Annotated in this window: 66 protein-coding genes, 1 tRNA gene, 2 pseudogenes and 1 riboswitch (1 of these 70 cut by a window edge); of the genes and pseudogenes, 12 read left to right on the top strand and 57 right to left on the bottom strand. The window is 43.2% G+C overall.

The features are described 5' to 3' along the window. From spo0A to WA325_RS04015, 27 genes are all read right to left on the bottom strand, one after another. Positions 1-472, bottom strand: the 5' portion of a protein-coding gene (gene spo0A, locus WA325_RS03885) for a sporulation transcription factor Spo0A (protein ID WP_010334880.1). Its footprint begins 332 nt before the window's first position; only the first 472 of its 804 coding nucleotides appear in the window; it begins with the start codon at positions 470-472; its stop codon lies beyond the left edge, outside the window. A gap of 274 nt (positions 473-746) precedes the next feature. Next, positions 747-2,024, bottom strand: a complete 1,278-nt coding sequence (spoIVB, locus tag WA325_RS03890; protein WP_024122004.1) for a SpoIVB peptidase — start codon at positions 2,022-2,024, stop codon at positions 747-749. Positions 2,025-2,198: 174 nt separating this feature from the next. Then, a complete protein-coding gene (recN, locus tag WA325_RS03895) occupies positions 2,199-3,929 on the bottom strand; it encodes a DNA repair protein RecN (RefSeq protein ID WP_105955598.1) in 1,731 nt (576 codons plus the stop codon). Between the two features lie 35 nt (positions 3,930-3,964). Next, positions 3,965-4,414, bottom strand: a complete 450-nt coding sequence (gene argR, locus WA325_RS03900; RefSeq protein WP_010334883.1) for an arginine repressor ArgR — start codon at positions 4,412-4,414, stop codon at positions 3,965-3,967. A 96-nt stretch (positions 4,415-4,510) separates the two neighbouring features. Continuing rightward, complete coding sequence (locus tag WA325_RS03905; RefSeq protein WP_105955597.1) at positions 4,511-5,356, bottom strand: TlyA family RNA methyltransferase; 846 nt, start codon at positions 5,354-5,356, stop codon at positions 4,511-4,513. After that, positions 5,353-7,254: a 1-deoxy-D-xylulose-5-phosphate synthase gene (gene dxs, locus WA325_RS03910; RefSeq protein ID WP_322008593.1), complete on the bottom strand. Its 1,902-nt coding sequence runs from the start codon at positions 7,252-7,254 to the stop codon at positions 5,353-5,355. Before dxs ends, WA325_RS03905 begins: the two co-directional genes overlap by 4 nt. Positions 7,255-7,431: 177 nt before the next feature. Further along, the gene (locus WA325_RS03915; protein ID WP_105955595.1) at positions 7,432-8,322 is read right to left on the bottom strand and encodes a polyprenyl synthetase family protein; all 891 of its coding nucleotides are present in this window, start codon (positions 8,320-8,322) and stop codon (positions 7,432-7,434) included. Then, positions 8,312-8,566: an exodeoxyribonuclease VII small subunit gene (locus WA325_RS03920; protein WP_010334887.1), complete on the bottom strand. Its 255-nt coding sequence runs from the start codon at positions 8,564-8,566 to the stop codon at positions 8,312-8,314. The genes WA325_RS03915 and WA325_RS03920 overlap by 11 nt, the downstream gene beginning before the upstream one ends. Then, positions 8,563-9,909, bottom strand: a complete 1,347-nt coding sequence (gene xseA, locus WA325_RS03925) for an exodeoxyribonuclease VII large subunit (RefSeq protein WP_105955594.1) — start codon at positions 9,907-9,909, stop codon at positions 8,563-8,565. Before xseA ends, WA325_RS03920 begins: the two co-directional genes overlap by 4 nt. A 139-nt stretch (positions 9,910-10,048) precedes the next feature. Then, positions 10,049-10,900, bottom strand: a complete 852-nt coding sequence (folD, locus tag WA325_RS03930; protein WP_024122012.1) for a bifunctional methylenetetrahydrofolate dehydrogenase/methenyltetrahydrofolate cyclohydrolase FolD — start codon at positions 10,898-10,900, stop codon at positions 10,049-10,051. Positions 10,901-10,911: 11 nt separating this feature from the next. Then, the gene (gene nusB, locus WA325_RS03935; protein ID WP_024122013.1) at positions 10,912-11,307 is read right to left on the bottom strand and encodes a transcription antitermination factor NusB; all 396 of its coding nucleotides are present in this window, start codon (positions 11,305-11,307) and stop codon (positions 10,912-10,914) included. A gap of 264 nt (positions 11,308-11,571) precedes the next feature. After that, on the bottom strand, positions 11,572-11,979 hold the full coding sequence (gene yqhY, locus WA325_RS03940) for a fatty acid biosynthesis protein YqhY (protein WP_010334891.1): 408 nt from the start codon (positions 11,977-11,979) through the stop codon (positions 11,572-11,574). Between the two features lie 20 nt (positions 11,980-11,999). Beyond that, positions 12,000-13,352 carry an acetyl-CoA carboxylase biotin carboxylase subunit gene (gene accC / locus WA325_RS03945; protein WP_202853065.1) on the bottom strand — a complete coding sequence of 451 codons (1,353 nt, stop codon included), beginning with the start codon at positions 13,350-13,352 and terminating at the stop codon, positions 12,000-12,002. A gap of 11 nt (positions 13,353-13,363) precedes the next feature. Next, positions 13,364-13,846, bottom strand: coding sequence for an acetyl-CoA carboxylase biotin carboxyl carrier protein (accB, locus tag WA325_RS03950; protein WP_105991974.1), 483 nt, complete (start codon positions 13,844-13,846; stop codon positions 13,364-13,366). Between the two features lie 152 nt (positions 13,847-13,998). Then, entirely contained in the window at positions 13,999-14,649 is a 651-nt protein-coding gene (spoIIIAH, locus tag WA325_RS03955) for a stage III sporulation ratchet engulfment protein SpoIIIAH (protein WP_010334894.1), read from the bottom strand. After that, positions 14,650-15,339, bottom strand: a complete 690-nt coding sequence (gene spoIIIAG / locus WA325_RS03960; protein WP_010334895.1) for a stage III sporulation protein AG — start codon at positions 15,337-15,339, stop codon at positions 14,650-14,652. Next, positions 15,332-15,952 carry a stage III sporulation protein AF gene (gene spoIIIAF, locus WA325_RS03965; RefSeq protein WP_044154638.1) on the bottom strand — a complete coding sequence of 207 codons (621 nt, stop codon included), beginning with the start codon at positions 15,950-15,952 and terminating at the stop codon, positions 15,332-15,334. Before spoIIIAF ends, spoIIIAG begins: the two co-directional genes overlap by 8 nt. A gap of 13 nt (positions 15,953-15,965) precedes the next feature. Then, a complete protein-coding gene (gene spoIIIAE / locus WA325_RS03970; RefSeq protein WP_069487194.1) occupies positions 15,966-17,165 on the bottom strand; it encodes a stage III sporulation protein AE in 1,200 nt (399 codons plus the stop codon). An 18-nt stretch (positions 17,166-17,183) separates the two neighbouring features. After that, complete coding sequence (gene spoIIIAD / locus WA325_RS03975; RefSeq protein WP_081638335.1) at positions 17,184-17,579, bottom strand: stage III sporulation protein AD; 396 nt, start codon at positions 17,577-17,579, stop codon at positions 17,184-17,186. 12 nt (positions 17,580-17,591) lie between these two features. Next, a complete protein-coding gene (gene spoIIIAC / locus WA325_RS03980; protein WP_003153142.1) occupies positions 17,592-17,798 on the bottom strand; it encodes a stage III sporulation protein AC in 207 nt (68 codons plus the stop codon). 22 nt (positions 17,799-17,820) lie between these two features. Beyond that, positions 17,821-18,336 (bottom strand): stage III sporulation protein SpoIIIAB, encoded by a 516-nt coding sequence (gene spoIIIAB / locus WA325_RS03985; RefSeq protein ID WP_024122020.1) that lies wholly within the window; start codon positions 18,334-18,336, stop codon positions 17,821-17,823. Then, complete coding sequence (gene spoIIIAA / locus WA325_RS03990) at positions 18,330-19,253, bottom strand: stage III sporulation protein AA (protein ID WP_044154635.1); 924 nt, start codon at positions 19,251-19,253, stop codon at positions 18,330-18,332. Before spoIIIAA ends, spoIIIAB begins: the two co-directional genes overlap by 7 nt. Positions 19,254-19,328: 75 nt before the next feature. Further along, positions 19,329-19,610, bottom strand: coding sequence for a YqhV family protein (locus WA325_RS03995; RefSeq protein WP_010334901.1), 282 nt, complete (start codon positions 19,608-19,610; stop codon positions 19,329-19,331). A 143-nt stretch (positions 19,611-19,753) separates the two neighbouring features. Beyond that, complete coding sequence (gene efp / locus WA325_RS04000; RefSeq protein ID WP_024122022.1) at positions 19,754-20,311, bottom strand: elongation factor P; 558 nt, start codon at positions 20,309-20,311, stop codon at positions 19,754-19,756. A gap of 24 nt (positions 20,312-20,335) precedes the next feature. After that, complete coding sequence (gene papA, locus WA325_RS04005; RefSeq protein WP_336183218.1) at positions 20,336-21,397, bottom strand: aminopeptidase PapA; 1,062 nt, start codon at positions 21,395-21,397, stop codon at positions 20,336-20,338. Between the two features lie 2 nt (positions 21,398-21,399). Next, the gene (gene aroQ / locus WA325_RS04010) at positions 21,400-21,840 is read right to left on the bottom strand and encodes a type II 3-dehydroquinate dehydratase (protein WP_105955586.1); all 441 of its coding nucleotides are present in this window, start codon (positions 21,838-21,840) and stop codon (positions 21,400-21,402) included. 87 nt (positions 21,841-21,927) lie between these two features. Further along, the gene (locus WA325_RS04015; RefSeq protein WP_069487192.1) at positions 21,928-22,461 is read right to left on the bottom strand and encodes a YqhR family membrane protein; all 534 of its coding nucleotides are present in this window, start codon (positions 22,459-22,461) and stop codon (positions 21,928-21,930) included. Between the two features lie 231 nt (positions 22,462-22,692). Here WA325_RS04015 and WA325_RS04020 point away from each other — a divergent pair, with 231 nt between their 5' ends. Both WA325_RS04020 and WA325_RS04025 read left to right on the top strand, forming a co-directional pair. After that, a complete protein-coding gene (locus WA325_RS04020; RefSeq protein WP_255003458.1) occupies positions 22,693-23,646 on the top strand; it encodes a DUF1385 domain-containing protein in 954 nt (317 codons plus the stop codon). Positions 23,647-23,685: 39 nt separating this feature from the next. Continuing rightward, a complete protein-coding gene (locus tag WA325_RS04025) occupies positions 23,686-24,081 on the top strand; it encodes an SA1362 family protein (RefSeq protein ID WP_044154629.1) in 396 nt (131 codons plus the stop codon). Here WA325_RS04025 and WA325_RS04030 read toward each other — a convergent pair. The 3 genes from WA325_RS04030 to lipM form a co-directional block, all read right to left on the bottom strand. Next, positions 24,078-24,953 (bottom strand): patatin-like phospholipase family protein, encoded by an 876-nt coding sequence (locus tag WA325_RS04030; protein ID WP_024122028.1) that lies wholly within the window; start codon positions 24,951-24,953, stop codon positions 24,078-24,080. The genes WA325_RS04025 and WA325_RS04030 overlap by 4 nt on opposite strands. 126 nt (positions 24,954-25,079) lie before the next feature. Continuing rightward, positions 25,080-25,508 carry a transcriptional regulator MntR gene (mntR, locus tag WA325_RS04035; RefSeq protein ID WP_010334908.1) on the bottom strand — a complete coding sequence of 143 codons (429 nt, stop codon included), beginning with the start codon at positions 25,506-25,508 and terminating at the stop codon, positions 25,080-25,082. 100 nt (positions 25,509-25,608) lie between these two features. Further along, a complete protein-coding gene (gene lipM, locus WA325_RS04040) occupies positions 25,609-26,445 on the bottom strand; it encodes an octanoyltransferase LipM (protein ID WP_202853063.1) in 837 nt (278 codons plus the stop codon). 192 nt (positions 26,446-26,637) lie between these two features. Here lipM and WA325_RS04045 point away from each other — a divergent pair, with 192 nt between their 5' ends. After that, on the top strand, positions 26,638-27,018 hold the full coding sequence (locus tag WA325_RS04045; RefSeq protein ID WP_024122030.1) for a rhodanese-like domain-containing protein: 381 nt from the start codon (positions 26,638-26,640) through the stop codon (positions 27,016-27,018). A 34-nt stretch (positions 27,019-27,052) separates the two neighbouring features. Here the strand turns inward: WA325_RS04045 and gcvPB are convergent, their stop codons facing one another. The 3 genes from gcvPB to gcvT are packed head-to-tail and all read right to left on the bottom strand — an operon-like array spanning position 27,053 to position 30,990. Next, positions 27,053-28,534 (bottom strand): aminomethyl-transferring glycine dehydrogenase subunit GcvPB, encoded by a 1,482-nt coding sequence (gcvPB, locus tag WA325_RS04050; protein WP_336183219.1) that lies wholly within the window; start codon positions 28,532-28,534, stop codon positions 27,053-27,055. Beyond that, positions 28,527-29,873 (bottom strand): aminomethyl-transferring glycine dehydrogenase subunit GcvPA, encoded by a 1,347-nt coding sequence (gene gcvPA, locus WA325_RS04055; protein ID WP_336183220.1) that lies wholly within the window; start codon positions 29,871-29,873, stop codon positions 28,527-28,529. Before gcvPA ends, gcvPB begins: the two co-directional genes overlap by 8 nt. Before the next feature lie 28 nt (positions 29,874-29,901). Continuing rightward, entirely contained in the window at positions 29,902-30,990 is a 1,089-nt protein-coding gene (gene gcvT, locus WA325_RS04060; protein WP_336183221.1) for a glycine cleavage system aminomethyltransferase GcvT, read from the bottom strand. A 173-nt stretch (positions 30,991-31,163) separates the two neighbouring features. After that, positions 31,164-31,265: riboswitch (glycine riboswitch) on the bottom strand. A 168-nt stretch (positions 31,266-31,433) separates the two neighbouring features. Here gcvT and WA325_RS04065 point away from each other — a divergent pair. The 4 genes from WA325_RS04065 to sinR all read left to right on the top strand — a co-directional run bounded on the left by WA325_RS04065 (position 31,434) and on the right by sinR (position 34,647). Beyond that, positions 31,434-33,107 carry a DEAD/DEAH box helicase gene (locus WA325_RS04065; protein WP_336183222.1) on the top strand — a complete coding sequence of 558 codons (1,674 nt, stop codon included), beginning with the start codon at positions 31,434-31,436 and terminating at the stop codon, positions 33,105-33,107. Between the two features lie 19 nt (positions 33,108-33,126). Further along, complete coding sequence (locus WA325_RS04070; RefSeq protein ID WP_105955581.1) at positions 33,127-33,921, top strand: YqhG family protein; 795 nt, start codon at positions 33,127-33,129, stop codon at positions 33,919-33,921. Between the two features lie 183 nt (positions 33,922-34,104). Next, positions 34,105-34,278, top strand: a complete 174-nt coding sequence (gene sinI, locus WA325_RS04075; RefSeq protein ID WP_024122036.1) for an anti-repressor SinI — start codon at positions 34,105-34,107, stop codon at positions 34,276-34,278. Between the two features lie 33 nt (positions 34,279-34,311). Then, positions 34,312-34,647, top strand: coding sequence for a transcriptional regulator SinR (sinR, locus tag WA325_RS04080; RefSeq protein WP_003226345.1), 336 nt, complete (start codon positions 34,312-34,314; stop codon positions 34,645-34,647). Between the two features lie 86 nt (positions 34,648-34,733). Here sinR and tasA read toward each other — a convergent pair whose 3' ends face one another. From tasA to tapA, 3 genes are all read right to left on the bottom strand, one after another. Beyond that, positions 34,734-35,519 carry a biofilm matrix protein TasA gene (gene tasA, locus WA325_RS04085; protein ID WP_105955580.1) on the bottom strand — a complete coding sequence of 262 codons (786 nt, stop codon included), beginning with the start codon at positions 35,517-35,519 and terminating at the stop codon, positions 34,734-34,736. A gap of 64 nt (positions 35,520-35,583) precedes the next feature. Further along, positions 35,584-36,168, bottom strand: a complete 585-nt coding sequence (gene sipW, locus WA325_RS04090) for a signal peptidase I SipW (protein ID WP_105955579.1) — start codon at positions 36,166-36,168, stop codon at positions 35,584-35,586. Continuing rightward, a complete protein-coding gene (tapA, locus tag WA325_RS04095) occupies positions 36,140-36,901 on the bottom strand; it encodes an amyloid fiber anchoring/assembly protein TapA (RefSeq protein ID WP_105955621.1) in 762 nt (253 codons plus the stop codon). The genes sipW and tapA overlap by 29 nt, the downstream gene beginning before the upstream one ends. Positions 36,902-37,186: 285 nt before the next feature. Here tapA and WA325_RS04100 point away from each other — a divergent pair, with 285 nt between their 5' ends. Continuing rightward, positions 37,187-37,510, top strand: coding sequence for a YqzG/YhdC family protein (locus WA325_RS04100; RefSeq protein ID WP_024122040.1), 324 nt, complete (start codon positions 37,187-37,189; stop codon positions 37,508-37,510). 42 nt (positions 37,511-37,552) lie between these two features. On the opposite strand, the gene WA325_RS04105 is transcribed toward WA325_RS04100, so the two are convergent. The 10 genes from WA325_RS04105 to WA325_RS04150 all read right to left on the bottom strand — a co-directional run bounded on the left by WA325_RS04105 (position 37,553) and on the right by WA325_RS04150 (position 43,493). Continuing rightward, entirely contained in the window at positions 37,553-37,732 is a 180-nt protein-coding gene (locus WA325_RS04105; protein WP_003236949.1) for a YqzE family protein, read from the bottom strand. Between the two features lie 71 nt (positions 37,733-37,803). Beyond that, entirely contained in the window at positions 37,804-38,178 is a 375-nt protein-coding gene (comGG, locus tag WA325_RS04110) for a competence type IV pilus minor pilin ComGG (RefSeq protein ID WP_101864528.1), read from the bottom strand. Next, positions 38,179-38,562, bottom strand: a complete 384-nt coding sequence (gene comGF / locus WA325_RS04115) for a competence type IV pilus minor pilin ComGF (protein ID WP_181185692.1) — start codon at positions 38,560-38,562, stop codon at positions 38,179-38,181. A gap of 25 nt (positions 38,563-38,587) precedes the next feature. Beyond that, on the bottom strand, positions 38,588-38,935 hold the full coding sequence (gene comGE / locus WA325_RS04120; protein WP_105955577.1) for a competence type IV pilus minor pilin ComGE: 348 nt from the start codon (positions 38,933-38,935) through the stop codon (positions 38,588-38,590). Beyond that, the gene (comGD, locus tag WA325_RS04125) at positions 38,919-39,350 is read right to left on the bottom strand and encodes a competence type IV pilus minor pilin ComGD (protein ID WP_151175143.1); all 432 of its coding nucleotides are present in this window, start codon (positions 39,348-39,350) and stop codon (positions 38,919-38,921) included. The genes comGE and comGD overlap by 17 nt, the downstream gene beginning before the upstream one ends. Then, a complete protein-coding gene (gene comGC, locus WA325_RS04130; RefSeq protein ID WP_010334925.1) occupies positions 39,340-39,636 on the bottom strand; it encodes a competence type IV pilus major pilin ComGC in 297 nt (98 codons plus the stop codon). Before comGC ends, comGD begins: the two co-directional genes overlap by 11 nt. A 13-nt stretch (positions 39,637-39,649) precedes the next feature. Beyond that, the gene (gene comGB / locus WA325_RS04135) at positions 39,650-40,687 is read right to left on the bottom strand and encodes a competence type IV pilus assembly protein ComGB (protein ID WP_336183223.1); all 1,038 of its coding nucleotides are present in this window, start codon (positions 40,685-40,687) and stop codon (positions 39,650-39,652) included. Further along, complete coding sequence (comGA, locus tag WA325_RS04140) at positions 40,674-41,744, bottom strand: competence protein ComGA (protein ID WP_305934795.1); 1,071 nt, start codon at positions 41,742-41,744, stop codon at positions 40,674-40,676. Before comGA ends, comGB begins: the two co-directional genes overlap by 14 nt. 322 nt (positions 41,745-42,066) lie before the next feature. After that, positions 42,067-42,477: a CBS domain-containing protein gene (locus WA325_RS04145; RefSeq protein WP_105955574.1), complete on the bottom strand. Its 411-nt coding sequence runs from the start codon at positions 42,475-42,477 to the stop codon at positions 42,067-42,069. Between the two features lie 62 nt (positions 42,478-42,539). After that, positions 42,540-43,493: a magnesium transporter CorA family protein gene (locus WA325_RS04150; RefSeq protein ID WP_336183224.1), complete on the bottom strand. Its 954-nt coding sequence runs from the start codon at positions 43,491-43,493 to the stop codon at positions 42,540-42,542. Between the two features lie 143 nt (positions 43,494-43,636). Here WA325_RS04150 and WA325_RS04155 point away from each other — a divergent pair. Further along, positions 43,637-44,966, top strand: a pseudogene (locus WA325_RS04155) (hemolysin family protein). A 79-nt stretch (positions 44,967-45,045) separates the two neighbouring features. Here WA325_RS04155 and WA325_RS04160 read toward each other — a convergent pair. Continuing rightward, positions 45,046-45,885, bottom strand: coding sequence for an STAS domain-containing protein (locus WA325_RS04160; RefSeq protein ID WP_336183225.1), 840 nt, complete (start codon positions 45,883-45,885; stop codon positions 45,046-45,048). A gap of 96 nt (positions 45,886-45,981) precedes the next feature. Here WA325_RS04160 and WA325_RS04165 point away from each other — a divergent pair. Next, positions 45,982-46,052, top strand: a tRNA-Gln gene (locus WA325_RS04165). Between the two features lie 65 nt (positions 46,053-46,117). Here WA325_RS04165 and mgsR read toward each other — a convergent pair. Beyond that, positions 46,118-46,498 (bottom strand): transcriptional regulator MgsR, encoded by a 381-nt coding sequence (mgsR, locus tag WA325_RS04170; protein ID WP_026014741.1) that lies wholly within the window; start codon positions 46,496-46,498, stop codon positions 46,118-46,120. 233 nt (positions 46,499-46,731) lie between these two features. Here mgsR and WA325_RS04175 point away from each other — a divergent pair, with 233 nt between their 5' ends. After that, positions 46,732-46,977 (top strand): DUF2626 domain-containing protein, encoded by a 246-nt coding sequence (locus WA325_RS04175; protein ID WP_003226300.1) that lies wholly within the window; start codon positions 46,732-46,734, stop codon positions 46,975-46,977. 39 nt (positions 46,978-47,016) lie between these two features. Here the strand turns inward: WA325_RS04175 and WA325_RS04180 are convergent, their stop codons facing one another. Further along, a complete protein-coding gene (locus tag WA325_RS04180) occupies positions 47,017-47,652 on the bottom strand; it encodes an MBL fold metallo-hydrolase (protein WP_024122052.1) in 636 nt (211 codons plus the stop codon). A gap of 156 nt (positions 47,653-47,808) precedes the next feature. Between WA325_RS04180 and WA325_RS04185 the strand changes: the two genes are divergently transcribed. After that, positions 47,809-47,982 carry a DUF2759 domain-containing protein gene (locus tag WA325_RS04185; RefSeq protein ID WP_010334935.1) on the top strand — a complete coding sequence of 58 codons (174 nt, stop codon included), beginning with the start codon at positions 47,809-47,811 and terminating at the stop codon, positions 47,980-47,982. 32 nt (positions 47,983-48,014) lie between these two features. On the opposite strand, the gene WA325_RS04190 is transcribed toward WA325_RS04185, so the two are convergent. From WA325_RS04190 to WA325_RS04225, 8 genes and pseudogenes are all read right to left on the bottom strand, one after another. Further along, positions 48,015-48,329: an MTH1187 family thiamine-binding protein gene (locus WA325_RS04190; protein ID WP_010334936.1), complete on the bottom strand. Its 315-nt coding sequence runs from the start codon at positions 48,327-48,329 to the stop codon at positions 48,015-48,017. A gap of 3 nt (positions 48,330-48,332) precedes the next feature. After that, positions 48,333-49,391 (bottom strand): hypothetical protein, encoded by a 1,059-nt coding sequence (locus WA325_RS04195; protein WP_336183226.1) that lies wholly within the window; start codon positions 49,389-49,391, stop codon positions 48,333-48,335. 67 nt (positions 49,392-49,458) lie between these two features. Next, a complete protein-coding gene (locus tag WA325_RS04200; protein ID WP_336183396.1) occupies positions 49,459-50,589 on the bottom strand; it encodes a M14 family metallopeptidase in 1,131 nt (376 codons plus the stop codon). An 81-nt stretch (positions 50,590-50,670) separates the two neighbouring features. Further along, positions 50,671-52,587: an LTA synthase family protein gene (locus WA325_RS04205; RefSeq protein WP_105955568.1), complete on the bottom strand. Its 1,917-nt coding sequence runs from the start codon at positions 52,585-52,587 to the stop codon at positions 50,671-50,673. A 116-nt stretch (positions 52,588-52,703) separates the two neighbouring features. Beyond that, a complete protein-coding gene (gene glcK / locus WA325_RS04210) occupies positions 52,704-53,669 on the bottom strand; it encodes a glucose kinase GlcK (RefSeq protein WP_105955567.1) in 966 nt (321 codons plus the stop codon). Between the two features lie 13 nt (positions 53,670-53,682). Further along, a pseudogene (locus tag WA325_RS04215) lies at positions 53,683-53,896 on the bottom strand (YqgQ family protein); the annotation flags it as partial. Between the two features lie 130 nt (positions 53,897-54,026). After that, the gene (gene yqgP / locus WA325_RS04220) at positions 54,027-55,547 is read right to left on the bottom strand and encodes a rhomboid protease YqgP (RefSeq protein ID WP_227597759.1); all 1,521 of its coding nucleotides are present in this window, start codon (positions 55,545-55,547) and stop codon (positions 54,027-54,029) included. An 88-nt stretch (positions 55,548-55,635) separates the two neighbouring features. Continuing rightward, the gene (locus WA325_RS04225) at positions 55,636-55,809 is read right to left on the bottom strand and encodes a hypothetical protein (RefSeq protein ID WP_024122059.1); all 174 of its coding nucleotides are present in this window, start codon (positions 55,807-55,809) and stop codon (positions 55,636-55,638) included. Between the last annotated feature and the right edge of the window lie 52 nt (positions 55,810-55,861).

Consider the following 55,861-nt stretch of genomic DNA (forward strand, 5'->3'; position numbering starts at 1 on the left):
TGATGCTCGCGTCGAGATTTTTCCTTTTTGGTTCAGGCTGGCTGCTGCGTATAATGCTGCTTTGTGATGACGGCGCGCGATGCGTCACACTGCTGGCATTTCCGCTGACCTGGCGAATATGGCCGACAAGGTTTTCCATATCAAACGGTTTGAGAATAAAGTAGGACGCTCCTAAATCGACGGCCTTTTTCGTGACATCTTCCTGCCCGAAGGCTGTCAGCATGATGACGTTTGGCTGTTTTTTCAGATCGGATTCTCTCAGTCGCTCTAAAACAGCAAGTCCGTCCAAATGAGGCATAATAATATCCAAGACGAGCACATCAGGATCTTTTTCTTTAAATAGCGACAGGCATTCCTGTCCGTTATAAGCAACTCCGATGACTTCCATGTCTTCCTGTCCTTCTATATATTCACTCAACAGGCTTACCAGCTCTCGATTATCGTCAGCAACACAAACTTTAATTTTCTCCACGTTTCTTCCTCCCCCAATGTAGTTAACAGGATTCCACCTTGCTACATGTTTACATTCGACAAAACCGCTATATACCCTCTAAAAAAAATCATAACTAACAATAATAGTGGCATATCTTCGTTATTCTATGTTTTTCTCTGTTTTTCGACTAAAAATGAAATTTGACAAATAAGGAAACGTGAATTTGTCGAAAAATCTTCTTTTGTTCATTTTAACGTATGTATGATGAGAAGTGAAGAGGGTGAAAAGCAAAAAACTGCCGGAGATCCGGCAGTCAGCTTGCTTTTTCTTTTCCGTAAATATCGATTCCTGCTTCAGACAGCATCCATTCAATATGCACACCGTAACCGCTTGTCGGGTCGTTGACAAACACATGGGTGACAGCGCCGACGACCTTTCCATTTTGAATGATTGGGCTTCCGCTCATGCCTTGTACAATGCCGCCTGTTTCCTTCAGCAGTCTTGGATCGGTAATTTTCAAGACCATTCCTTTTGTAGCCGGAAATTTTTGCGGTGTCGTGCTGACGATTTCGATATCAAACTTTTCTACCTTATCATCATCAATGACCGTTAAGATTTCCGCAGGCCCTTTTTTCACTTCATTTGAAAAGGCAACCGGCAGCGCCTTATCTGATATTTTGTTTTTAATCGGCTGATGTAACGTGCCGAAGATTCCAAATGGGCTGTTTCTGTTAATGTCCCCGATCGTTTTGCGTTCAGAGGAAAATCGCGCCAGTTTTTCTCCAGGATTTCCGCCTGTCCCTTTTTCAATTGATGTCACAGTCGATTTGACAATTTCTCCATCTTCCACGACGATTGGTTTTTTCGTATCCATATCGGAGATCACGTGGCCAAGCGCTCCGTATTTTTTTGTTTTCGGCTCATAAAAGGTCATTGTGCCGATGCCCGCGGCAGAATCCCTTATATATAGACCGATTCGGTATTTGCCTTCAGCTTCATCCTTTTGAGGAATCAGCTTTGTTTTGATCTTCTGTTTATCACGTTTGATCAGCAAATCAAGTGACTCTCCGGTGTTTCCCGCTTTTTGAATAAATGGGGCAACATCATTCATTTTTTCAATTTTCTGTCCATTCATCTCAATAATAATGTCGCCTGCTGTAATACCTGCCGATTCACCAGGGGATTTTTTCCCTTCGCTTGTGTTAATTTGATGAAATCCGACGACAAGGACTCCCACGGAATGAAGTTTGACACCGATGGATTGCCCGCCCGGTATGACTTTTAAATCCGGAAGAACTTGCACTTTTGTTTTTTTGATTGGAAATCCGGCAAGATCATATACTAATTCTGACTGGCCTGATTTTTTGCCTGTAACTTTGATTTCATGCGGGTCTTTCTCAACTGTAAACGCTTCTGATGATTTTTCCTGGGCGTTTACCGATAAACTCGTTTCAATGGCTTGTGTTTGGGTTTCAAATACTCTCATTTGCGTTGGAATCAGTAAATACTCTTTTAATGGTTTGCATAAACCTACACTTAATAACGAAACAAGGAGAATTAAACCTATTGCTTTTCTGATGTTATCCGGCATTCACTACTTCACTCTCCTCGCTCCTACCCCACACCTTCTTTATGAATTGCTGCTACATCATTACTTTTGCCTTCTCAGCCCTTATTTATAACTGTCTTATAAAGAAAAACATTGGATATACTGATGAACGAATGGATGTGTATACAAAAAAATAAGCTGCGCATATCGCGCAGCTTACCCAGTTGTTTTGACTTGATCCGCTTGTTTTAACAGCTCTTTCGCATGGCGTTTCGTCAAGTCTGTGACTTCGACTCCTGCTATCATGCGTCCGATTTCCGTCACCTTCTCTTGTTTAGTCAGCGGCTTTACACGCGTCGTCGTTCTTCCGTCTTTTAATTCTTTCGCAATGTAAAGATGGGTATCGGCCATGGCTGCTACCTGAGGCAGGTGCGTAATGCATAGCACTTGTGATCCCATCGATACTTTGTGAATCTTTTCAGCAATAGCCTGAGCGACCCTGCCGCTTACGCCTGTATCTACCTCGTCAAATATAATCGAGGTAACGTCCTGCTGGGAGGAAAAAATGCTTTTAATGGCAAGCATGACCCTCGACAGCTCTCCGCCGGAAGCGACTTTAGAAAGAGATTTCAGCGGCTCGCCCGTATTGGTGGAAATTAAAAACTTCACCAGATCAATCCCTTGTTCAGTGAGCTGAACAGGCTGTCCGTTTACGACCGGCGCTTCCTCACCGCGGGTCGCCGTTCTGACCTTAAACTCCGTATCGAAAGTCGACTTTTCCATATATAAGCTTTTCAGTTCACGATGGATTTCCTCAGCCAGCTTTTTCGCCCACGTTTTTCGGATTCGGGAAACGTTTGCCGCTTCCACTGCAACATCTTTACCAACCGAATCCAGCTCCTGCTTCAGGCTTTGCAGATGGCTGTCTCTGTTTTCAATTTGATCAATCTCTTCTTCAATTTTAGAAGCATATTCTAAAATATCTTCAACGGTTGCCCCGTATTTCCGCTTCAGCTGCTTGATCTCATTAAGACGCGTCTCAATAAAATTCAAGCGCTCGGGGTCATATTCAAGCTCATCCAGCATATTTCTCATCTGAAATGTAGCGTCCTCTAAAAGGTAGTAGGAGTTCGAAACACTCTCAGAAAGTTTTTGCAGCGGTTCGTTAATATCGGATAAATCTTCAAGCTGAGACGACGCCATTCCGACCCAGTCCAGACCGCCCTGCTCGCTGCGCAGCGCGTTATAAGCATTTTGCAGTGATTCATATATTTTCTCAAAATTTGAAATTTGCTGGCGCTCTTCTTGCAGCTGCTCATCTTCGCTCAGTTCGAGCTTTGCTGATTCGATTTCTTCCAGCTGAAATTGAATCAGATCAAGCCGGTGTGCCATTTCCTGCTCACTTTCAGAAAGCTGCTTCAGCTTTTTAAGCAGCTTCATATAGCGCTGATAGCCTTCCTGATACGCCTGAAGTGCGCTTTCCACTTCGGCTCCCGCAAACTTGTCCAAAAGCTGAAGATGGTTTTCGTCCTCCATTAACAGCTGGTTATCGTGCTGCCCGTGAATATCTAATAAAAGCCTGCCGATTTCTCTAAGCGACGCAATCGTTACAAGTTTGCCATTAACCCGGCATACGCTTTTTCCGTTCGTGCTGATATCCCTTCTCATGACGATCATTTCATCTGAAACGTCAATCCCCTGTTCAGCACAAACGTCAAAAACGGGATGGCCGCTGTCTAACAGAAACAGCCCTTCAAGCTCGGCTTTTGTTTCTCCATATCTGACAAATTCAGATGAACCGCGGCCACCGACCAAAAGTGAAATGGCATCTATGATGATGGATTTGCCGGCTCCGGTTTCTCCTGTTAAAACCGTAAGCCCGCGTTCAAAAGAAACCGTCAGTTCCTCAATAATGGCAAAGTTTTTAATCGATAATTCAGCTAACAAACAGCATTACACCTCTTATCTTTGTTAGATTTCCTTTACAGCAGCTCTAGGAGCCGGCTTTTTACGCCGTCGGTATCTTCAGGAGTCCGGCAAATAATTAAAATGGTGTCATCTCCGCAAATGGTCCCCATAATTTCGTCCCAGTCCAGATTGTCCATAAGCGCTCCGATTGCCTGGGCATTGCCCGGCATGGTTTTCAGCACAATCATATGGCTTGCTGAGTCTATTTTCACAAAAGCATCCATCAGTGACCGTTTCAGCTTAGACAGCGGATTGAAACGCTGGTCCGCCGGTAGGCTGTATTTATATGAGCCGTTATTTGTCGGCACCTTCACAAGGTGAAGCTCTTTAATATCACGTGAAACCGTGGCTTGTGTCACCTTGTATCCATCTTGCTTCAGCATGTCGACCAATTCATCTTGGGTTTCGATTTCATTGCTTGTAATGATTTCTCTGATTTTGATATGCCTCTGGCCTTTGTTCATGTAAGCACCTCTATTTCCAGCTTATCTGTTCTTATATGGTATATGATTCTCCGCAAAAAGTACATGAATGCAGAAAAAAGGAATAATAGCGCCCTATTATTCCGGTACATCTGCTTTTTTTTCTTTTAACGTCTTATGTGCTTCTTCCACTATACGGCTGATTTCCTCCTCAGGCAAGCCAGCGCCTTCTTGACCTTCTTCCGGCCAATGCAAATGGAGGAGAAATTCAATATTTCCGTCTCCTCCCGTAATTGGAGAAAATGACAGGCCTTTGCAGATATAGCCTTCGCCAGCCGAAAAACTGACCATACGCCGCAGGACATCTGCATGCACCTTCGGATCTCTGACAATGCCTTTTTTGCCGACAGATTCCCGGCCTGCTTCAAACTGAGGCTTGACAAGCGCAATACAATCGCTGCCCGGTACAAGCAATGTTTTTAAAACGGGCAGGATCAGCCGAAGTGAAATAAAGGATACATCAATCGTAGCAAACTCCGGCATGCCCTTTGTGAAGTCTGCCGGAGTCGCATAACGGAAATTCGTGCGTTCCATCACGACGACGCGTTCGTCCTGTCTTAGCTTCCATGCAAGCTGATTATAGCCTACATCCACCGCGTACGACTGTTTTGCGCCGTTTTGCAGAGCACAGTCTGTAAAGCCGCCGGTGGAGGAACCGATATCAATCATAATTTTGTCCTGAACAGAGACAGGAAATTCTTCCAGCGCTTTTTCAAGCTTTAAGCCGCCTCTGCTCACATATTTCAGCGGGTTTCCTTTGATGGTCAACGGAAGCTCGCGGTCAATTTTTTCTCCAGGCTTGTCCAAGCGGTTTTCATTCGAATACACGATCCCTGCCATAATGGCCCGTTTCGCTTTTTCCCGCGTTTCCGCAAGCCCTCTTTCCACTAGTAATACATCTAATCGTTCTTTCTTAGCCGTCATGATCCAATTCCTTTATGTGTCTTCGGCGGTGCCAGCAATCGAATTCTGTCTGCCACCTGCTGTTTCGTTAATCCTATTTCTTCAAGAAGCGCCGTTACGCTACCATGTTCTATAAATCGATCCGGTATGCCCATTCTGTCGATCGGCGTATGATACATCCCCTGATCATGAGCGAATTCTAAAACCGCGCTTCCGAATCCGCCTTCTAAGACCGCTTCTTCAATCGTTAGAATCGGCAAGCCTTCATTTAGTATGTCCTTCATCATCTTTTCATCAATCGGCTTAATGAATCGCGCGTTGACGACACGTACGGAAAGGCCTTCTTTTTGCAGCTCTTCAGCAGCTTCAAGCGCCATTTCAATTGTTGTTCCAAATGTTAAGATGACCGCGTCGCTCCCCGGACGCAGCACCTCCCACGTGCCGATTGGGATCGTTTTAAGCTGTTCATCCATTTTGACGCCGAGGCCGTTTCCGCGCGGAAAACGCATGGCGATCGGACCGTCGTCATAGCTGAGCGCTGTATGAACCATATGCTGCCCTTCATTTTCATCCTTTGGCATCATTAAGACCACATTTGGAATGTGGCGCATAAACGCGATATCAAATACGCCTTGATGCGTCTCGCCATCTGCACCGACTAATCCGGCACGGTCAATTCCGATAAACACATTGGCGTTTTGACGGCAGATGTCATGAACAACCTGGTCATATGCACGCTGCAGGAAGGTTGAATAGATAGCCAGAAACGGCTTCATCCCTTGTAATGCCATAGCTGCTGCCATTGTAGCGGCATGCTGCTCTGCAATTCCGACATCGAACATTCGGTCAGGAAATTCCTGCGCAAAGCCTTCAAGCTTCGAACCCACAGGCATTGCCGGTGTTATCGCCACGATTCGCTCGTCCTCACGTGCCATTCGCTGTACTGTGCCGCTGACAAGGCTGCTCCATGCAGGCGCTGCGGCTTTTGGTTTTACAAAGTCACCTGTATTAATTTTATATGGGCCGGTTCCGTGCCACGTACCGGTCGTATCGGTTTCAGCAGGTTTGTACCCTTTTCCTTTTTTGGTGATCACATGCAGAAGGACAGGGCCTTTTGTTTTTTTAGCGTATTGAAGATTCTCAATCAGCTCATGATAAGAGTGTCCGTCCACCGGGCCTAAATAAGTAAATCCGAGTTCCTCGAAAAACATGCCTGAGACAAGCATATACTTCAGGCTGTCTTTGACACGTTCTGCCGTGGCGGCAAGCTTGCCCCCAACAGCCGGAATCTTCTTAAACAGGTATTCAAGCTCATCTTTCACCCATTGATATTTCCCGGCTGTTCGCAGCCGTCCGAGCATGGAATGAATAGCACCGACATTCGGAGCGATACTCATTTCATTATCGTTGAGGATAACAATCATGTCTTTTTTCTCGTCACCGATATGGTTCAGCGCTTCAAGCGCCATTCCGCCGGTCAGCGCACCATCACCGATAATCGGAATGATAAACTCATCCGTTCCTTTAATATCGCGAGCGGCCGCCATCCCCATCGCACCTGATAAGGAAGTTGAGCTGTGACCGGTTTCCCATACGTCATGTTCGCTTTCGCTCCGCTTCGGGAATCCGCAAAGCCCTTTATACTGACGAAGGGTCTCAAATTCTTTTCCCCGGCCCGTCAGCAGCTTATGGACATAAGACTGATGGCCTACATCCCACAAAAACTTGTCTTTCGGGCTGTTAAATTCCTTATGCAATGCAACGGTAAGCTCAACGACACCCAAATTAGGGCCAATGTGACCGCCAGAAGCCGATAAAGTCGTAATCAGAAACTGACGGATTTCATCACTTAATTTCTCTAATTCATCAATGGACATGTTTTTTAAAAACGACGGGTCCTGTATTGATAAAAGATCCAAAGCGGATCAACTCACTTTCAGCATGAATTTCTGCATTGATATATGTCTTAAATGCCGAGCTGAACTCAGATCATTTCTCAGGCATAAAAAAAGACAAACGCGCTCTTCCTTTTGATTTTCATCGAAACTGCTTACATTTTACCATATGTCGTGCAGCCGCTTCAAATAAGGATCGTTTTAGTGGTCTCTTGCCGCAATTAAATCACAAAGCTCATACAAAAGGTCTTTTTGAAGGGAGAGCCCGTCGATCAAGCGCTTTGCTTCTTTTATGTGACCGTCCAATTTCTTTTTGGCCCCTTCCAGTGACAGAAGTGACGGATAAGTCGATTTGTCGTTCGTTGTATCCGAGCCGACACGTTTGCCGATTTTTTCTTCACTGCCTTCTACATCTAAAATGTCGTCTCTGATTTGAAAACCGATTCCAATGTGGCTGCTGAAGACGCGCAATGTTTCAATTTCTTCCTCAGGCGCATCCGCCAAAATAGCGCCGGCGATGACGCCAAAACCGAGCAGTTTGGCTGTTTTCCGTTCATGAATGGATTCAAGTTCTTCAAGCGTGACCTGACGGTTTTCTGCTTCCATATCGGCAATCTGCCCCCCGACCATGCCCTCGGTTCCCGCTGCTGAAATCAGTTCATTCACAAGACGAAGCCGCTTTTCTGCGGATACTTCGTCTGACACATGGGATGTAATCAGCTTAAAGCTTTCCGTCAGCAGCCCGTCTCCCGCTAAAACAGCCGTGGCTTCACCAAATACTTTATGGTTTGTCGGCTTTCCGCGGCGCAGATCATCATCATCCATGCAAGGCAGATCATCATGAATTAATGAATACGTGTGAATCATTTCAACAGCGCACCCGACTGGGATACCGTCTTTTTCACTTTTTCCGTACGCATTCAAAACCGCCAGCACGATGAGAGGCCGCAGCCGTTTCCCTCCGGCCTCAAGAGAATACAGCATAGATTTTTTTAATGAATCCGGGATATTAAGGTTTTCTGTATATACAAAGAGCTGTTTTTCAATCGTTTTTTTACGCTCCGCCAGAAAGCTAGCTAATTTATTTGTCACCTTCGTCTTCCTCCTGAACACTAAAAGGTGCCAGTTCGCCGTCTTCTTTTAAAATGAAGTCCATTTGCTTTTCTACTTTTTGAAGCTTTTCATGGCACATTTTTGAAAGAGCCATTCCTTCTTGAAAGTAGTTAATTGCTTGCTCCAGAGGCACATCGCCTTCTTCAAGCTTTGATACAATGCTTTCTAAGCCTTTCATCGCTTCTTCAAACGTCATATTTTCATTTTTTTTCATGTCTGTCATTTTTCTTCCCCTCTCTTATTTAATACTTCACAGGTCAGCACGCCATCCTTCAGCTTTACCTCAAGCTGGTCTTTCTCTTCGATCTGACTGACGCTTTTTATGAGTTCATCTTCTTTATAAGCCAAGCTGTATCCTCTTTCCATAATTTGAAGGGGACTTAGCGCGTTCAGCTTGCCAAGAACGGTTTGAAACTGAGAATGCAGCTGCTTCATTTGGATATTCATATTTTTTTTCAGCTGATTCGTCTGATCCTCATACCGTTTTCTCGCCTGTTTCAGCTGTTCATGGGGATGCAGCGCCTCTAATCTGTATGTTTCACGCTCAAGCTGTCTGCTTTTCCGGTCCAACAGCGCGGTAAGCTGAGCTTGAAACTGCTGATATGCAAGGTCAAACTGCTGCTCTTTTTGCTCAAACAGCCGCTTAGGAAAGCGAAATGCATATGAGGATTGAAGTGTTTGAACCCGTTCTTTTTTTTGGATGAGATGCTGCTGCATCGCTCTTGTCATTCTGACTTCCGTCGTTTTCGTCCGTTCAATTAAATCAGTGGTATGGGGCACTGCAATCTCAGCTGCTCCTGTAGGTGTCGCCGCTCTGATATCCGCAACAAAATCACTGATGGTAAAATCCGTCTCATGCCCGACTGCCGAAATGACCGGTATGTTGGAAGCAAAGATTGCACGCGCTACGATTTCTTCGTTAAACGCCCACAGTTCCTCAATCGATCCGCCGCCTCTTCCGACAATTAATACGTCGCACGCCTGTTTTTCATTCGCCTCTTCAATGCGCCTAACGATTGATCTGCTCGCATTTTCACCCTGAACGAGCGCTGGAAGAACAATGACTTTTACAAGGGGATATCTTCTTTTTAGAGTTGTAATGACATCTCTGACAGCAGCACCTGTGGGTGATGTCACAACCCCGATTGTGGCTGGAAATGCGGGGATTTGTTTTTTGTAGCGTTCGTCAAATAAACCTTCTCCGGCTAGCTTCTTTTTTAATTCTTCATACGCTAAATAAAGCGCTCCGACCCCGTCAGGCTGCATTTCTTTTGCATATAATTGATAGTTCCCGCTCGGTTCGTATACGGAAATTCCGCCTCTCACCAGCACTTTCATACCGTTTTCAGGTTTAAAAGGAAGACGCTCGCTCTGTCTGGCGAACATGACCGACTGCATCCGGGCGTTTTCGTCTTTTAACGTGAAGTAAATATGGCCTCTCGTGTGTATCTTTACATTCGATAATTCGCCTTTAATCCAAATATTTTCAAGGTGAGGATCTACATCGAATTTTCGTTTTATATACTTTGTCAGCGCTGAGACAGTAACATACGCTGTTTCACCCATGTCTCAAACTCCTCTCGTAAGCATTCCTGCACCATAACTAAAGAAAACCCGCTCTGGCTTAAGGAGCCTGAAGAAGCGGGTATCGTGCTCATTATCCAGAGGCAGGGTTTTTAGCCTGTCTCTGAATATCTCCAAAGATCTATGATAACGTACGTTTCGCAGATTTAACAGTATTATGCGCAAGCATCGTGATGGTCATAGGACCGACTCCGCCCGGAACGGGTGTAATAAAGGATGCTTTTTCCTTCGCACCTTCAAACTCAACGTCTCCGCAAAGCTTTCCGCTTTCCAAACGGTTAACGCCGACGTCAATAACGATGGCGCCTTCTTTCATCTGGTCAGCAGTGATGAAGTTGGCTTTACCGACCGCCACCACCAGGATGTCCGCTTTTTTCGTATGTTCAGATATATCTTTTGTTCTTGAATGACAGTATGTCACTGTCGCGTTTTCATTTAATAAAAGCTGGCCGACAGGTTTACCGACAATATTGCTTCGGCCGACTACAACAACCTCTTTACCGGAAAGGTCAATATTGGTTTTCTTCAAAAGCTCAACAATTCCGTGCGGCGTGCAAGGAAGAAATGTATCTTCGCCTAGCAGCATTTTCCCTACATTTAACGGATGAAAACCGTCTACATCCTTATCAGGAGAAATACGTTCAATCACCGCTTTTTCAGAAATATGGTCTGGAAGCGGAAGCTGAACGAGAATTCCGTGAAACTCAGGGTCTTCATTGTATTTGTCAATAATCGAAAGCAGTTCAGCTTCTGTGAGGCTGCTGTCGAATTGATCAAGCTTAAAATTCATGCCCATTGTTTCTGCTGCTTTTTTCTTTCCCCGCACGTAAGAATGAGAAGCTGGGTCATCTCCAATCAAAATAACCGCCAGGCCGGGAGTGACGCCTTGCTTTTTAAGCTCTTCTACTTCTTTTGCCAATTGTTCGCGTTTTTCTTTTGCCGTTTCTTTTCCGTCGATGATTGTTGCAGTCATTTTCTTTCCTCCTATGATTGTTCAATATCAGATTTAATGTTAGAAAGAACCCCGTTTACAAATTTTGTCGCTTTGTCATCACCAAACCGTTTCGCCAGCTCAATCGCTTCGTTCATGGAGACATTTACCGGAATGTCTTCGGCATATGCCATTTCGTATGCTGCCAGACGCAAAATAGCACGGTCAACATTGGCAATCCGGTCAAGCTTCCAATTCACCAGATGTTTCGAAATCATTTCATCCAGCTGAACCTGGTGTTCAAGTACACCGTATACAAGCTTTTCAAAGAAAGGATCTGTCTTTTCTTCATCTAATGCGTGTTCAATGGCTTCATTCACTGCAATATCGCTGACATCAATTTGAAATAGTGCCTGCAAAGCTTTTTCTCTTGCTGTTCTTCTTTTCATTTTCTTTCTCCTTTGATCCTCTTTATCCGCTTGTCGTTAAGCCATAAAGAGATCATAACATATTTTTTTCGTATCCGCATATTGAAATCAAGGTTTTTCGACCCTATTACCGAATATTTTTACACACCTTCATATGATCATTCGGATTTCACGATCATGAAGAAACTCGGCTGCCTTGAGCCGGCTTTCTTCATGCTTTGAAATAAAGGGTAACGTGTAAAAAAACCAAAGGGCCGCCCTCCCCTTGGTTTCCTGTTAAGCCATTTACATTTCTTCGTCGATTTCGACTTCCTGGGCTTTTGTGTCAAATTGAATGCCGACGATGTGAATATTGATCTCGTTAATTGAAAGAGACGTCATATTTAATAAGGTTTGACGAATGTTTTCCTGAACGGCCGCTGCGACTTTCGGAATGGAAACGCCGAATGCGACAACACAGTAGACATCGATCGTAATTCCGTCATCCGCCAAGTCGACTTTTACGCCTTTGCCGTGGTTTACTTTGCCGAAGCGCTCGACGACGCCTGTCGCAAAGTTCCCGCGCATTTCAGCAACGCCGTCAACTTCTGAAGCTGCGATACCGGCAATCACCTCAATGACTTCCGGCGCGATCTCAACCTTACCTAAATGCGTGTCTTCATGATCCATTTTAAGCAAGCTGTTGTCTTTCATTCAATTCACCTCCGTAAAAATTATGAGCCCATTACATCATATGTTTCTAAAAACTTCGTATTAAACTCTCCGCTGACAAATGTTTCGTGTTCAAGCAGTTTGATGTGGAACGGGATTGTTGTTTCTATGCCTTCGATGACGAATTCGCTTAATGCGCGCTTCATGCGGGCAACCGCTTCATCTCTCGTTTTTCCGTATGTGATTACTTTCGCAATCATGCTGTCGTAGTACGGAGGGATGGTATAGCCCGGATACGCGGCTGAATCTACACGGACACCTAAACCGCCCGGCGGCAGATACATTTTGATTTCACCAGGTGACGGCATGAAATTTTTGCTTGGGTTTTCCGCATTAATTCGGCATTCGATGGCCCAACCTTCAAATAGAACATCTTCTTGTTTGAGGCTGAGTTCCATTCCTGATGCGACTTTGATTTGTTCCTTAATCAGGTCTGTTCCTGTCACCATTTCTGTGACTGGGTGCTCTACTTGAATTCTTGTGTTCATTTCCATAAAGTAGTAGCGCTGTTCTCTGTAGTCATAAATAAATTCAACTGTGCCCGCGCCTGTGTAGCCAACTGCTTTTGCAGCCTTAACCGCTGCTTCACCCATCTGCTCTCTGATTTCTGAATCAAGCGCAGGTGATGGTGATTCTTCCAAAAGCTTTTGAAGGCGTCTTTGAATCGAGCAGTCGCGTTCGCCCAAATGAATGGTATTTCCATAATTATCGGCAAGCACTTGGATCTCAACATGACGAAAATCCTCTATGTATTTTTCGATGTAAACTCCAGGATTTCCAAATGCAGTTGCAGCTTCCTGCTGAGTAATCTTAATGCCGTTAATCAATTCCTCTTCGGTGCGCGCAACCCTGATTCCTTTTCCGCCTCCGCCTGCGGTGGCTTTTATAATTACAGGATACCCAATTTCATTAGCCAGCGAAACCGCTTCTTCCACATTTTCTATAATTCCTTGTGAACCTGGAACGATCGGCACGCCCGCCTGTTTCATCGTCTCCCGCGCAACGTCTTTTGTTCCCATTTTTGAAATGGCCTCAGCGCTTGGTCCGACAAACGTGACATTCACTTCTTCACATAATTCCGCGAAGTCGGCGTTTTCAGCTAAAAATCCGTATCCCGGATGAATAGCGTCTGTGCCGGTAAGCTTGGCGACACTTACGATATTTGTAACGTTTAGATAGCTGTCTTTTGATGCTTTCGGTCCGATACAAAAAGCCTCATCAGCCATTTGCACATGCAGGGCATCTTTATCAGCTTCTGAATAAACAGCGACAGTCTCAATGCCGAGCTCTTTGCAGGCTCTGATGATTCTGACAGCAATTTCTCCTCTGTTGGCGATCAATAGCTTTTTTATCATGTTAAGTCTCCTTACTCTGCTTTTACAAGAAATAGAGGTTGTCCATACTCAACCAGCTGGCCGTTTTCAACTAATACTTCAACGATTTCGCCTTTTACTTCCGCTTCGATTTCGTTGAATAGCTTCATTGCTTCCACAATGCAGACAACTGTGTTTTCATTTACTTTAGAGCCTGCAGTTACATAAGGACCGGCTTCCGGTGATGAAGAAGCATAAAATGTTCCCACCATCGGCGATTTGATTTGATGCAGGTTTTCATCTTGTTTCGGCGCCTCTTGTGCAGGTGCCGCCGCTGCTTGCTGCGCTTGCGGCTGTGCCGTTTGCGGAGCCGCTGCTTGTACAGGTGCTGCCGGTGCTTGCTGCATCACTTGTACTGTACCCGCTTCGTGTTTTTTCAGTTTTAGGGAAACACCTTCATTTTCATATACGAATTCATCAATTGAAGATTCGTCAATTGTTTTAATCAGCTCATGGATTTCTTTAATATTTAACATTCAATCGCACTCCTATGTATTGAAATTTCTTTTTTATAGGTTACTACTAAAAGTACATACTATGTTTATCTTACAGGAGCGGACTTTTGAATTCAACTCTAATATGATTGGCATGCAAAAAGCCCGCGTTTCGGCGGGCGGTTGTTCATTAACTATTTGGAAGGCTCAAATGTGACAGCAACGTCTTTCATCGTTTTAATTTCTTTGGCAACAAGGTCTATGATGGCTGTAGCTTTAGATTTGGAGTGTTTGTCAGACTTGACCGTGATGTTGATTTTGTCTCCTTCCGCATTTACGAGGGCATCTTCATAGCCTTGTGTTTTAATCAGTGTTTCAAGCTGTTTTTCTGTTCCTTCCGCTTCACTGAGGGCTGTCATTTTATCATATGCTTCGCTCTTTTCCTTTGCTGTCGCATCGTCGCTGGATACGATCGCATTCAGTTCTTCCCTTTCCTTGCTTCTGGCATCCTCTAAATCAAGGCGGTACGTTGTGAAGAGATCATCATCGGCGGTTTCGGTCACAACTGTTCCTTTTTCACTCGCTTCAGCGGAGGTTTCTTTGTCTGATGAAGAATCTTTCGTACCCTTTGTTCCGTCTTCTTTCTCTGTTTCAGTACCGTTTTTTTCCTTTGTGTCTTCCTTGGCAGGTGTTTTTTCAGTTGCTACCTCACCGCTGTCTGACGGGCTTTTTTCACTTTGCATCTGCACCGCGTTTTTACTTTCCGGCGACATGATATAATAAACACTTAACACCACAACAAGACTGAGCATGGTTAACAGCCAAACGGTTTGTTTTTTTAGCATTTATGAATCCTCCTTTATTTTTTTAGGGGCAACCGCAACCCGGTGGCTTGGAACATCCAGGACCCGTGTCACCGCTTCAATAATGGTTTGTTTTATTTGAACGTTGTCCACTCCTTGAGCAACAACGAGTACACCGCGTATATCAGGTTTTTTCGTTTGAACCACAACAGGGGTTTCTTTATCCCCATTCCTGATCATGACGATTTCTTCCTCTGATGTTTGATCCGTCACACTTCTAGTTCCGCCTTCTTTGTCTGTTTCTTCAGTTGTTGTATTTTTGCTTGATTTGTTTTTTTCATAAACCTTCAGTGACGTTGCGTCTACATTGACCACAACCGAGACATCCTCCACGCCGATAATGGTTTCAAGAATTTCTTTCAGCTGGTTTTCATATTCTTTTTCATAATCGCCAATAGAGTTTTTAGGATCATCAGATTTAGAGGCTTTAAACACTTCAGCTGTTTTCTCTTTGCTGTCCGCCGAATCAGCTGATGCGGGTGCTGTTATGGTCTGGGCGTTTTCCGTTTTCTCCGGTGAAGAAAAGAGCTGGCTGACAAGCATAAAGGAGACGCCGAGAACAAAAACGAACAGAAAGTAATGATATTTGGTCAGCTTCGGTTTTTCGCCGTCCTTCGATTGCCCCGGAAGAAACTGCTTTTTCAATACGTTCCATAATCCGTTTTTATTCATTGCCGATCCTCTCCCCGCCTTCCATATGAACCGTAATTTTCTCACTGCCGATTTCCCAAATGTCCGCAAGCTTTGTCTCAATCTGTTTAGCTTCTTTTTGTTCCGCTTTTTCTTTCGTGACGTATGCATGATCCGTATTAATGTCGATCGGCGCGACCGTTTGGACCGTTTTTTCAGAAGACGGGGCCATATACACGCTGATTGTTTTGATATCCTCTTCTGAATCTACTTTTTCTCCTGCCGTGATCTTGATTTGGTCTACTTTATATTCGTCATGACTGAACATCTCCTCCGCTTTCTTTTTTAGTTGGACAGCCATTTCTTCTAAAATATATGCGCGCTGGGAAGCTTGTATTTCTATTTTTTTTGAATTGATCTGATTTTTTATTTCGGCAGATTCCGATTGCCCGTTTTTTGTGAGGTATTCAAAGATGACTTCGGGGTCTGTTTTGAAAAGTTTAAAGATTGGAGTAAGCATGACGACGATCAGCAGCAGGCTGACTACCATTTTTGCGTACTTTTGCATGCTGGAGCTCGGCAGCAGCATATCAATAACGATTGCAAATAGGATAAATAAGACGATGCTGGTAAGCCATTCAGTTAAAAAACTCATCCGTCAGCCTCCTTTATTTCATCATCATCGTGAGGTTTCCGGCAGTAATAATGACGGTAAGGCTTAAAAAAAACATGAGAGACACAATAGCGAGAGCCGCAAAAATATAAATGACGCTTTTGCTGATGACATCGAGACAGGTAATGACCGGACCGCCGCCGAGCGGCTGGAGAATCGCGGCTGCCAGCTTGTAAATAAAAGCGAGAGAAAGCACTTTGATTGCCGGGAAAGCCGCAATACAAATCAAAATGGCGACACCTAGGATTCCTACCGTATTTTTCAGCAATAAGGAAGCGCTGATCACTGTATCCGTTGCGTCAGTAAACATTCTTCCAAGAACAGGAATGAAGTTGCCGGTAATAAACTTAGCCGTCCTGAGCGTAATGCCGTCTGTCACTGCCGCCGAGGCACCCTGCACAGAAATGACGCCGAGAAACACAGTGAGAAAGACTGCCAGCGCTCCGATGGCAATATTTCTGAGAAGATTGGATAGCTGCGTTACTTTGTATTGTTCAGTCATTGTACTGACGATGCTCAGAATTGCTGATAAGAAAATCAGCGGCATGACGATATTTTGAATCAGCAGACCGCTCGTATTCATTAGAAAAAGAATAACAGGATGAAAGAAGGCCGCAGATACAGCTCCTCCAGAGGAAGCCAAAAGCGCCAGCAGGAGAGGAATGAGAGCCAAAATAAAACTGGTCATCGTCTGAATCGCCTCTGTCGCATAATTGATCGCTACATGAAAGCTGTTCAGTGCAAGGATAATCAGCACCATATAAACAATTGCGTAGGCAACCTTGCTGACTGTGCTTTGCTGAAATGCATTTTGCAGAAGCTGAAGAATGACGCAAAAAATCGTCAGCAAAATCAACGTGCCGAGAAGCTTTCCATTGGCAAGCACTTCATGAAACAAATAAGAAAAGAGAGCCTTCAGCCATTCTTGCGGTGAAAAAGATTTATCGCCGTTTATAAACTCAAGCAAACTTCCTTTTTGACTTTCCGGCAGAAGCCCGCCGTACTCCGTCATTATGTCATTCCAAAATTCACCGATCTTGTCTGTTTCAAGCGACTCTGCCGTTTTTTCAGCCAATTGCTCCGGTGTTTCGGTATGTTCTTCTGTTTGGACCGAATCGTCTGCTGCTTGTACAATTTCTGTGCAGCCGAATACGAGCAGCACCGCAAGAACCAATGCCCATCGAAAACGCTTCAATCTGCCGCCTCCTTTCGGTTATGACATGGAAGGTATAAGTCCGAGAATCGTTTCAATAATCACGGTTAAAATAGGAACAGCCATAACGAGAATCAGAATTTTCCCCGCCAATTCTATTTTCGAGGCGATGGCCCCTTGACCGGCATCCTTGGTGAGCTGCGCCCCGAATTCAGCAATATAGGCGATTCCGATAATCTTTAAAATCGTTTCAACATATACCATGTTGACATTGGCGTTAACGGCTATTTTTTCAATCATTCTGATAATGTCGTAGATTTGATCTACCAAATAGAGAAAAATAACACATCCGGCAAATACGACAATTAAAAAGGCAAATGTCGGCTTTTGTTCTTTTACGATCAAAGAAAGGAAGGTGGCGATCAGCCCTAAACCTACAATTTGAACAATGTCAATCTGTAAGCCCCCCTATCCTTGAAATAAAAACACAGCTTTTATCTTTTTAAAGAGGTCATCCACAATGGTGGCGACCATAAATAAAATATAGATAAAACCTAACAGCGTCACCCACTGGGCGTATTCTTTTTTTCCCATCTGGTCCAAAATCGTGTGTAAAAAAGCGACCACGATTCCCACTCCGGCGATTTGAAAAATGACATTCACGTCTACTCCCATTTTATTTTTGCTCCCCTCACGTTTACATCAATAGAAGAATGAGTAACAAGCCCGCTAAAAAGCCTAAACTTTTTATCATCTTTTCATTTTTCGCTTGTGCCTGCTCAGCATCCGCTTCCGATGCCTCTAAGTGTGTAAGTGCCAGCTTGATATGTTTTTGCTGTGAGATTCGATCGTGAATCCCAAGCGTCTCGCCGAATTGCTTCAGCACATCATATTCGGCTTTTTTCAGTGACATGTTGTCCCACACTTTTTTTAAGCTTTGCTCCCATGCCGTTTTAGCGGAATCACTGCCTTTCTCCAGCTGTTCGCTAAAACTGAGAAACAGAGCCGAAACAGGCTGCGCAAGCTGTTTTGCGATCTGCTGTGAAGCGGTGTGAAGCGGTGTATGGCCGTACATAATTTCCGCCTCAAGGGATTGGAGCGCCGCACGCAGCTGACGGATTTGCCTTGGCCGTTCTGTATAAATTTTCGCCGTCTCGAAACCTGTCCATGTTGTCGCAGCTACAATGAATACAGCGCCTAACAGCTTCAGCATGTTTTCACGTCCCTCGTTCCCGAAAGCACGTTTCCGTCTTTGTCATAAATACGGCTTACCGTGCCCGGTCCCTTCGTTCTGGATAATTCCAAATAGCGGTCAAAGGCTTTTTCTTCCCACAGACGCTTTAATGAAGGCCGCTTCATCAGATCAGAAATACTCCAGCCATGCGCGGATACGATGACCGAAACACCGGCATGCAGCGCCTCGAGAAGTGCTTCTGTATCCTCCGTTCTTCCGATTTCATCAACGATTATCACCTCGGGACTCATTGACCGGATCATCATCATCAGCCCCTCAGCCTTCGGACAGGCATCTAACACGTCAATTCTCTGTCCGAATTGATGCTGCGGAATGCCGCGCAGGCACCCGGCAATTTCCGACCGTTCATCGACAATGCCTGTCTTTACGGGCGGAATGCGGTTCTTGCCGCTGCTCGCAAGTCTGGCAAGATCCCGAAGCAGCGTTGTTTTACCGGTTTGCGGCGGACCGATAATCAATGTATTCAGCCAGCCGTTTTGATGCAGATAAGGCAGCAGCGGTTCTGCAATTCCAAGCTTTTGCCGGGCAATTCGTATATTAAAAGACGCAATGTCGCGGAGGCCCTTCACCCCTCCGTTTTCTGTAATGACTCTGCCTGCAAGTCCGACTCTGTGGCCGCCCCTGATGGTGACATACCCTTTCTTCAGCTCTTCTTCGAGCGTATACATACTATAATTGCTCAGCCGGCTGAGGATCAGGTGGGCATCCTCGGCCGTGCCCGCATAGGACAAAAAAAGAGGTTGTCCTTTTCGTATCAGTTCAACAGGGCGGTTAACCCGAATTCTGATTTCTTCGATTTCCAGCCATTGATGTTCCGGTATTTCAGAAAGGGCGTTTTTCATGGATTCAGGGAGAACGTCAGCAATTTCATTCAACAGAGTCTCCTCCTTTCTACCGATCGGCTTCTTTAAAATGTATGATGTGCGGCAGACTTTATGACAAGCCTCTCTTTATTTGTGGACACCCGCTAAAATCAACACGACACCCGTAAAAATCAAGATCAGTTTTGCATATGACAGCTGCCCGGCAATTTGGTAGATTCCCACAGTCATGGTGATGATAAAAATCAGCGGACCGACAATAGCAAGAATGCTGTTGACCACAACCGCTTTGCGGACATCATTTGTCACAAGCATCACAATCGCGGCCGTCAGCTCAATCATGGAGGATAAAACTCGCAATCCGGCCATTGTCAAAACAGTAGAATTGATATTTCCAAGAAAAAATTTCATAGCACTCTCCCAACCTCCCATTTTTTTATATGATATGCTCTAGCTGGCGGAAGTAGTCTTGCCATTTTCGTATAAAAGAAAGATTCTGTTTTTGCGCACAAAAAAAGCCTGCTCCCAATTGGGAACAGGCCTCTTTTTTCTCCTTACGCTCTTGAAACGTAAGAACCATCTGATGTGTTGACTACAAGAGTGTCGCCTTCATTGACAAAGAACGGCACGTTTACAACAAGACCAGTTTCGGTTTTCGCAGGTTTTGTACCGCCTGATGCCGTATCACCTTTAATACCAGGTTCAGTCTCTACCACTTTCAGCTCAACCGTGTTCGGAAGTTCGATACCGAGTGTTTCATCTTGGTACATCATGATGTGTACAGACATATTTTCAAGCAGATATTTTAATTCCTCTTCAATTTGAGTTTCACTCAGTTCAAGCTGTTCATAAGAACTTGTATCCATGAATACGTGCTGGTCTCCGTTTGCATATAAGTATTGCATTGTTTTTGTTTCGATTTGCGCTTTTGCCACTTTTTCACCAGCACGGAATGTTTTTTCCTGAATCGCGCCAGTACGCAGGTTGCGAAGTTTTGAACGGACAAATGCCGCACCTTTACCCGGTTTTACGTGCTGGAAGTCAACGACGCGCCAAATGCCGCCATCCACTTCGATTGTTAATCCTGTACGGAAATCGTTTACTGAAATCATGTTTAATGTCCTCCTATATTCCAATCACAAAATAATGAGTTCTTTTGGGGAATGGGTAATTGTCCGGTTGCCGTTTTCTGTCATCACGATGTCATCTTCAATTCGGACACCGCCTGTTTCTGGTATGTAAATGCCCGGCTCCACTGTAACCACCATGCCCGGTTCAAGGATAGCTGAAGATCTGACGGACAGCCCCGGCGACTCATGAACTTCCATGCCAAGCCCATGCCCGGTTGAATGGCCGAAGTACTCGCCGTAGCCTTTTGCAACGATATGATCCCTTGTCAGGGCGTCAGCCTCTTTGCCTGTCATGCCCGGCTTAATATGTTCGACGCCGAGTGCCTGAGCATCAAATACGACCTGATAAATTTCTTTCAATTGATCACTAGGCTGGCCTACAGCGACCGTTCGGGTAATGTCAGAACAATATCCTTTATAGTAAGCGCCAAAATCCAGCGTAACAAGATCCCCGCTTTCAATCAGTTTGTCACTTGCCACTCCATGGGGAAGGCTTGACCGAAGGCCCGAGGCGACAATCATATCAAAAGAAGAGCTGTCCGCTCCTTGGCTTCTCATATAAAACTCCAATTCATTGGCAACAGCTATTTCAGAAATGCCGGGTTTCATAAACGTCAAGATATGGCTGAAAGCATCATCTGCAATCTTCGCAGCTTCCTCTAATATCTTAATCTCTTCATTAGACTTAATCAAGCGCAACTTTTCCACGGATTCAGCCACAGGCACTAATTCAGCCTCACTGACAACCGCGTTGTAGGACGCGTATGTGCCGTAGGTCATACTGTTTTGTTCAAAACCGAGACGTTTGATGCCGAACTTTTCAATTGTGTCGGCAGTGGTTTGAATCAGGCTGCCGCCGTGCTCAATGATTTCAAAGCCCTTTACCTGAACCTTCGCCTGCTCCGTATAACGGAAATCCGTAATAAACGCAGCCCTGTCTCCGGATATGACAGCTAAGCCCGCTGACCCTGTAAAACCGGTCATATAGCGCAAATTGATGCTGCTTGTAATCAGCATTCCGTCTATCCCCAGCTGTTCGAACAAGTTTCTTAATTTCTCAAGTTTCATCTTTATTCTCCCCCTTGCTGGCTTAATAAATAGCGAACAGCAAGCTTGTAGCCTTCAGATCCGAGGCCGACAATCTGCCCTTTCGCAACAGGAGCGATCACTGACTGATGCCTGAATTCTTCTCTGGCGTATAAATTTGATAAATGCACCTCAACCACAGGAGGGCTGATGCTCGAAACAGCATCCCTGATTGCATAGCTGTAATGGCTCAGCGCGCCCGGATTCAAAACAATTCCGTCATATTGTTCCTCAGCCTCGTGTATGGCGTCTATCAAATCGCCTTCATGATTAGACTGGAAAAAAGTAAGCTGAATATGTAAGGCTTCAGCAAATTGAAAAAGATCTGTTTCAATATCTGTCAGTGTGTGACGCCCAAATACATCCGGCTCACGCTTCCCCAGCCGATTGACATTCGGGCCGTTCAAAATCAAAAAATGAGGCACATGGCTCTCTCCTTTTCGCGAGGGTTTCTCATGTAAAAAATGTTCACTTCTCGTGAACATTTTATCATAACAAAAAAGGATAATACACTATTCTCTCTGTGTTCCCAGCGCACGTGCCAGCTTTTCCGAGTTCAGCTCATTATATTCAAATGAAATTGAATATCCGACAAACAGCCCGTAAAGCAGATAGATGCAAATTGTTGTAATAATCGTATCTGATTTCAATTCAGTTACGGCGCGCACATCCTGGAAAATCGGATTAAACACAAAAAACACGAGCAGCCAAAGCAGCAAGCCGTATAACATACCAGGCCACATCGTTTTCAAGCGTTTCAAGAGAAGATAATAAAGAAACGCCCCGCCAATCGAAATGATGCCAATCACAATGATGCTGATAATCGTTCCTAAACCATGTTTTTTCCACTCTCCGAGTACAAATGGCTGCAATATCATATTGGGGCTGATTTCGGAAAAATGAAATAAGTAGGCGATATAACCGACGAAACTCCATAATACGCCTCCGCAAAAACCCGTCGCCGCTACCCTGCCGCCCATTGGCACAGGCGGTCCCTGATCCTCTTTTGTTTGTTCGTTTTGATCTGTATTTTTTTCACTTGTCATAACGGCCACCTCCTTGTTAAAGTGTGCCCAAAAAATGAAATGTCAATAAAAAAGCTCACACATTTTGACAGCAGCGAGTAAAATTTGAAAATAACGGGTATACTGCATGTAGAAAAAGCAAGGCTCTGGCAAATTTTCAGCCCGTCAATCTAGAGGTTTCGCGCTGTTTCCTGTACAATAGAGTGAAAGGAAATAGTTAGCAATCCTAAAGAAATAGGCAGGTTGATGAATATGTCAAAACATAAAATTCCGCCCGCTTACGGCGGGCAGGCGGTTGTGGAAGGCGTTATGTTTGGCGGAAAACACAATTACGTTACGGCCATACGAAGAACAGACGGAAGCATTGATTTCTTCAAGCTTCCCCGGAAACACAATCAGAAGCTGAACATGGTAAAAAAAATACCATTTATAAGAGGGATCGCGGCTATTATTGAAGCGAGCGCTAACGGCACAAAGCATTTGAATTTCTCGAGTGAACGCTATGGACTTGATCCGTCTGAGGACGAGACGCTTAAGGAAGAAAAAAAAGCCTCGGGGCTGTCAATGTATCTCAGCCTTGCAGTGATCGGCGTCTTATCATTTTTGTTCAGTAAATTCGTATTTACATTGGTTCCTGTTTTCTTAGCTGAACTGACAAGACCGGTTTTTCCATCGGACACAGCGCAAATCGCAGTTGAAAGTCTATTCAAATTGATTTTGCTGCTCGGTTATATTTATTTTTTATCCATGACACCGCTGATTAAAAGAGTGTTTCAATATCATGGAGCCGAACATAAGGTCATAAACTGTTATGAACAGAATTTGCCAATTACTGTAGAGAACGTTCAAAATCAATCACGGCTTCATTACCGTTGCGGGTCCAGCTTTATTTTATTCACCATTATTGTCGGTATGTTTGTATACTTGCTTGTTCCGACAGATCCGCTTTGGTTGCGTGTTATAGATCGTGTCGCTCTCATACCGGTTGTACTTGGGATTTCCTTTGAAGTGTTGCAGCTGACAAATAAAGTGCGTGATATTCCCGGTTTGAAATGTCTCGGGTACCCGGGCCTCTGGCTTCAGCTGTTAACGACGAAAGAACCTAAGGATGACCAAGTTGAAGTTGCAATCGAAAGCTTTAACGAGCTTCTCAGACTCGAAGAAAGATCTGAACAAAAAGAGCAGCCTTCTCACAACGTCATCTAATATCCGTTGCCCTGCTATTACTTTCGGAGGTGGACAGTTATGAATCATCGTGTACAACCTATTATTGCTGTATTAATTGCGCTGGGAGCGTTCGGTTTCCTCTATGTGCTGGTAACCAATCCCGGAGAAATGGCAAAAATGGCGATAACCGTCATCTTGGCAGGTATCATTATTTATTTTATTGTGAAATATGTAATGAAGCGAAATACTGGCAGTGAAGGAGCGGCTTTTAAAAAAGCGGCCAAACAATCGCGGCGCCGGCTGAAAGAACAAAAAGCAAAGCACCGTGCCGGGCATAAAGGACGGGTAAGCCATCTTCGAAGCGTACCGAGCGCCAGCAAACCTAAGCCGATGATTCTCAAGAAAAAAAGCCAGACGCAGCTGACTGTCATAGAAGGAAAAAAAAATAAAAAGAAAAACAGAGCGCTTTTTTAATAGGTCCACTGCTTTAAAAACTGCTCTGTCCGACTTTTACCTAGCTCAATCAGGGCTAGTTTTTTTTGTTGTGTTAAATGAAATTCGGTCGCCATCACGTTGTCAACCGGAAGAAAAATGATATTTTGCTCATAGCGTGACGCGATATGTCTTGCGTCATGCGCATCCTTCATTGTTTCAAACAGTGCGCCAAACAGTTCAAAAGCGTTTCCGATATTTTTTTTCGGCCGCTCCCTTTCATTCGGCGCAAGCGTCACACCGATAACAGGTCGTTTTCTTTCTTTAGAAAACAGCCATATGGGAAAATTGCTTAAAACGCCCCCATCCACTACGGTGGCAGTTCCTGTATCTGTTTTTAATTTTATTGGTTCAAAAAAATAGGGAATGCTGCAGCTCATTCTTACCGCTCTGGCAACCGGAAACATATCCGGATTTAACCCGTAGCGGACCAAGTCGTCCGGCAGCACGATCATTGTACCGTTTGTCAGATCCGAAGCGATGAGCCGCAAAGAGCCTTTTTTCAAATCGCCAAAGACGCGTACGCCTTTCGCTCTTAAAAGGTCGGCGATCCACTTTTCTAATGTGTCTCCTTTAAACAAGCCCAAACGCCAGTAAATGGACACCCATTGGAGCATTTTTAAGGGGAGAAATGAGTATCGCTGGTCCAGCAGCCTCTCTCCGTCCACTTCTTCAATCAAAGCGTGAATTTCCTTGCTTGAATAACCTGATGCAATAAAAGCGGCAATAACGGCGCCGGCGCTTGTGCCGGCAAGCCGTGCAAAGCGGAAGCCTTTTTCCTCAAGTGCTTCATAAGCGCCGGCAAGCGCCACGCCTTTTACCCCTCCGCCAGAAAACACACCGTCAATATACATCCCATACCCTCCCCCTCCATCCAATGGTTTACTATCATTTTAAGAAAAAACGCGAAGAAATAGACCAATGAATGAAGCAGGGCGCATTTCATCAAAAAAAGGCGGCCTCCTTTGAGACCCGCCTTTTTACTGATTATGATGTTCTGTTTTCTTTTGGATTGATTTCAACTCTTTTTTACGCGCATCGTCTTCTTCAAAATATTGAACAAGATCACCGATGCGATCAATGCTGTTCCAGCTTAAATGATGCTCGATTCCTTCGACATCGTTATATATTTTCTCTTCATCAACACCAATGATTCTTAAAAACTGCTCAAGCAATTCATGTCTGTATACTAGCCGTTTGCCTATTTTCTTTCCTTTAGACGTTAGCACGAGACCGCGATATTTTTCATAAATTAAATATTCGTCTTTATCTAGTTTTTGAACCATTTTTGTTACAGAGGAGGGGTGGACTGCCAATGCTTCCGCGATATCAGAAACCCTTGCATATCCTTTTTCTTCAATCAGCATATAAATCTGTTCAATATAATCTTCCATACTTGGTGTCGTCATCGAAACCCTCCCAAAAAGCACCTTAACTTTATAAATCATTACAAGTTTACACTAATGAACTTGAAAAAACAAGGATGCTCTGCAGGCCAAAAAGCCCTTTTTATCGCTTATAATTCCATTCATCAGAAGCATATTTTGTTTCTGCCAAGTCCTGAACAAAATCAAGCTCTTCCTGGGATAATTCGTATGGCTCCAAGTGAATATTCAAGCCGGTTTCAAATCCGGATTTAAAAGCCTTGCGTGCATCGTCCATCGTCACCGGGTGATCAGTGAGTTCATTAATCGCAACCGCTTTATTTTTAAAATTGCGCTGCATCCGCTCTCTGACTCTTTCACTCGGATACAAAAACAGATCAAACAGCTTGTCCTCATCCAAATCAAGCAGAATGGAGCCGTGCTGAAGGATGACGCCTTTTTGTCTCGTTTGCGCGCTTCCCGCCACCTTGCGTCCCTCGACAACAAGCTCATACCAGGACGGCGCGTCAAAACAAACGGATGAGCGCGGGTTCTTTAAGCTTTCTTTTTCTTTTTCGGTTCTCGGAATGGCAAAATAAGCGTCCAAACCAAGATTTCTAAAGCCTTGGAGTATGCCTTCTGAAATAACCCGATATGCCTCGGTTACAGTCGCCGGCATTTCCGGATGATCCTCAGAAACGATTACGCTGTATGTCAATTCCTGATCGTGGAGCACCCCTCTTCCTCCGGTCGGGCGTCTGACAAATCCAAGATTATACTTATGTACTGCTTCAAAATTGATTTCCTTTTTAATATTTTGAAAATAACCTACAGAAAGCGTCGCCGGATTCCAGCCGTAAAAACGGATGACCGGAGGAATTTTCTTTTCACTGTGCCAATATAAAAGCGCTTCATCAAGCGCCATATTGAAAGCCGGGCTTGCACTTCCTGAGTCTATAAACCGCCAAGTTTCTTTTTCCATTTTGAGACCTTCCTTACCGTTTTAATAGAATCAGTTTAACAAACTGCCGGGAAAATGAAAAATATTTTAGTTCCATTATGGATGACAATCGCGCCGTGCTTTACTATAATAGTATTTGTCGAAAACGTCTCTATGCCCTTGTTTAAAAAGAAGCAGGGTTTTGATTTTATACGTTAAAGGAGTAGAATCACATTGTCTAATATGATCGTTTTAATTATTTTTGCTGCGTTTATCGTCTATATGATTGCTTCATATGTCTATCAGCAGCGAATTATGAAAACACTTTCGGAAGAAGAATTTCGCGCTGGTTACCGCAAAGCGCAGCTTATCGACGTTCGTGAACCGAATGAATTTGATGGCGGACATATTTTAGGCGCCCGCAACATTCCGCTTTCTCAGCTGAAACAGAGAAAGAATGAAATCCGGCCGGACAAGCCTGTCTATCTGTACTGCCAGAACAGTGTCCGCAGCGGACGCGCGGCACAAACCCTGCGCAAAAATGGCTGCACTGAGATTTATAACCTTAAGGGCGGCTTTAAAAAATGGGGCGGAAAAATTAAAGCCAAAAATTAAAAAAACAGCTGTCTGATATCAGACAGCTGTTTTTTTATTTTACAAGTTCACTGCTTACGTTTTTCTCGTATCTAAGTACAGGCTGTCTGGCTGCTTTTGTTTCATCCATTCTTTTGACGATTGTTGTATACGGAGCCTCCTGTACAAGCTCCGGAGTTTCCTCTGCTTCTTTCGCAATTTGGATCATAGCATCAATAAATGCATCCAGTGTTTCCTTGGATTCTGTCTCTGTCGGCTCAATCATGATGCACTCCTCAACATTAAGCGGAAAATAAATTGTAGGCGGATGATAGCCGAAATCGAGCAGCCGTTTTGCAATATCCAGCGTACGCACCCCAAGCTTTTTCTGGCGTTTCCCTGACAATACAAATTCGTGCTTGCAATGGCGGTCAAACGGCAGATCGTAATAAGGGGCAAGCTTTCTCATCATATAGTTGGCGTTCAGCACCGCGTTTTCAGTAACGGCATTTAACCCGTCCGGGCCCATAGAGCGGATATACGTATACGCTCTGACATTGATGCCGAAGTTGCCGTAATAAGGCTTAACACGGCCGATCGCGTGAGGGCGGTCATAATCAAAAGTAAATCGCCCTTCTTTTTTGATTAAAACGGGTTTTGGCAGATAAGGAATCAGATCTTCTTTTACGCCAACCGGACCTGAACCCGGACCGCCTCCGCCGTGAGGCCCTGTAAAGGTTTTATGCAAATTAAGATGCACCACATCAAATCCCATATCACCGGGTCTCGCTTTACTTAACACGGCATTTAAATTAGCGCCGTCATAATACAGCTTTCCTCCGGCTTGGTGAACGATTTCCGCCATCTCGGTGATCTGCTCCTCAAATAATCCGAGTGTATTCGGATTCGTCAGCATAAGAGCTGCAGTTTCTTCATTCACCGCTCTTTTTAAATCCTCTAAATCAACAAGCCCGTTTTCATTCGATTTCACCGTCACCGTTTCAAAACCGGCAACTGTTGCAGACGCAGGATTTGTCCCATGAGCTGAATCGGGGACAATGACCTTTGTCCGTTTCATATCTCCGCGCGCCTCATGATAAGCGCGGATCATCATCAGTCCCGTCCATTCGCCATGCGCCCCCGCCGCGGGCTGAAGCGTGACCTCATCCATTCCCGTAATTTCCTCGAGATGCTTGCTTAAGTCATATAAAAGCTCCAAAGCGCCTTGCACTGTGTCTTCGTCCTGAAGAGGATGGATCGCGGCAAAACCGGGAATCCGCGCGATTTTTTCATTCAATTTCGGATTGTATTTCATTGTACAGGAACCGAGCGGGTAAAAGCCCGAATCAACCCCGTGGTTCCGTCTGGACAATGCTGTGTAATGCCGCATAATATCCAGCTCAGAAACCTCCGGCAGCTCTGCGTCCTCATCACGGATATAGCTGTCTGACAAGAGGTCCTCCACTTCCATTTCCGGTACGTCAAGCTCCGGCAGACTGTAGCCGACACGGCCTTCTCTTGAAAGCTCAAAAATAAGTGCCTGATCCTGATTATTCATGGCGATCCCCCAATTCCTGAATGAGTGCGTCAATTTCTTCTTTTGTTCTCAGCTCTGTTACGGCAATAAGCATATGGCGGTCAAGCTCCGGATACGTCAGACCCAAATCGTAGCCGCCGATGATCCCATTTGTCAGCAATCTTTGGTTTACCGATTTCACAGGTTCATCTAGTTTGATAACGAATTCGTTAAACATCGGCCCGTCAAACATTACGGTGAGCCCCGCTTTTTTCGCTTCTTGCTTAGCATAATTGGCTTTTAAGAGATTTTGGCGGGCGATTTCTTTTACGCCGTTTTTCCCGAGAGCCGTCATGGCGACGGAAGCGGCCAGTGCGTTTAAAGCCTGGTTCGAGCAGATGTTTGACGTCGCCTTATCCCTGCGAATATGCTGCTCTCTGGCTTGCAAGGTAAGCACAAAACCTCTTTTTCCGTTTTCATCCTCCGTTTGTCCGACGAGGCGGCCCGGCACCTTTCTCATTAATTTTTTCGTGACCGCAAAAAATCCGCAATGGGGTCCGCCATATGCGGAAGGAATCCCGAATGGCTGTGCGTCGCCAACCACAATATCGGCCTGAAAAGCGCCCGGCGGGGTCAGAAGTCCCAATGCAAGCGGATTAGCTGAGACAATAAACATGGATTTTCCCTGATGAGCGATCGGCTCAATATCCTTCAATGGCTCAACCAGACCAAAAAAGTTCGGGTACTGCACAATGACTGCCGCCGTATCGTCACAAACGGTTTCGCGCAAAGCATCAAGATCAGTCACTCCATTTGCGGCAGGGACTTCAACAACTTCAATATACTGTCCTTTTGCATATGTTTTCAGCACTTCTCTCGATTCAGGGTGCACGGTTGTTGACACCACAATTTTTTTCTTTTTCGTATGTCCGGAGGCAAGCATCGCAGCTTCCGCCAAGGCTGTTCCGCCATCATACATAGAAGAGTTGCTGATATCCATGCCAGTTAATTCACAAATCATCGTTTGAAACTCGAAAATCGCCTGAAGCTCCCCTTGAGAAATTTCCGGCTGATATGGTGTATAAGCTGTATAAAACTCAGACCTTGAAATGACATGATCCACAATAACCGGCTGATAATGATCATATACACCGGCGCCTAAGAAAGATGCGTATTGAACGGTATCACAGTTTTTAGAGGCCAGCTTTGTCAGTTCTTTTGTTAATTCCGTTTCTGATTTTGCCTTTTTGATTTGATACTCTTTTTTGAATCTGACGTTCTCCGGTATATCGGCGAATAAATCATCGATCGTGTTAGCGCCGATGGCATCAAGCATTTCCTGTTTATCCTTTTCTGTCGCGGGCAAATAGCGGTGCTTCATGTGTTGACCCCTCTCCAAAGAAAAATTTTTAGCGTTTATAAAATGGTGTTTTAACTACCTTTGCTTTCACTAATTTTTTGCGAATCTCCACTTCTACAACAGTTCCGATCTCACTCGCTCCAGCATCAACTAAGGCAAGGCCCACGTTTTTCCCCAATGTCGGTGACTGGGTGCCTGTTGTCACCTTTCCGACGGACTTGCCGCTTTGAAACACTTCATATCCGTGTCTCGGTATTCCTTTTTCAATCATTTCAAGACCGACGAGCTTTCGTTTCGCCCCGTTTTCTTTCTGTTCACTCAATACAGACTTCCCGAAAAAATCAGACTCTTTTTTGTGTTTTACGGCAAAGCCTATACCTGCTTCAACCGGCGTGATATCCCGAGTCAGCTCCTGGCCATAGAGCGGGAGCTTCACTTCAAATCTGAGTGTATCACGCGCCCCTAGCCCGCATGGCATAAGCCCGTGTTCTTCACCCGCTTCAATGATTTGTTTCCAAATTCGGACGGCGTCATCAGCACGGCAGTAAATTTCGAACCCGTCTTCACCCGTATAGCCGGTGCGCGAAATGAGTGCTTTGCAGCCGCTGATATCAGCTTCATCAATAAATGCAAATGGTTTTAAAGCAGACACATCTGAAGCTGTCAGATTTTTTAAGATTGTTTCTGCCTTCGGGCCCTGCACGGCCAAAAGCGCAATCTGATCTGACAAATTGTCAATCTGGACATCTCCTGCTGCGTGTTCTTTAAGCCAAGCAAGATCTTTATCTATATTTGAAGCATTTATGACAAGCAAATAGCGGTTTTCAGCTTTTTGATAGATGAGTAAATCATCAACGGTGCCGCCATCCGGATAGCACATCGCAGTATATTGCGCACGGCCGGTTTTTAACGCGGATACATCATTTGTCATCAGCTTTTGTAAAAAAGACAGACTGTCATCCCCCGTGATTTCGACTTCCCCCATATGAGATACATCAAACAGCCCGGCTGCTGTTCGGACAGCCTCATGCTCTTTTTTGATTGAAGAAAATTGAACAGGAAGCTCCCAGCCTCCGAAATCAATCGTTTTCCCTCCATATTCCTTATACAATTCAAATAACGGTGTTCTTTTCAGCATCAAATTCCTCCCCTTTTTCAACGGCGCAGCTAAAAAAACATACAAAAAAGGACAGAGAAACACCTCATATTAAATGAAGGTTCTCTGTCCTGGCACCTGAAAGTTTACTTTGCAATAGCAAAGACGTCCCCTTTGGTGGCTTGCGCATTTCACACAAACACTCTCCAGAGTTGCGTCGAGCAAGAGTTCTTTTGCCTGAGAGATTCACTCCGCAGTTTGCTCCTTCGGCGCCTGTATCCCGGTTTTCTCGGTCAGGTCTCTCCCCTTGCTGTCATTCGCTCATATTTTCATGCTGTTATGGACATACTATAGCAATATCTTACATCAAATACATACTCATATCCTACCATCATCACTATATGCGGGGCAACAGCAATTTGGGCGGATTTTTCTTATATTGTTCATTTAAAAAATTGAAGAATATGAAAGGCGGTTTCACAGCAATGAATGCAGAAATCACATATGATACAAAATGGCCCGAAGAATTTGCCGAAAGACTGAAAAACGACGGTCCGTGGTCAAACTGGGAGCTGTACAAGCTTTCATCAGAAATCCAGGAAACATTGGCGATTCCTGAATTTGAAGGCTTGCGGGCCCCATTATATCTCCCTTCCTTCACTCCGCTTCCCCATCAGCTTGAGGTTGCGCAGAAGGTTGTTGAAAAAATGAACGGAAAAGCGATTTTAGCAGATGAAGTGGGGCTCGGCAAAACTGTCGAAGCCGGACTGATTCTAAAAGAATATATGATTCGCGGGTTAGCCAAAAAAATTCTGATCCTTGTGCCAGCATCTCTTGTTTCGCAGTGGGTGAAAGAGCTTCAGGAAAAATTTTCGATTCCGGCTGTTGAACAAAAGAAAAGCTATGTGTGGGAGCAGTGCGATATCGTCGTGTCCTCCATCGATACGGCAAAGCGCTCGCCCCACCGGGAAATTGTGCTGTCAATCCCATATGATCTCGTCATTATTGATGAGGCCCACAAGCTGAAAAATAGCAAAACAAAGAACTATGAATTTGTACGGAATCTTGTAAAAAAATACTGCCTGCTGCTGACTGCGACGCCAATCCAAAACCGTGTTGAAGAAATATTCAATTTGGTTTCCTTATTAAAGCCTGGTCATTTAGGCAATCAGAATCACTTTCAAGAAATGTTTTCTAAAAAGAAATCCAGCTTAGAAGCGCATGATCATTTGAAAGATCTAGTGAATAAAGTCATGATTCGCAACAGGCGGCATGACACCGGGCTGAATTGGAAGCAGCGCCGCGTCGAAACAGTGCCGATTGAATTTTCTCCTTCAGAGCAGGCGCTTTACGATGAGATTTCCCGCCTGAAAGAAAGCATTAACAAGCCGGCCAGCATGTTCTCCATTATGACACTCCAAAGAGAATGCTGTTCAAGCAGGGAAGCTGTGTACATGACACTGAAAAAAATGCTCGACCAAAAAGAAAAACAGGCACCAGCCATTGATGAACACACCATTTCTATATTAATGGACCGCATCAATCAAGTGACGCAAAATTCTAAAGCGAATCAAGTCGTCGATCTGATTAAAAAGATAGACGATAAAGTCATTATTTTTACAGAATACCGTGCCACTCAAATTTATCTGCAGTGGTTTCTTCAGCAACACGGCATCAGCTCTGTGCCGTTCAGAGGCGGATTTAAACGCGGGAAAAAAGACTGGATGAAGGACCTTTTCCGCGGGAAGGTTCAAGTGCTAATTGCAACTGAAGCAGGCGGCGAAGGGATCAACCTGCAGTTTTGCAATCACATGATTAACTATGATTTGCCATGGAATCCGATGCGGCTTGAACAAAGAATCGGAAGAATCCACAGGCTCGGGCAGGAGCGTGACGTCCATATTTATAACATGGCTACCAAACATACAGTGGAAGAGCATATTTTAAAGCTTTTATATGAAAAAATTCATTTATTTGAAAAAGTGGTCGGCGAGCTTGATGACATTTTAACAAAAATTCAAGTCAACAATTTTGAAGAGCACCTGCACGATATTTTGTACCATTCGGCAACCGAAGAAGAAATGAAAATTAAAATGGACAACTTAACCTCATTTTTATCTTATAAAAAACAGCAGCCCGCTGAAAAAAGAGGTTCTTAGCCGCAAGGAGGTTTTACAAGTGAGACAGCAAGAGGTTCACCAATTTCTGCTTCGTTTTTTCCAGGCAAACAGCTGTCCGATCATCGACCAAGGCCCCGGTTACATGACGGTTCAGCTTACAGTTGAAATGGACAAACAGATCATGAATCGGCCTTTTTACTGGCACTGGCGCGAGAAGACCGGCGGAGACCCGAATCCGATGAAAATGACGTTCATTACAGATAAGGAATCTGCTCCAAAAGACCTAGATGGCGAATTTATTTATTTCGGGGCGCCACGCCTGTTTCAAATATTTAAAGCAGTTAAACAAAATGGGAGATTTACCAGAATGTATGAGAAAATTGAATCAGCCGGAGCGAAAATTCCGCTTCAGCCTTGGCTTGGTATAAATGTCATGATTTCATACCAGTCCGACATGAAAAAGGATAAGCTATTGTCACTAGGTCTTCACCTTGTCTCTGGAGCCATGATTGAAAATTTTCAAAGTAAGCTCGTACAGCTTTCATTGACATCACAAATATGTGACTATTGTTTCACCATATCGCCTATGATCAAACCTGAAAGCGGCCTTAAGCGGATGGAGAGCTACATTACCCAAGCCGCTATGCAAGAACCGTCAGACTGGGCAGAGCAGGCGGTAAACAGGTGGCAAAACGATATGAAATTGCTTGATCAGTTTTATGAGCATACAGAAGAAAAACCAGAAGAGTACCATCTTGAAAAACAAGCGTTAAAAGCCTTGTATCAACCAAAGATATCAGTTCAGATCGAAAATGGCGGATTATTTTTTCTGCAAAATAATATTTCGAGCTAACTTTTTTCAGATTCGACATCGTTCTCGTTTTTTTTGGAAAAATGCTATTATAATAAAGGTATATTGGAAAAAAATTCTGGCTATTCAATTGGCAAATGACTTCCAGAGACCACAGAAGGCGTACAATGGTCATGGCCGGACTGGCTGAAATACATAAACAAGTATTTTAGGAGGAGAAACTGCATGAAAAATGCAAAACAAGAGCACTTCGAATTAGATCAAGAATGGGTTGAATTAATGATGGAAGCCAGAGAAGCAAATATCAGCCCTGAGGAAATACGCAAATATTTACTTTTAAACAAAAAGTCTGCTCATCCTGGTCCGGCAGCCAGAAGTCATACCATAAATCCTTTCTGAATGTGCTATAATATCACAAGGAAGGTGATGACATTGATTGGCCAGCGTATTAAACAATACCGTAAAGAAAAAGGCTACTCACTATCAGAACTAGCAGAAAAAGCTGGGGTAGCGAAGTCTTATTTAAGCTCAATAGAACGAAATCTACAAACGAACCCCTCCATTCAATTTCTCGAAAAAGTCTCCGCTGTTCTGGACGTCTCGGTTCATACTTTGCTTGATGAAAAACATGAAACCGAATACGATGGTCAATTAGATAGTGAATGGGAGAAATTGGTTCGCGATGCGATGACATCTGGGGTATCGAAAAAACAATTTCGTGAATTTTTAGATTATCAAAAATGGAGAAAGTCCCAAAAAGAGGAGTAGTGCCTGAGCAGAGGCACTTACTCCTCTTTTGTCAATGAACATAAGAATGGCTCAGTACGCATGTACTGAGCCACCTCTTTTTTCTATTAATTTTTATCCTCGCTATGCGCTTTTTCATTTTCTTTAATATAACCGTCTTTATCAGTATGTTCCTTTTTGATTGTCAAGCCATTCCACTGTGTTGCTTCAAATGAGAATTGAAGCTGTAATGAGTTGCCTTGATATTTATTTTGAACCATTTGTCCCTTTTCATCTTTTGTCTTATCGTCTTTAAATTGAATTTCCATTTTAACCTGGTCAAAATCAGTCGGTGTTTTTGGAACACCGTCATATTCAGGAGCGGTTTTACCGTCAATTGTCGCTATATTGACTTTTCCGCTTGCGTTTAAGAATTTAGGATCAATTTGTTTTTTAATTTTTTCAGTCGCCGCAGCATCATTCTTAGAGGACATTAAATATAAGTCTTTAAGGTTGGCATCATCTAAAATGATGTTTTTCGGATAGCCATTGCCTCCCTCTTTGCCGACTGTCAATAATGTAACCTCAAACTGGCTGAGAAAATCTTCTGGGGATGTATTACTTCCCCCGTTTGCTTTAAATTCTCCATAATTCAGCGCCATTAATACCTCTTTGATCGCAAGTGAGCCGTTATTTTCGAATTGGAAATCTTTCGTCAATTTATCTCCCGGCTTTAGATTTGATAAGTTGACACTGGCTGAATTTTCTTTCGCTGCTAAATCAAGCGTGCCTGATGCAAAAGTAGCATCCGTTGATTTAATGTCGTTAAATGCTGCCCATGTTCCTCCTCCTACTAAAGCTAACCCTAGTGCTGCTGATGCAACTCCTAAACTCAATTTCTTTTTCATACCCATGGTAAACTCCCCTTTTATTGAATGATTATATTATCGAAACCTGTTGCCAGGTTTACAACTGATGTTAAGTGGACATCGTATTGTCCTTTGTCTCTGTTTCCAAGGCTTTCGTCTTTCTTTCAATCTCTCTGATCGCACTGCTGATTGTCACAAAGGAGTAGATCAGCAGCATAACGCCGGGAACAATCAGTAAAATAGCAGTGCCGATCGGCTGACTGGCAAAATGAAGCATGTAGCCGGCATAAGGAAGCTGAAAACCTGTATATTGCGCGCGGACATTTTCATCCGACACAGGCGCAGAATCAGCTGCGGCGTTATTATCCCCTTTTGTTTGGAATAACAAATGATCGCCTTGCTTTTTCATATCAATAATTCTATGGGTCACCGCTGTGTCTGCATCCTGCATAAATGTGATCACATCGCCCTTTTGGAGCTTTTTCACATCTGTGATTTCTTTAACGAGAATTAATGAGCCCGTTTTAAATTCAGGGTCCATTGAGCCAGACAGTACTGATTTCAGCGTGTATCCGAACACTGCCGGCTCTCCCCCGGATGAACGTGTTGATATGACAACTAGCGTTAACACAATAATCAGAGTAAAGATGATTACGTAAAGGATATTACTGATCAGCTTTAATGCTTTTTTCATCCTCTTCCCCGCTTTCCTTCTGAACTGGTTGATTTTCTTTGTCTTCAGTTACGGCTTTGTCAGCTGTTTTTTCTTTATCTGTTTTGTCTTTTCTGTCACTGTCTGCTTGATTGTGCTGATTTTTCACAGCCGGCTGACTTTCCTTTTTCGGTGCTGTCGGTTTTTCGTCACACTTCACAATTGTCATTGGTTCCGACCACTCAGACTTGCTGCCGTCCGCCGGATAGCCGGCCGGTTTATATACTTTAAACACATAAATGCCGGATTTCACTTTTTTATTTGTTTCAATTTTGTAAAGTGATTCGCCTATTTGGGTGGAAACGTATCCTTTATCTATTACGTTCCCGTCTTTTAGCGGTTTGCGGGTGTTTGCCAGTTTATGAAGCTCCCACTTCCATTTCGATTTCTTAAGTTTCTCGCCTCTGTTTTCCAGCTCGGCAAATAGACGAACAGGGGAACAGACAGTACCTTTTGTATCTGTTTGATTCACCACGTGCAAATCACTTTGGTCCCACCGTTTATCATAATGACAGTTTTTATCTGTATGCTGAAAGTTCTCACACGTTTGAAGCGAAACATCAAAGTTTTCAATATCATAAAAAGCGGCGCTTGTATCACCGGTAAATTGTAAGCATATAGCGGCTGTCAGACTGAATATGGCTGAAAGCTGAAAAACAAGCAGCACTCTTAATTTTGTCTTAGCCTTATGCTGATTGCGGAACAATCGGAACAATCGAAACATACCTTACCCCCTGTAAAACACTGTAACTTAATGTGACAATCGTTCTTTTTTAAGAACCACACAAACTGAGTATACTCAACGATTGAAGGATTTAAAAACACCGAAATTCGCCATTTTGTTCGTTTAAAAGAATGTTTTCATCATATTGCATAGCCTTACTCAATATTGCTCACCTTTTTAAGTTTTTAGAATTTTTTGGGATTGTTATGTGAGAAATTAAATGCATATCCGGTTAACATTTGGCAATAATAAACAACAAAGAAAGGGTGACGGCTTATGATCAAACAATGTGTGATTTGTCTGTCTCTTCTCGGTTTCGGCACCAGTGCCGCTCAAGCAGAAGAAGGGCCGCTTGTAACCGCCCGCCACATGTCAAAATGGGAAGAGCTTGCTGTAAAAGAAGCAAAAAAAAGGTACCCGCTCGCACAGGTACTGGTTAAACAAAAAGTTTGGGACCGCAAAAGAAAAGATGAAGCTGTGAAGCAATATCATTTAACCCTGAGAGAAGGCTCAAAGGAATTCGGCGTGTTTGTCACAATTTCTTTCGATCCTCATAGTCAAAAGGTGAATAAAATTGCAATTTTAGAAGAATATCAATAAGGTCCTCCATGTGAAGGACCTTGTTCGTTATATTGGTACAATTTATTTTTTTCTTTTCAGCCATAACCTAAAACCATAAGGTAAAATACCGAACCAATGCTGAGAAGCAGGCGTTTTTGTTTCTTTTCGAACCTCTTTTCGTTCTTTTCGCTCATCTTTTGGAGTGTCTATATATTTCACAAATTGCTGAGTCATATATTTGACATAATCATTCGTTTTCACGTGATCACCTCATCATTCAGTTATTATAAAGTGTTGGCTCACACGACTTTTTTTATACACATACCGCTGGTTTATTCTGTCCAACTCAGCAGTTTTTTCTGATTTTGATCGAACAGCAGCTGAGCGCTTTTTTCTGTTCCCGACTCTGTGATGGCTTTAAGGGTGATTTCTTGCTGTTCTTTTATGGTTGTTTTGCGAATATCATAAGAAACATGTCCATATTGAAACTGCTGTGAACCCTTTCGGCCTGGTCTGTGCTCAAGTATATGCCTGATGGATAGAAGCGCGCCATTTTGCAGCAGATTTTCTCCTGTGTAATACTCTTTTGTTTCCTTCTCAAACATATGGCGTGAAACAAATTGAGGGGCGGTGAAATTCACAATCAGCATCACAAGGGCAAATGTAAAAAGAACAGCCGGATAGATAAACCCTTTTGAGTAGTACATTCACCCACCTCCTAACGACGTATATACCGGAAAAGCGGTTTGATACTCTTTATCATTCTCATTCTTGACTTTCAGCCAAAGCATCCCGTTTTTAACCTCGGCTTTCATTGTTTTAATATGGTCAAGAATCGGAACATGCCCTTTTTCGTCTACTCTTTTCCTGATCATTGAATGGTAGATTTCAAAATGGACCTCTTGCCCTGACAGATTTCTGCAGATTAAGACGCTGCCATGCTCATCTGTCTGCACTGTCTGCGACTGCTTGCACTCATTCATGATCTGCTCTACCGAAATGACCCATTCCCGCTGCATGAAGCCCTCATTCTCCTGTTGACGTGACAAAAATAGATGAAAGAACATCGCTAACGATCCTGATATGAGCAAATAAGCAGAGAGCGAAAATAATACATTAAGAAGCGTATAGCCAGTCTGTCCGCAAAATGCTGAGGCAAAATGGCTTGTCTTTATAGGAGTCTTGTGAGATGCATACTTTTTGATATTCTCCCTCCTCCTCCCATGTCATCGAGTATTTGCTATTGTTCATCGAAACAGTTTGTGACGAATTTCCTTTTCCTGTCAGCATATATTTGCCTATGCTTTCATTAACAAGCTGATAACCAATTTCTCTCGACTCCGCTATATGTTCATCAGCTATCAGCTTGTTCCACAACGGCACGATCGTCAGAAGCATAAAGAGCCATATGCTGAGGGCAGCCATTGTTTCAATTGTAGAAAAGCCTTTATTTTCTCTCCACATTCACTCTTCCGCTCCCTAAATAAACTGTTATGTCATAGGCGGCACGTCCTTTTATACGGATTTTCCCGCCTATATTCGGGTGCCCTTTCTCGTTAAATTCCAAGCGGTCTTTTAATGTCAGTAACTCTGCCGAAAGCCCGTTATGATAAGTACGGTCTATAACAGTGTCACCTATGATTAATTGATATTTTTTCTCTTGAAATAGAATCTTTGTTCTTTGATGATTGGAAATTGCGGTCTGCTGCGCAAGTAAAATATCATTTTTCAGCTGGGATACTGTCTGCCGTAATGCTGTATTTTCATAAACAGGAGGAAGCGTGGTAAACACCGCAATCAGCATAATAGAGGCGAGGCTTAAAACAAGCAGGCTTTCTAAAAGGGTGAATCCAGCTTCCCCTTTTAATTTAATGTTCAACCTTAACCTCTCCGCCGGTAATGATAATTTGCTTTCCATTTGGACAAACCGCATCTTTTTTCACATAACCTTCTGCCTGTAAATCGCCGAGGCTTGGTGTCTTCCCGTCATGATCGAGTTCATATGCTGTTACCTGCGCCTTTATCATGTTTTGCAGGCCTTCACAGCCCTTTTTCTGAATGGTTTGATTATGTTTTGTTACATTCGGTATGGTGATCAATAGCAAAATAGAAATAATAAAGAGCACGATCAGCATTTCCACAAGTGTAAACCCTTTCTCATTCATCAGCCTCTTCCTTTCACATTTGATTCATCATCTGATACATAGGCAGGAGCATCGATAGATAAACAATTAAAATCATCCCTGCGACAAATCCGTAAATAATGGGCTGAAGAATGCCTGTCCATTTTTGTGACTTGTCTTCAAGCCGCTGCAATATAAACTGGCTGTATGTGAAGAGTTCCCGATCCAAGCGGCCGCTTAGCTGGCCATGTGATATCACTTTTGAAAAATCATTTTCGTAAAAAGGCCGTTTGCATAAAGCAGCTTCAATGGTTTCACCAGCTTTTAACCGTTCAATCATTTGTTCAGCTTCATGGCGGTAAAAAGGGAGAAACGTTTGATGCCTAAATGCTTTCAAACTGTCATAAATAGAAAGACCTGATGCTAGCAGACTGCTCAGCTGTAAAGAAAAAAAGTAGCTGTTAAACAGCCTGACCAGCTTTCCAAACAAAGGAATGCTTACGCAAATGAGCATTTGATGGTCAGGGGATTTTTTCTTGAACACAAACCAATAATAAACACCTATTCCTGCAGCCAAAATGGCCATTAATATGAACACAGCATCAAGGTGCTGAAAAAACGCAAAAATGAAGTCTGTTGTGCGTGACGTTTCTACATTCATCGATTGATAAATACCGGAAAACTGAGGGATGATGATGTTTTGCAGCATATAAAGCATGACAACAACGGTAAAGATGAGGAAAAGAGGATATCGCAACACCCTTTTTATCTGTTCTGCCTGCGCTGCTTTTCGTTCCAGCAGCTCTCCGCTCTGAATCATGGATGCCGGCAATTCCCCATGTGTTTCAGCAAAATAACAAATACCGACGGCTTCCTTATGAAATGACAAGCTCTTTAATACATGGTAAAACGATTTCCCTTCTCTCAACCGTCTTATTGCGTTAGCCAAGTCCGCCAGCTGCCTTTTATTCATTTGCAGCTGCATCAGGCGCAATCCGTCTAAAAGACTGTATCCGCCCGCTGTCATTTCACCCAGCCTTTTCAGTAAATAGGCTTGATCCTTTAGCGGCCAAACTTTTCTAATCTGTTTCATGATAAACCCACCGGTCATAGTTGTTTGTCGTTAAATAGCCGAGCGCAATCCCTTTTCTTATAATTTGACGCAGCGTTTGATATTGGTAATTTGCATTGTCCCCTTTCGCTTCCTGGATACACTGCTGAAGGTTTTTTCCGTAAAGCAGCTCGTATACGCTTGCTCTCCTGACATTTCGTGACAGGCGGCAATACACTGATGAACATCCGTCTTCACAAAACGGGCAAGCCAAATCAACTAAACGCTGAGCCGCTATCGCAATAACCGTTTGCTCGATTTCATTCATATTAATGCCAAATTCAAGCAGCCTGTAAATCGCGCCCTTCGCATCTCTCGTATGAAGGCTCGTCAGCACTAAATGACCAGTCATCGCTGCCCGCACCGCGATCTGGGCTGTTTCAGCGTCTCTAATCTCACCTAAAATGATCATATCGGGGTCATGGCGCAAAATAGCCTTCAGTCCTGTGGAATATGTGACACCGGCTTTTTCATTCACCTGCACTTGAAGAACATCTTCATCCCTCGTTTCCACTGGATCTTCAAGTGTGACAATGTTTCGATTAAAATGTTTTTTTGCATATTGGATCAGAGAATATAATGTTGTTGTTTTCCCAGAGCCTGTTGGCCCGGTAAAAATCAGCATGCCGTGGGAGTGTTTTAAAAATGATAGCAAGGTGGCTCCTGTCTTTGGGAATAAAGACAGTTTGTCAATCGAAGGGATATTATACTGAGGCATCACTCTGATGACGAGGCTTTCTTCGTTAATTGTCGGGAGCGTTGACATCCTTAAGTGAACGTCACCCTCTTTTAATTTTAGAGTAAGAGATCCATTTTGCGGCTTTCTTCTTTCCCCTATGTCCATAGCTGAGAGAAACTTAAAATGAGAAATGAGCCTTACACACTCTTCTTTTTTCATGTTTCGCTTTTTAAGCAATGCATGGTCAACCCGAAAATGAATGATTGCGTCCCGTTCCCTCGGCACAATGTGAATGTCAGAGGCCTTCGTCCTATATGCCTCTTCAATTAAATTTTTGCTTATTTTTTCTATCGAATCCACTTTGATTCCCTCTCCTTTCAAAGCGTATTGTAGAAAAAGAAGACATGGTAATCAAACAAAGAAAATGTGATTTTCTGATGTATTTACAACCTAAAAAAACATTTCGTCCCTACCAAAAATAGAAATTCAGATATATGTATCACATCATTTTCAATTTTAATAAGGATTTGAAAAGAGATTGATGGACAGATGTACGCAGTCCGGATCTAGCATCCAAAGAAGGATTTATAAATCGGAGTTTGACGCTTTCTAAAAATGGCGAATCAGTTTATTGTATACAAAATAAAAAAGGAAGAGGCAGTTACCTCTTCCAAACTGTTTGTTATGCTGATTTAGAAATTTCACTTAATGCTTTTCCGGCTTTCTGGTCTGTGTTTTTCTTAACGGAAAGGTCGCCTAACGCAACAATACCCGTTAAACGTTCATTTTCAAGAATCGGTAAACGGCGGATTTGATGCTCTGCCATGAGCTGACTCGCTTCATCAGCAGACATATCAGGATGACCGGAAACGACTTCTGTGCTCATGATATCACTTGCTTTCGCCTCCATTTGATCTTCAGCTAAGCTTCTTGTGACAATGTCCCGATCAGAAACGATGCCTTGAAGTCTGCCGCTTTCACAAATTGGAATAGAACCGACATTGGAGTCTTTCATCTTTTTGGCTAGTTCAGTGACTGATGCAGTTGGCTCGCAGCATTCTACATTCGCAGTCATGATATCTCTTACTTTCATTTCAATTCCTCCTTTACCGTGTTCTATTTATTCTTTATCCGCTTCACAAAAAATGAAACATTCTACAGTATCCGCCGTTTTCGAGATTTCTTTTTATCCTTCCGTTCCTGCAGCATATCTCCCGTCCAGCCTTTCTTCTTCAAATATAGGTAGATTAGGACTGTAGAAGTGATAATCAATAAGAGAGAAAAGACATAACCGTATTTCCAATTCAGCTCAGGCATCACGGAAAAGTTCATCCCCCAGAGGGCACCGAGTGCTGTAACCGGCGTAAAAAGCGTCGTGAAAATGGTCAGCGCTTTGAATATTTCATTTCCCCTGTGAGAGGTAATGACTTCCTCTGAATGCAACAGACTATTAAGCTCCCCTTCAAATTCGCTGATGTATGTAAACCCCCTGTCAATTTTGAGTTGTATCCGCTGATAAACCTTTTTACTATCATTTTGGAGCAAAAAGGTTTCTTTCAATGCCATTTCAATTTTTTTAGTGCTTAGGATTAAGTTTTTCCAGACCATCAGCTCATGGTGCAGGAGATGAACACGGTTTAAAATGCTTTTGCTATTGTCGTCTTTGATTTGCCATCTGAGCTTTCTCAGCTTTACTTCAAATTCATCTACACCGATTAGATACGCATTCATTAACTCGCCGAGAAGGATCAAAAATCCCTCCATGGTACTATTCGCTCTCTCCATTTGCTGGACAACTTGTTTTCCCTTAATCCCCTCCAAAATCGAAAAATCAAAGTTAATTGTGAAAAAATATTGCCTAGTAATATAGAAATGAAAAACGGTATGGTCTTTTTCCTCGCCAAGCCCCTGATCATATACGATCGAGCCAAATACCGCTTCATTCTCAGCTTCTGTTGTATCCACGCGCAAAAAGTTAATATGATGATTATTTTCAAACCACTTTTCACATTGCGGCCAATGAGAAAAATGGATCAGATCTCTTGCCTTATCTCTTTCCTGAGGCCCCATTTGGTACCAAAACCAATCCCCACCTGTATGTACCTTCATGTTACGATCCTCCAGACTTTTATTCTTTTGTTCTTTAATTGCCCAAGGAGAAGCATTCCTAAACCATTTAGGCACTTCATCACATGTTTTGTGAGCTTTTGCCGGTGGTATGGAATGTAGAAAGACATCGGAAAGGGAGGTGCATGCCTTCCTTGGAGAAGGCAGTTTATTTTGGAATTTATCAATTTATTAGCAGTCGCGTTTTTAATTTTGTTAACGGGATTTTTTGTCGCCGTAGAATTTTCGATCGTAAAAGTCAGGCGATCCAGAATTGATCAGCTTGTCGCAAAGGGCAAAAAAGGCGCTAAAGCGGCAAAACATGTGGTCACACATCTTGACGAATATTTATCAGCCTGCCAGCTGGGCATCACGGTCGCAGCTTTAGGACTCGGCTGGCTGGGTGAACCGACTGTACAGACTCTGCTTCGTCCGCTCTTTCATAAGGCAGGTTTAAACGAGTCGCTTACCCATCTTCTTTCCCTTATTATCGCCTTTTTAGTGGTAACGTATTTAAATGTCGTCATCGGGGAACTGGCACCGAAGAGCTTCGCGATTCAAAAAGCAGAAAGCATTACGCTGATGCTCGCGAAACCATTAATCTGGTTTTATAAAATCATGTTTCCGTTCATTTGGCTCCTTAACCAGTCTGCCAGAATGATCACAGGACTTTTTGGGCTGAAGCCGGCATCAGAGCATGAACTGGCTTATACGGAGGAAGAGCTTAGAGTACTGTTGACCGAAAGCTATAAAAGCGGAGAAATCAGAAAAAGCGAATTAAAATATATGAATAATATCTTTACATTTGATAAACGAATGGCAAAGGAGATCATGGTCCCGCGAAACGAAATGGTCAGTTTGTCTATTGAGGATGACTCGATTCCAAACATGCGGGAAACGGTTAAGCAGACCAAATATACCCGTTACCCTGTTGTTAAGGAAGATAAAGATAATGTCATCGGCGTGATCAATATGAAAGAAGTGCTGTTTTCATTGCTGACGAAAGATTTTTCTTTTCAGAAGCACAAAATTGAACCCTTCATACAGCCCGTCATTCATGTCATTGAGACTATTCCGATTTATAAATTACTCATTAAAATGCAAAAGGAACGCACTCATATGGCGATTCTCATTGATGAGTATGGCGGAACTTCAGGATTGATCACCGTCGAGGATATTATTGAAGAAATTGTAGGAGAAATACGTGATGAATTCGATGCAGATGAAGTGCCTCATGTTCGTGAGCTGGGAAAAGATCATTATTTATTAAATGCGAAGTTATTAATCAGTGACGTGAATAACCTGCTTGGAACTGATTTATCAGATGCTGAAGTCGATACGCTCGGAGGCTGGTTTCTCACACAAAACATAGACGCCGAGCCTGAAAGTGTCATTGAATATGACGGCTACTCATTCAAGGTAAAAGACATCGACAGTCACCATATTTTGTTTATCGAAGTAAAAAAAGCTGAATAGCCCTAGCACAGGCTGTTCAGCTGTTGCTTCTCTTCATTGTTGAACGTGCTTCAAAAAAATACATCCCTTAAGGGACATCTTAAGATTCTTCTATCTTAAATCCTTTGTTGGCTAAAGCTTTAGCAAGACTTTGCTCTGTTTTCACATTCGAAAAATCTAATCCGAGCTTCACAACAGTCTGGGCGATTTCAGGCCTGATTCCTGAAATAATCGTCTCAATGCCCAGCAGTTTGGTGCTGTCAATCACTTTAAAGATTTGATAGGCAACCATCGTATCGACGATGGGAACACCGGATATATCTAAAAATAAATATGAAAGCTTTAACGCCGAGCATTGGGCCAAAACGGATTCCAAAATGGTTCTCGCTCTGTACGTGTCAATTTCACCAACAAGGGGAAGAATTCCAATCTCTTTAGAAATCGGCATAATCGGTGCGCTCAATTCATTGATCATTTCTTTTTGCGCATTTAATTGGATCACCGTGACCTGATGATATTCTTCTGTAAATACCTCGATAATCTCATCAATCGTTTGATTCAAAATCTTGCTCCACTCAAATATCTCCTGAATGCCGATTTCTTGGGAAGAAGCGGCTTCGCTGAAGTCTTGAATCCATTGCCACATGATGTGCCTGAAAGCGTTAAACTGACTGACACTTTCCGTCACGGTCACTTCATGAACAGCACGGTCTCTGGCACATTGAAGTGACCATTGGTTAAGCTGATCCCTCACCTCTTCTTTTCTAATGGATTTTGCTACAATGGCTACCAATGATTCATGCTGCTCTTTTAATTTTCGTTCTAATTTTTGCTGATCTTTTGCAGAATACAGCAAACTTCCTTTTAACGTGCATGTTTCCAGCCATTGGAGTGTGATGTCTTCTTTGTGCTCTGTTAAATACTGATCTAGAGCTTTCATTTCAATCGGTTACCTCCTGTGATGTTTATCTTTCAAAAAGTGTATGATTGATATGTATAACTTGTCTCACGTTACACATACTATTTTTATATTCAATGGGCTATAGCCAAGCGGTAAGGCAATGGACTTTGACTCCGTGATCGTTGGTTCGAATCCAGCTAGCCCAGTTTCTGAACCGTGAAAAACCGAAGATAAGCTGATTCAAGCAAATCAGCGGATCTTCGGTTTTTCATCATGCAGATTGATGAACCGTTTTCTTCTTCGATAACTTTAACAGTTCTCCCGGATTGTATCCGATAACAAGCTTCCTGTTGTCCACGAGAATCGGACGGCGCAAAAGCTTCGGTTTCTCAATTAAAAGTTCCAGCACTTCGTTTACAGTCATATCTTCAATGTTTAAATTTAAATTTTTGAAGGTTTGGCTTCTTGTTGCTAAAATTTCGTCAATTCCTTCTGTGGTTAAAGATAAAATATACTTTAATTCATCCATCGTTGGAGTTTCTCTGAATAAGTGCCGTTCGTTAAATTCAATCTGGTGCGCTTTGAGCCAATGTTTTGTTTTTCGGCATGACGTGCAGCTTGGGTATGAGTAAAAAGTTAATTGTTCCATTATGTTTTTTCCTCCTCCAGTTAACCATCTCTTTGTAGAATAACTACCCGTATCAATTTTTCTTTAAACCATTTATTGAACTTTTTTTCGGGTTATTTCTAAAAAACCGCACATATAATAGAAAACGCAATCAAAGGGTTAAATACCATTTTTCATATTAATAATGAAAATGTTTACATTTTTGTCCGTGATCTATTATAATAACAGTCAGAGGGACTCTCGGGAGGGGATAAAAAATGAATCGCATGTTCCGGGTGTTAGGATTTTGGACGGGAATATTTGCAGTCATGTTTTATTTAGGTGATATGAAAGATGCTTCCCTTTTATTTTTTGGACAGACGATCTTATTTGTGTTTCTATCGTATTTGAACTTAACAGAACGGATGTACATTTATATCTTTGGCGCTTATTTAACCATCTTCTTTGCCGGCTTCACATACTATTCCATTTTTATTATGGTACCAGGCGGCGGAGGACATTAAAGGCAAAAAGAGACAAACCTCATCGGTTTGTCTCTTTTTCTATAATGAAAAACCATTTAAAAACGGATTTTGATCCTGCTCAGTCTGCACGTCAGTTTCAGGGCCATGTCCGCTTAACACCAATGTGTGCTCCGGCAACGTAAGCAATTTTTCATGGATAGACGTCAGCAGCGTTTCTTGGTCGCCTCCATGTAAATCTGTACGGCCTATCCCGCCTTGAAACAGGACATCACCGGAAATCACCAGGTCGGCATCCTTCACGTAATATGAAACGCTTCCCGGGGAATGTCCCGGTGTAAATAGCGTCTCCAGATGGAAAGGCCCAATATTCAGCTCACCGTCCCCTTCAATCAAATGATCTGCCGGCTTAGCTGTCACTTCTATCCCTCTCAGCATTCCTGAGCCGTTTAATGAGGCATCTGTAAGCCAATTCTTTTCATTTTGATGCAGATAGACAGGAATATCCCATCTGTCTCTCACGTCATCCAGCGCCCCAATATGGTCAAAATGGGCGTGTGTCAGTAAAATGGCTAAAGGCGTTAATCCTTTTTCTTTTATGTACTGATTGATTTTATCTCCTTCGCCGCCCGGATCAAAAATCAGGCATTGATCATCACTGATTAAAAAATATGCATTCGCTTGAATCGGTCCTACAGGCATTCTTCTCCATTTCACTTTTCTCACCTCTTTCCTTTTTATGCTCCTATTATGAGGGTTTTTGAAGAAAGATTCAAACAATCGCTATGAAAACGCTATCGACAAACACACTGAAAACGGGTAGAATAAAAATGGAAAGAATTGCAGGTTTTTCAATGTAAAGGGGGCTGCGTAATGTTACTTGTCGTGATTTTCGGCCTTGTCGCTCTTTTCGCTTTATGGGGAGTCTTGCGTTCTGTGAAAAACAAAAATATACTTGGATTTTTATTAGCCGGAGCCACCTTGTGTGTGTTTGGCTGGTTTACAGTGATGACGGTGATAAACAGCGGTTATCCTACTGCACATTAAAACCTGTATCCAATGGGATACAGGTTTATTTTTTATTGCTGTAAATGTTTATTCACGCTTTCTATTTTACTTTCAAGCGTCGTTTTTTTGTCCCGTCTGTCATCGATGCGAATGTTGGTCGCCACTCTGTGAAGCCCTTTTTGGAACGGCGCTTCGTGAATCGCCTGAATCACAGTAAAAAGGTCGCTGAGCTCGCCTTCAATCAGTGTGTTCATTGGTGTCAGCTGATATTTGATTTTCCCTTCTGCCTTGTAGCCCTCTAAAATTTTCTGCACATCCGCCACGTAGGCGCTCACACTAGGTGTTTCTGTTCCGATTGGGATAATGGTTACATCTGCGATAGCCATTAATTATTCCATCTCCTTTTTATCAATGATGATTGGCTTCATTTCATGTGATATTAATGAAATTATGCGCTCAAAATGAAAACCGTACAACGCATATTTTCCGTTCGGGGATACTTGGATCGGCTCCATTTCAGGCAAGGTAAGAAGATCCTGTGCCTTTCCCGATTTCATATCGATCGCTGACAGCTTATATGCGTCCCCGCTTTCTCTAAACGTGTAAAACAGACCGCCAGCCTCATCAAAATCATACTCCATCGTAGCCAGACTTGTATATTTGGTTTGGAGCGGCCATTCTGCTGTAACTGCTTCACCATTCAATTGCGGTGATGTAAATTTATACAAGCCGTTCTCTCCGGAATCTGCTTTGACGGTAAAGCTCATATTATGAAAAGAATCAAAGTAAAGGACATCCTCCTCCAGCTTTTTCTCCTTTTCAGAAGCAATATCATACGTATACAAAGGGCCTTCTTTATCGTTTCTTCCCTCTTTTAGATAGTCAAATGTGTCTTTTGAGGTCCAATGGACAAACGGTACCTGTATTCGACTTAAAGCAGACTTGTCTTTTTTGGCATCCACGTGATATGTATGGAAGTCCCAGTTTTCAGTGAATACCGTGACCATCATTTGATACGGATCATACTGATTCCATGCTGCCTCCAGCTCGTACGTTTCGTATTCTTTCTGGTACAGCTTCTCCCCTTTTTGATTCAGCAAAACTACTGCTGTCTGTTGGCTATGCGTGATCTGCAGCAGAATCATCTGTTTCTTGGGATTGATTTGAACATCAACGATTTGACCATCCGTCTGATAGAGCTTTTTCGTTTTGCCATTAAAGATTTGATATGCAAGAAGCTCTGTTTTTGTCGGCTCTGAGACAGTATAGAGAATGGTGTTGTTATTGAGCCAGCCTTCCGCTCCGTCCGCTTTTCCTGCTGGCAGCGGAACAATCTCTTTTTCCTCACTTTTTGCCGTCGCTGCCTGTTTTTGCTGCTGATGAGATGGTTCGCATGCCGATAAACAAACTAGCAATGCTGACAGCAGAATCAAACAAACTGATCTCATCAGCCTCCCCCTCCGATCATATTTATTGTCCCATATTTGATACGGCACGAAACAGAAAAAGTTTCAGTTATTCAAGAAAAAATAACGACCTCCATAAGATCCCGCTTGTCGCCTGATAAATATGTGAAAACTGCTCAAACGGCAAGGGATTTTGGCCTTTTCCAAGTTCCACCGTATAACCTTCCTTAAAATAGTGATGAATAAACCAGTCGCGGAATCCCGCATAGCTGTCAATATCCTTGACTCCTTTATAAATGTTTCCGCTTATCGTCTCAAAATCCTTTATTACCGCAGCCGATTCTTCGGGCTCAAGGCCTTTATATCCCCAATAGATTTCTTCTCCTTGAGTGTGAAGGGCCACCAGCCTGTCAGGCGGATCCGCTGTTATCAGCTGCTGCATCGCAATGGATTCCGGCTCTGTGAGCGGAGAAATTCCGGGAAAATCTCGGTAGCTGGGCGTTTTTGGTTTGCGGTATTTTTCAATTTCCCATAAAGACGGAAATTGTTTATTTAAATCAACTCCGTTAATATTTGCTTTCCATTCATTAAAATTCGGACGATTGCAGTTTAGTCTTTCGAGTTCATCTCTCCTGTCTCCCATGCCCGCTGATCCGTGTAAGACAAGATCAACGCCATCCGGATTCACAAGAGGAACAAGAGAAAGAGAGGTTCGGCTGAACAGCTCCAAAGGAGTAAAACCAAAGAAATTCGTATTATGACATAAAGAAAGGCAATATTCCTTCAGCCACTTCAGCAGTACAGACGTGGTAATCCACTCATTTGCATGAAACGATGCATTCATGTGAACTTTTTTGGAGGTATGCTCTCCCCCAACTGCCAGCTCCCAGATCGGCCTGCCCAAAACGGAACGTCCGATTTCCCGGCACGAAACAAACGGAAACACATTGATTATTTTTTTAATTTCCTCTTCGACAGCAAGAAAGTCATAGATTTTTTCTTGCTGCAGCCAGTCATCAGCAGGCTGCAGCTGCAGCGGGTGTAAAAAGCGCTTTACTTCCTGAATGGATTGAAGCTCCTTATCAGTGCTTTCTTCAATCTTATAACCCGGACAGTACAATTGATGTTTCTGTGCTGTTTGATTGGCACTTTTAAGCAATGTCTCATCTATCTTCAGTTCTCTTGCCAATAAAGCCAAATTGTATTTGATCTCAGGTTTTATCGTAATAAACGCCATCATCATCCCCCTTTTTGTTACTATATGACGGCGTTTTTTAAAAAAGAAAGCCTCCCGCATTTTTTGATACGGGAGACTTTGTGATCATGAGGCCTGATCAAGAATTTGTTTTTCTTTTCTTTTTGACGAATTGTCCAGTCTTTCCTGATCATAAAATCGTAACAAATCTCCGTAAATGATTTCATCAGAAAGTGAAAGCTCCTGCTTCGCTTTATCTGCAAATGTTTCACATTGCTTTGCCTCTTTCAAAGGCTTTCCGCTCGCTTTGTCATAACATAGACCGTCAGTATACACGATCTGGTCTGTGATAAAGCTTCCATCCCGCAGCACTGTAAAGTCCAGTTTGTCGTCAGAAAGCAGATCGTTGCCGAATTGAATGAAGTTCTTTGTATCAATACCTAACAGATTCATCAGCGTCGGCCGGATATCGATTTGTCCGCCTACCTTATCAATCGTTTTCGGCTTCTTGTCTGTAATTCCAGGAATATGAACGACAAACGGCACTTTTTGGAGCTGCACTTCTTCAAATGGTGTAATTTCTTTCCCTAAAAACTGCCCCATCGCTTCATTATGGTTTTCCGATATCCCGTAATGGTCACCGTATAAAACAATAATGGAGTTATCATATAACCCGTCTTCCTTTAACTTTTCGATAAATCGTTTCAGCGCCTCATCCTGATAACGAACAGTTGGGAAATACTTGTTTAACGTTTGGCTGCTTGAATCATATTCCTCAATCAATTTGTCCTCTTCATCAAGGTCAAACGGAAAGTGGTTCGTGAGTGTGATCAGCCTGGAGTAAAACGGCTGAGGCAGGTTTTTCATCAGCTCTGAAGACTGTTCAAAAAATTCTTTATCCTTCAGCCCCCAGCCGACTGAATTATCGTCATTGACATCATACGATTCAATATCAAAAAATGAATCATACCCAAATGAATCGTACATTAAGTCGCGATTCCAAAAGCTTTTATTATTGGCATGGAGCACCGCTGAATAATATCCGTTATTTTTGAGAATCTCTGGCGCGGCCATGTATTGATTGCCCGCATTTGTAAAGAACACAGCGCCTCGTCCAAGCGGATAAAGTGAATTGTCAACGATAAATTCAGAATCAGAGGTTTTCCCCTGCCCTGTTTGGTGGTAAACATTACTAAAGTTATAGCTTTCTTTTATAAAATCATTCAAAAACGGGGTGATTTCTTTTCCGTTCACCTTTTCATTGATCACAAAGCTTTGTGTCGACTCCAGAGATACAAGTATGACGTTTCTGCCTTTTGCGGCGCCAAATAAGTTCTTATTGGCATCTTTCGCATTGGCTGTGACATAGTTTTCAATTTCCGTCAGGCTGTTGCTGTCAGCCAGCGCTCTTTGTGCGGATTGCTTCGACTGAAGTACTCCGTCATAAATATGAAAATTAAACAGGCTGATATTTTTAACGAGCATTTCTCTGTCAAATGAGCGTGTCAATAGCTGCGGCCGTTCTGCCTCAGACAGACCTAAGTTGAAGAAATAAACGGAAGCCACAAACAAAAAATATGCCGCCCGTTCATTTTTCGTAGAGGTGATGTCTGATTGAAAGGCTTTTTGACGCATATGAAGCCATATTAAAATCACGATATCTACAGCCAATAGGAGGTCTGTCGGCTCAAGAAGCGTTCCGATGCTGCTTCCCAGATCACCCATATTGCTTGTTTGAAAAAGAACCGGAATCGTTAGGAAATCATTGTAAAAACGATAAAAAACCATATTCGCCAGCAAAACAAATGTGACAATACAACTCATGGCAATAATGTAACGATTTCTGTTTCTTCCCTTTAAAAACAGGCTGAAGCCAAAAATAAGCAGCAAAAAGCTCAATGGGTTGATAAACAGAATAAATTCCTGCGTAAGATTGTCAATTTTAATATGAAAACTGGTTTTGTAAACAACATACGTTTTCAGCCACATCATTAAAATGGCAATCAGCATAAATGAAATCATCGAAAAAAACGTTTTTCGCATTTCAACCTCCTATGCAGCACGCTCAAATAAATCAGTCTATTCACAACATTCTCATTAACACATCAAATTAAATCTTAACCTGAACATAACAAAAAATCAATTTCATTTTCACAAATTTAACAATTTTGGTGTTTCAGCCATTCATTCTTAGCAATCCAAGCCCCTCCGATAACGCCCGCATCATTTCCAAGCGCCGCAATAGATATATCAGCCGCTTCCGCAGCGCGCGGAAAGGCACATACACGGAATGTTTTCTCGACTTTGGATCTCAGCAATTCTCCGGCTCTTGAAACGCCGCCGCCGAGAACAATTTTTGACGGATTAAGCGAGCTGGCCAGATTGCCAAGCACCAGGCCAAGATGCTTAGCTACATAATCGACAACTTCAAGAGCTAATTCATCATTTTCATTTGCTGCTTCAAATACATCTCGTGCCGTTAAATGATCAGATGCTTTTAATTGAGTCGGCTTTTTAGCTTTTGCAATTTTCTCTTTTGCAATTCTAACAATGCCAGTTGCTGACGCGATGGTTTCAATACAGCCTGTTTTACCGCAGTTGCACGGCGCCCCGCCTTCAGGGATGCTGCAAATATGGCCGATTTCTCCGCCAGCGCCATTTATTCCGTGCACAATCTCCCCATTCACAATAATACCGCCGCCAACTCCTGTGCCTAGCGTAACGAGAATGACGTCTTTTGCGCCATCACCCGCACCCTTCCACATTTCTCCGAGCGCGGCAATATTCGCATCATTTTCTATAACCGCAGGGATGCCTGTTTCCGTTTCCAGATGATTTTTTAAAGCATAGTTTTTCCAGCCCAGATTTACCGTTTCATAAACGACCCCAGTTGCCATATCTACTGGCCCCGGTGCGCCCATTCCTATATATTTGACGATGTGCTTCGGTTTATGAAGCTCATCCAGCTTGCTGTCAATCGCTTTTGCTATTGTCACGGTAATGGTGTCACCGGACTTATCGGTCGGGACTTCCCATTTATGCTGAATCTCTCCATATTGATTAATAAATGCGAGTTTTATCGTCGTTCCTCCAAGATCGATTCCCGCAAACCATATCTCGTCCATTTTTATCACCTTTACCTTTACATAAATCTCTTCCGTTTTTTTGTTTGTTCCAGCTCTTTATGAAGGACAGCTGCCGCTTTAGCCCACTGCTCCTTCTCAATCATATGATTTATATATAGTTCCTTTAATTCATCAAGCATAAACTCAATTTCAAGCTCTCTGTCACCAAAGTAAACAATGTGTCCAAAAGTTTTTAACAGCTGCTGTACATCATAAAATGTATTCATATTCCTCACCATTCTTGATCTTAACTATAAATAGCGTAGTCATAAAGAACCGGCCAGTCAAGAAGAAAACGCTGACAAAAATACCCGGGATTCATTCCTTGGCAAATTCAACGTTTTCTCATCCAGTCATTTATTCTTTATTATTTTCAATTTGCTGCTGCAGTTCTATGTAACGCTTCTCCTTCGGCTTCAGCTTTACAGCGGTCCTGATTGCCTCGTCAGCTTGACCAAGTTCATTTTTTTCCGCATACAGCAATGCCAAATAGTAATAGGACGCATGGTCTTTAGGCTCTTTTTGCACAGCTCTTTCCAAAAGAGAAATCGCCTGATCATATTCGCCGATTTGAGTATCAGAAACTGCCAGGACTTTCAGAAGATCAGCTGAAGCGTCTTTCTGCTCTGCTTCACCGTTCAGCAATTCGGTTACTTCTTTATATTTTCCTTCCTGGTAAAGTTCATTTGCCTGCCGGATCAGCGCTGTCTCCTGATGGGACGGTGAATGCAATCCGTAATAGAGAAACCCGCCGGCCAGGGCAGCCAGCAGAATCGCTGACACCAGTTTTTTGCCCAAGGCTTTTGCTTTTGGCAAACCAAGTGCTGCCGCAGCAAGAAAACCGCCGGCCAAGCCGCCAATATGCCCAGAATTATCAATATTTGAGACCGCAAAGCCAAAACCCAGGTTTATCAGGATAATAACAATAATATTTGTGCCTATCGTTTTTAGAAACATTTTTCGGTTTGACACAGCTACATACAGCAATGCGCCTAAGCATCCGAATATGGCGCCTGAAGCACCGGCTGAAGGATACGGACTGAACACGAAGCTGGCGATCGATCCCGTGATACCCGCCGCCAAATAAATCAGCAAAAATCTGCCTGATCCATACATGCGCTCAACAGCGGTTCCAACCGACCATAAAGCCAGCGTGTTAAAGGCTAAATGCGCAAGACCGATGTGAAGCACAATCGGCGTCAGCAGGCGCCACCATTCTCCGGCTGCAATCAGGCCGTTTTCCTTAGCACCGAAAGCAACAAGCGTCTCCGTATTGGTGCTGCCTCCGTTTATTTCGAGCAGGAAAAACATCACGAGCTGCAGCGCGATGAACAAATATGTAAAGATCGGTTTTCCGTTCTGGAAAAACGCCGCTTCTTTTTTTCGCTGTTCTTCTTGTTTCTGCACTAGTAAAAAAAAGCGTTCTTTCGCCATTTGCGCGTGTTCCAATGAGTCTCGGTCTTCCGTCCATTCAACAGCATCAAGTGAGGGAAAAACTGCCTGCAGATCTTCATGAAGCGAAGTACCAGTCACAAGTGCCGTTTCAACGGATACCTGTCCTTTTTCAAAAGGCTTTTCAGCTATTTCCTCCCAGTCATCGACAGGGGCTTCCGCTGTAATCAGCACATTCAGCAGCTTCAAATGCCGCTTGCCGATAGACTTCCTGACATGCTCTACTCGCTCCGCCTGCACTTCTATGTCCCTTGCAATTTCTTGGCGAAAATCAATATTCTGTTTAAAGAGGCGAATCAGATCATGAGAGGATTTGTCCGGTGCTTCCAGCCATATTTCATCAGATTCACCGGATTGTATGACGCCATACCCTCTTCTTACTAAATGCGCCGCGACCTTCCAATATGTATACTCCAACAAATACATGTTTACCGCTCCAATGTTTTTTTTTCATTATAACAGCTGGTGCTCTTGACGCCTACTAAAAGCAAAAAATCCCGTGAAAACGGGATTTTTAAAAAGCTTGCTGTATAAACTTATTGCGGATAAACGGGATTCTTAAAAAAAGATGAATAAAGGACCGCCTGATCCCGGGCTGGCTGAGCACGGTATTCATGAGACGGTAACGGTTTTGGTAAAACATCACGGCAGAAACAGCACAAATGGCATAGATCATAAATTTTTTCATTATATCCCTCCTGCCATTAGGGTTTGTTATTCTTTCTTATTTATTCTTGACG

The organism is Bacillus sp. 205(2023), assembly GCF_037027485.1.
GTDB classification, from domain to species: domain Bacteria; phylum Bacillota; class Bacilli; order Bacillales; family Bacillaceae; genus Bacillus; species Bacillus halotolerans.

Excerpts from the sequence above, each read along its gene's own strand:
- spoIVB (WP_024122004.1), bottom strand. The coding sequence starts at position 2,024 with ATGCCGGATAACATCAGAAAAGCAATAGGTTTAATTCTCCTTGTTTCG.
- argR (WP_010334883.1), bottom strand. The coding sequence starts at position 4,414 with ATGAACAAAGGCCAGAGGCATATCAAAATCAGAGAAATCATTACAAGC.
- WA325_RS03905 (WP_105955597.1), bottom strand. The coding sequence starts at position 5,356 with ATGACGGCTAAGAAAGAACGATTAGATGTATTACTAGTGGAAAGAGGG.
- WA325_RS03920 (WP_010334887.1), bottom strand. The coding sequence starts at position 8,566 with ATGACAGACATGAAAAAAAATGAAAATATGACGTTTGAAGAAGCGATG.
- xseA (WP_105955594.1), bottom strand. The coding sequence starts at position 9,909 with ATGGGTGAAACAGCGTATGTTACTGTCTCAGCGCTGACAAAGTATATA.
- folD (WP_024122012.1), bottom strand. The coding sequence starts at position 10,900 with ATGACTGCAACAATCATCGACGGAAAAGAAACGGCAAAAGAAAAACGC.
- nusB (WP_024122013.1), bottom strand. The coding sequence starts at position 11,307 with ATGAAAAGAAGAACAGCAAGAGAAAAAGCTTTGCAGGCACTATTTCAA.
- yqhY (WP_010334891.1), bottom strand. The coding sequence starts at position 11,979 with ATGAAAGACAACAGCTTGCTTAAAATGGATCATGAAGACACGCATTTA.
- accC (WP_202853065.1), bottom strand. The coding sequence starts at position 13,352 with ATGATAAAAAAGCTATTGATCGCCAACAGAGGAGAAATTGCTGTCAGA.
- accB (WP_105991974.1), bottom strand. The coding sequence starts at position 13,846 with ATGTTAAATATTAAAGAAATCCATGAGCTGATTAAAACAATTGACGAA.
- spoIIIAH (WP_010334894.1), bottom strand. The coding sequence starts at position 14,649 with ATGCTAAAAAAACAAACCGTTTGGCTGTTAACCATGCTCAGTCTTGTT.
- spoIIIAG (WP_010334895.1), bottom strand. The coding sequence starts at position 15,339 with ATGAATAAAAACGGATTATGGAACGTATTGAAAAAGCAGTTTCTTCCG.
- spoIIIAF (WP_044154638.1), bottom strand. The coding sequence starts at position 15,952 with ATGAGTTTTTTAACTGAATGGCTTACCAGCATCGTCTTATTTATCCTA.
- spoIIIAC (WP_003153142.1), bottom strand. The coding sequence starts at position 17,798 with ATGGGAGTAGACGTGAATGTCATTTTTCAAATCGCCGGAGTGGGAATC.
- spoIIIAB (WP_024122020.1), bottom strand. The coding sequence starts at position 18,336 with ATGCTGAAGCTGTTAGGCGCTGTATTCATTGTAGCTGCGACAACATGG.
- WA325_RS03995 (WP_010334901.1), bottom strand. The coding sequence starts at position 19,610 with ATGAAATTTTTTCTTGGAAATATCAATTCTACTGTTTTGACAATGGCC.
- efp (WP_024122022.1), bottom strand. The coding sequence starts at position 20,311 with ATGATTTCAGTAAACGATTTCCGTACAGGATTAACAATCGAAGTGGAT.
- papA (WP_336183218.1), bottom strand. The coding sequence starts at position 21,397 with ATGAAACTTGAGAAATTAAGAAACTTGTTCGAACAGCTGGGGATAGAC.
- WA325_RS04015 (WP_069487192.1), bottom strand. The coding sequence starts at position 22,461 with ATGACAAGTGAAAAAAATACAGATCAAAACGAACAAACAAAAGAGGAT.
- WA325_RS04020 (WP_255003458.1), top strand. The coding sequence starts at position 22,693 with ATGTCAAAACATAAAATTCCGCCCGCTTACGGCGGGCAGGCGGTTGTG.
- WA325_RS04025 (WP_044154629.1), top strand. The coding sequence starts at position 23,686 with ATGAATCATCGTGTACAACCTATTATTGCTGTATTAATTGCGCTGGGA.
- WA325_RS04030 (WP_024122028.1), bottom strand. The coding sequence starts at position 24,953 with ATGTATATTGACGGTGTGTTTTCTGGCGGAGGGGTAAAAGGCGTGGCG.
- mntR (WP_010334908.1), bottom strand. The coding sequence starts at position 25,508 with ATGACGACACCAAGTATGGAAGATTATATTGAACAGATTTATATGCTG.
- lipM (WP_202853063.1), bottom strand. The coding sequence starts at position 26,445 with ATGGAAAAAGAAACTTGGCGGTTTATAGACTCAGGAAGTGCAAGCCCG.
- gcvPB (WP_336183219.1), bottom strand. The coding sequence starts at position 28,534 with ATGAATAATCAGGATCAGGCACTTATTTTTGAGCTTTCAAGAGAAGGC.
- gcvPA (WP_336183220.1), bottom strand. The coding sequence starts at position 29,873 with ATGAAGCACCGCTATTTGCCCGCGACAGAAAAGGATAAACAGGAAATG.
- gcvT (WP_336183221.1), bottom strand. The coding sequence starts at position 30,990 with ATGCTGAAAAGAACACCGTTATTTGAATTGTATAAGGAATATGGAGGG.
- WA325_RS04065 (WP_336183222.1), top strand. The coding sequence starts at position 31,434 with ATGAATGCAGAAATCACATATGATACAAAATGGCCCGAAGAATTTGCC.
- sinI (WP_024122036.1), top strand. The coding sequence starts at position 34,105 with ATGAAAAATGCAAAACAAGAGCACTTCGAATTAGATCAAGAATGGGTT.
- tasA (WP_105955580.1), bottom strand. The coding sequence starts at position 35,519 with ATGGGTATGAAAAAGAAATTGAGTTTAGGAGTTGCATCAGCAGCACTA.
- sipW (WP_105955579.1), bottom strand. The coding sequence starts at position 36,168 with ATGAAAAAAGCATTAAAGCTGATCAGTAATATCCTTTACGTAATCATC.
- WA325_RS04100 (WP_024122040.1), top strand. The coding sequence starts at position 37,187 with ATGATCAAACAATGTGTGATTTGTCTGTCTCTTCTCGGTTTCGGCACC.
- comGG (WP_101864528.1), bottom strand. The coding sequence starts at position 38,178 with ATGTACTACTCAAAAGGGTTTATCTATCCGGCTGTTCTTTTTACATTT.
- comGE (WP_105955577.1), bottom strand. The coding sequence starts at position 38,935 with ATGTGGAGAGAAAATAAAGGCTTTTCTACAATTGAAACAATGGCTGCC.
- comGC (WP_010334925.1), bottom strand. The coding sequence starts at position 39,636 with ATGAATGAGAAAGGGTTTACACTTGTGGAAATGCTGATCGTGCTCTTT.
- comGB (WP_336183223.1), bottom strand. The coding sequence starts at position 40,687 with ATGAAACAGATTAGAAAAGTTTGGCCGCTAAAGGATCAAGCCTATTTA.
- WA325_RS04145 (WP_105955574.1), bottom strand. The coding sequence starts at position 42,477 with ATGAAAGTAAGAGATATCATGACTGCGAATGTAGAATGCTGCGAGCCA.
- WA325_RS04150 (WP_336183224.1), bottom strand. The coding sequence starts at position 43,493 with ATGAAGGTACATACAGGTGGGGATTGGTTTTGGTACCAAATGGGGCCT.
- WA325_RS04160 (WP_336183225.1), bottom strand. The coding sequence starts at position 45,885 with ATGAAAGCTCTAGATCAGTATTTAACAGAGCACAAAGAAGACATCACA.
- WA325_RS04175 (WP_003226300.1), top strand. The coding sequence starts at position 46,732 with ATGAATCGCATGTTCCGGGTGTTAGGATTTTGGACGGGAATATTTGCA.
- WA325_RS04185 (WP_010334935.1), top strand. The coding sequence starts at position 47,809 with ATGTTACTTGTCGTGATTTTCGGCCTTGTCGCTCTTTTCGCTTTATGG.
- WA325_RS04190 (WP_010334936.1), bottom strand. The coding sequence starts at position 48,329 with ATGGCTATCGCAGATGTAACCATTATCCCAATCGGAACAGAAACACCT.
- WA325_RS04195 (WP_336183226.1), bottom strand. The coding sequence starts at position 49,391 with ATGAGATCAGTTTGTTTGATTCTGCTGTCAGCATTGCTAGTTTGTTTA.
- WA325_RS04200 (WP_336183396.1), bottom strand. The coding sequence starts at position 50,589 with ATGATGGCGTTTATTACGATAAAACCTGAGATCAAATACAATTTGGCT.
- WA325_RS04205 (WP_105955568.1), bottom strand. The coding sequence starts at position 52,587 with ATGCGAAAAACGTTTTTTTCGATGATTTCATTTATGCTGATTGCCATT.
- glcK (WP_105955567.1), bottom strand. The coding sequence starts at position 53,669 with ATGGACGAGATATGGTTTGCGGGAATCGATCTTGGAGGAACGACGATA.
- yqgP (WP_227597759.1), bottom strand. The coding sequence starts at position 55,547 with ATGTATTTGTTGGAGTATACATATTGGAAGGTCGCGGCGCATTTAGTA.
- WA325_RS04225 (WP_024122059.1), bottom strand. The coding sequence starts at position 55,809 with ATGAAAAAATTTATGATCTATGCCATTTGTGCTGTTTCTGCCGTGATG.